This is a genomic window from Jatrophihabitans lederbergiae (assembly GCF_031845305.1).
In the GTDB taxonomy this organism is placed as follows: domain Bacteria; phylum Actinomycetota; class Actinomycetes; order Mycobacteriales; family Jatrophihabitantaceae; genus Jatrophihabitans_A; species Jatrophihabitans_A lederbergiae.
The window spans coordinates 171,751-229,421 of the sequence record NZ_JAVREH010000006.1 but is presented as its reverse complement, the minus strand read 5'-3'; the positions used below and the strand labels follow the sequence as shown (position 1 = coordinate 229,421).

Below are 57,671 nucleotides of genomic sequence, written 5' to 3'. Positions count from 1 at the left end.
GTTCTACTCCCACCCGTGGGCCTGGAACGAGATCGGCTTTCCCGGCCCCGCCTACCCCCGTGGCTACCTCAACCCCGGCGTCAACGCCCGCGAGCGGTGGGAGGTGGCCGACCATCACGACGCCGACCCGGTGTCCTTCGCCCAGCGGGTGGAACGCGCCCGCGCCGAGCACGCCCGGCTGCACCTCGAGGACGAACGCTGATGAGGAGCAATTACCGCGACATCCGGGCCCGCAACGACTCGGCCTGGCTCATCCCCAACGACGGCACCCGAACCAACCATCAGCTGCGGGCGGACATGCGCCGCTACGCCGACGACGACGAGGTCGACCTGGTCGTCGTCGGCGCGGGCGCCGGCGGCGGCGTTCTCACCCAACGCCTGGCCCGCGCCGGGTGGCGGGTCGTCTGCCTGGACGCCGGGCCGTTCTGGAACCCCGACACCGATTGGGTCTCCGACGAGCGCGGGGCGCACACCCTGTACTGGACCGAACCACGTCAGATCGGCGGCACTGACCCAGTGCCGCTCGGGTCCAACAACTCCGGTCGGGGGGTTGGCGGATCGATGGTTCACTACGCCGGCTACACACCCCGCTTCCACCCGTCGGACTTCCGGATGCTCAGTACCGATGGGGTCGGCGCGGACTGGCCGATCCACTACGCCGACCTCAAACCGTTCTACGAAGCGATCGAGCAAGAACTGCCGGTCGCCGGGCAGGATTGGCCGTGGGGCGATCCGCACACCTACCCCCACCACGCACACCCGGTGTCCGGCAACGGCGACATCTTCCTGCGCGGCGCGAAAGCCGCCGGCATCGAAGCGCGGGTAGGACCGGTGGCCATTCCCAACGGGCGCTTCGGCAACCGGCCGCACTGCATCTACCGCGGCTTCTGCCTGCAGGGCTGCAAGGTCAACGCCAAGGCCAGCCCCCTGATCACCCACATCCCGGACGCCCTGGCGCACGGCGCCGAGATCCGCGCCGACAGCATGGTCACTCGCGTCGTCGTCGATGACCGCACCGGCATGGTGACCGGCGTCAACTACGTGCACGCCGGCCGGGAGCACCACCAGCGGGCCCGCGCGGTCGCCATTTGCGGTTACTCCATCGAGACACCACGACTCCTGCTGCTCTCGGCGACCGACCGCTACCCGCACGGACTCGGCAACGACCACGACCAGGTCGGGCGCTACCTGATGGTCCAAGGCGCCCCGCAAACCGCCGGCCGCTTCGATGACGAGATCCGCATGTACAAGGCGCCCCCGCCCGAGGTGTCCTCCGAGCAGTTCTATGAGACCGATCCCAGCCAGCCGTACAAGCGCGGCTGGTCGATCCAGACCGTCAGCCCGCTGCCCATCACCTGGGCCGAACACGTCACCGCCCAAGGCCATTGGGGGGCACCACTAAGGGAATACATGCGTGACTATGTCCACTGGGCCACCCTGGGCGCGCTGTGCGAGTACCTGCCCCAGGCCGCGAACCGGGTCACCCTCGCCGACGAGAAAGACCGCCATGGTCTGCCCGTCGCGCACTTCTCCTACAGCCAATGCGACAACGACCGGCAGCTCACCAAGGCTGCGACCGCGTCGATGGAGACCATCCTGAAGGCGGCCGGCGCCACCGAAGTCATGACCATCGACCGCTACGCCCATCTCGTCGGCGGCGCCCGGATGGCCGGCCGAGCCCAAGACGGCGTGGTCGATGCCGCACACCGGGTGTTCGACGTTCCCAACCTGTACGTCGTGGACGGCTCGACGCTGCCCACCCAAGGCTCAGCCAACCCCGCGCTGACGATCATGGCGCTCGCCGCCCGCGCCGCCGACCGGCTCATCCGGCTCGGGCGCCGCGGCCTTCCCGAACAGCAGACAGCGGCGATGTCATGACCGGAGCCGCATCCATCACGGGGGTGGCCACCGCGGTCTACCGGTTTCCCACGAAGCAGCCCGAAGCCGACGGCACGCTGCGCTGGGACGCCACAACGGCCGTCACCGTCACGCTGTCCGCCGGGGGACAGACCGGGCTGGGCTGGACCTACAGCAGCCCGGCAGCGGCCGCGGTGATCCAGGATGTGCTGGCCGACGCGGTGCGCGACCGCGACGCCTACGACATTCCCGCCGGCCGGTCGGCGATGCACCGCGCCTGCCGCAACCTCGGCACCCGCGGGCTGGTCGCCCAGGCGCTGAGCGCGATGGACATCGCCTGGTGGGACCTCAAAGCTCGGCTGCTGCACATCCCGCTGGGCGCCCTGATGGGGCGGTGTCGCCGTGACGTGCCGATCTATGGCTCGGGCGGCTTCACCACCCTCACCGACGCTCAACTCGCCGAGCAGGTCGCCTGGTGGCTCTCTGCCGGGTGCACCGCGATGAAGATCAAGATCGGTGAATCCTGGGGCACTCGGATCGATCGGGACCTGGACCGCGTGCGCCGCCTGCGGGAGTTCGCCGGCGATTCGGTTGACCTGATGGTCGACGCCAACGGCGGCTACAGCGTTGGGCAAGCTCGCCGGGTCGGCGCGGAACTCGACCGGCTCGGCGTCAGCTGGTTCGAAGAACCGGTCAGCAGTGACGACACCGCGGGACTGGCCACGCTGAAGAGTGCGCTGCTCTGCGACGTCGCGGCGGGGGAGTATGCCGCCGACGTGTACGACGTCCGGGCGCTGCTTCCGGTCGTGGACTGCTTGCAGCTCGACGTCACCCGTTGCGGCGGCTACACCGGCTGGCTCCGTGGAGCCGCTCTGGCCCAAGCGCACAACTTGCAAGTGTCCGCACATTGCGCACCTGCGCTGCACGCTCCGGTCGCCGCCTCGATTCCCAATCTGCGCCACGTGGAGTGGTTCGCCGACCACGCCCGCGTGGAACCGCTACTCGTGGACGGCACTCCTGACGTGCGCGGCGGAGCCATGCACCTGGACGACCGGGTTGGACACGGCATGCGCCTGAGCAGAGAGGCGGCGACGTGGTGCATTGCATGAGCACTACGAACAGGAGGAGTGACACCATGGCCAGCGACTCCCTGCTTCGACTGGACTGCACCTTCACCGCCAGTGCCGATGTCGCCAGCGCCACCGTTCAGGTACGCGGCGAGCTGGATCTGCAGACGGTGGAACTCCTTCGTGGCACGGTCGATGTGCTGCTCACCGCGGGGCGCCGCCGGATCACCATGGACCTGCACCAGTTGACCGCCATCGACCGTACCGGCGTCTTATTCCTCACCGCCCTGCAACACGACCTTTCGACCCACCGCGGTGACCTCTGTCTGGTGAATGCCACTACACCGATACGCGCGGCCCTCCGCCACGGGCAGGTTCGCTATGCCGAGACCGCTTAGGTAGCAGATGTGCTGGCGTGGGCTTGCGGCTACAACAAAACTTCGCGAGTTGAGGCACCAAGCCAGCGAGCTGGTTCGTCAGGCTGAGGCCGGTGAGACGATCACTGTGACCGTCAGTGGCCGGTCCAGGACGATGTCGCCGATGCTGATGGCTGTCTTCTGAACTATCGGTCGGCTCCGGGCATCATTACTCTCATGACCCCACCCGGCTCGGACACCGCCCACGACGGGCACTCCCGCGGCGAGTCCGAGCGGGGGGAGCGCGAGGTCGTCGATCAGCGACATGGTCCGCGCGCCGGGGCACTGTGGGAAACGGAGCCGCGGTGGGCGCGGGACTTCACAAACCTGAACTATGAGTGGCGCCGCTTGTTCAGCGAACTGTTCGGAACGTTCTTGCTCGTCACCGCCGGTGCTGGTGCCGCGGTGGTGCAGGGCCGGTCCGCAGGTCAGATCGGGCGCGTAGCTGAGGTAACAGCACCGGCGTTGACTGTGCTGTCGGTGATTCTGTTCATGGGTGCGGTGTCCGGCGCGCACTTGAATCCCGTTGTCAGCGTCTCCTTCGCTCTGCGCGGTGATTTCGGGTGGCGGCGCGTCCCGGGCTATGTCCTGGCGCAGCTTGTCGGGGCGGTGCTCGCTGCGGCGCTCCTGCGGGCCACGTTCGGCGACGTCGCCCAGTTGGGCGTCACCGTCCCCGGACCTTCGTTCAGCACCGGGCAGGCCTTCGTCATCGAGACCGTTCTCAGCTTGGGGCTGGTGAGCGTGGTGCTGGGAACCGCGTCCACCGCGCAGAACATCGGAGCCCTGTCCGCGGTGGGGGTCGGGGCCTACATCGCCCTGGCGGGGTTGTGGGCGAGCCCGGTGAGCGGGGCGTCGATGAACCCGGCGAGGTCGTTGGGTCCGGCGCTGGTCAGCCGTCATCTCCACGATGTCTGGGTGTATCTGGCCGCGCCGTTGCTCGGTGCGGTTCTTGCCGTAGCCGCTGCCTACATCCTGCGCGGACCCGGCGGCGGCCTCGCCGGGTCCCGCGCCGCTCAAGGGTCGCTGACCCCACCGATGGCCAGACGCCGGCAACCATAACCACCGGCACCTTCGCTCTGGAACGTATCCACTCAGGTGGGGGCGCACTGAGATTTTTACGGCCCGCGTTCTGCTTTGCCCTTGATACACAGCATATTCCCACGCGGCTTCCGTACGCTCCCGCATGAAGAACAGTTGTCCGGCGCCTAAACAGTTGGTGGCGACCGGATGACCGACGAGCGTTAGTCGGTGTAGATGATGGCAGAGCCGCGCAAGGAAACCGCCCCGCGTCGGAGCCGGGCCCGCGCTACCAGCGCGAAGCCTCAGGACGGCCGGGTGAGACCCGTCGTGGACGAAGAAGCCCCGGTCGACGAGCCGCGCGACGGTGCCGAGGCGCGCACTACGACCGTCCGGCTGCCTGTGTTCACCGTCGCTGTCACCCGTGACGTCGTGCCTGCTGCGTCTGCCACGGGAAGTGGTTCGGGGACGCGCACTGCGGGCACCCCCGCGTCGCGGGCGGGCAAGCTGGCCTTTTACGGCGGTATCGCGGCGCTGGGCGCGTTGGAGGTCGTGGAGTGGCCTGTGGCGGTGGCTCTGGGCGCTGGCGTGTACGTGTTGCGGCGGATGAGGCCAGCCGCACCGGCGCCTGGAGCGGATGACCGGCAACCGCAGAGTTCCGTCGGTGCGAGCTCGGGGGAGTGATCGGCGGCCTGCTCGGTTCTGTTACGCGGGCGTCGGTACAGACGTCGGTGGGTCTGACCAGAGCTGGAGTCTCAACATCTTCTCGGCTGGCTCGGGGCGTGCTGAGTGCACCGCTCGCGGTGACGAGAGCGGCCGCGAATGTGGTGGGAGCACCGCCGCGACAGGTGTGGTCGGCACAGGGCCGTGCGCAGATCGAAGTTCGCGGCTTGAACGGGCCGCAGGCGCCGGTCGTGGTCGCCGCCGTACAGGATGCCGTGGATACGCTCCCGGGGGTCGCCTGGGCTCGGGTCGACGTGTCTATGCGGCGGCTCGTCGTACGCTTCGATCCCGCCCGTGTCGCTGTGGAAGCCCTGATCGGCGCGGTGGAACAAGCTGAGGACGCCGCCGGGGTCGGGCGCGAGCGCTATTCGCACGAGGAGCCGGGCTCACCCGGTGATCCGGGGCCGGTGCGGCAGGAAGCGTTGAGCCTGGCCGCTGACGTCGCCGGATTGTCGGCGGCCGTGGTGGGCCGCTTCGTCCGGTTGCCGGCGCTGCCGGGCGGTGCGGCGGCGGCTGTGGTGCTGGTCGACTACCAGCCGCGGCTTCGGCGGATGCTCGAGCACCGCCTCGGTTCAGGCGGAACCGACCTGGCGCTCGCGGCGTCCACGGCCGTGGTTCACGGGCTGACGCAGGGCGTTCCGTCGCTGGTGGTCGACACCGGGCAGCGGGCGCAGTCCTATCTCGCCGCCCGCGCCCGCCGGGACTGCTTCAGCGACCGGGAGACGGACCTGTGCGGTCCGGGGCGACCGCTCACGGGGGTGGCACCCGCTGAGCCGCGCCCGGTTCCGTTACCCGCGGGGCCGGTAGAGAAGCTGGCCGACCGCGCGGCGGCCGGATCCCTGCTCACAGCGGGTGCCGTTGCCGCGGTGACGGGTGACCTGAACGCCGCCGGCCAGGCCGTGGTGATCGGCGCGCCCAAAGCCGCCCGTTCGGCGCGGGAGGCATTCGCCGACACCTTCGCCGTGGACCTGTCCCGGCGCGGCGTGCTGATCGTCGATCCAGGTGCGTTGCGCCGCCTTGACCGCGTCGACACCGTCCTGATCGACAGCGCGGTCCTGCTCGGTGACCGGCCCCTGATCCTGGATGCCTCCGCCACGGCGGAGGGCTGGACCCGTGAGCACGTGTGGAGCGCTGCCCAACGGTTGATGTCATCGAGGGAGAACGAGCTGCCGATTCCGCCACCGCTGGGTCGCCAACGGCATCGGTTGACGCTCGACGGTCAGTCCGGTCGGGGTGCGGACGGGCTGCTGCGGCTGCAGCTGCGGGAGGACGGCCGTCCCGTCGGTGACCTGGTTGTGGGTCGCGAGCTGGACCCGCACGCCGATGCGGTCCTGAGCGCCGCGCAGAAGTCGGGCGTGCGGATCATCCTGACGGCTGATCCCAGCATTGCCGAGATCGCCGCCCGAGCGCACCAGGTCCTCGCACCGGCCGACACGGCAACCGGTGGCTGGCTGGTTGAGCACGTCCGTCGACTACAGGCCGAGGGCCGCGTCGTCGCCGTCCTCGCGGGCGACACCGAAGCGCTGGCCGCGGCCGACGTCGGCATTGCGATTCTCACCGCCGACGGGCCGGTGCCGTGGCAGGCCGACCTGCTCACCGATGCGGGACTGGCGGAGGTTCCGCGCGTCCTGGCAGCGGTTCCGGTTGCCCACTCGGTCAGCCGGCGCGGGGTAACCCTGGCCACCGGGGCGACGTTCCTCGGCGCGCTCCTGGCCACGGTCGGATCCGGGCGCCGCGGTGGCGCGGTCCTGCCGGTCACCCTCGCCGCCGGCAGCGCCGTGTTCTCCGGCACCCTCGCCGCCCGCCGGCTCGACAGCCCGCCCAACCCGGCGCCGGTCCTGCACATTCCCTGGCACGCCCTGGAAACCGACGAGGTGCTGACCCGGCTGACCCGGTCCACTGCGGCCCAGCCTGACCCTGCAACCGGCGGATCCACCGGGCCGCTGGTCGCGGCCCTACCCGCAGCGCTGCGGGCGCCGGCACGGACCGCGGCCCGCCTGGCCGACAACGTCCGAGCCGAGCTCGCCGACCCGTTGACCCCGGTGCTGGCCACCGGCGCTGCGGCGTCGGCGGTCATCGGCTCACCGGCCGACGCGCTGCTGGTCGGCGGGGTCCTTGCCGCCAACGCCGTCATCAGCGGAGCGCAGCGGCTGCGCGCCGACCAGGCGCTCAAGGCGCTGCTGCTGGACCAGCAGCTCACCGCCCGCCTCGTCCAACCACCACTGGGCAACGCGGAGCCAGCCGGAGAGGTATCAGCGCAGCCGGCGGACGTTCCGGGTGTCGACCGTCCGGTACGGATGGTGCCGGCGAACCGCCTGACTCCCGGTGATGTGATCGATCTGCAGCCTGGTGACGTCGTGCCCGCCGACGCCCGGCTGCTCTGCGAGGCGGGGCTGGAGACCGACGAGGCAAGCCTGACCGGGGAGTCCATCGCCGTCGGCAAGCAGATCCAGGCCACCCCCGGCGCCGAACTCGCCGACCGCGCCTGCATGGTTTATGAGGGCACCACGGTGCTGGCCGGGACCGCCCGTGCGGTGGTGGTGGCCGTGGGGACGGCGACCGAGGCGGGGCGCGCGGTCAGCCTGGCAGGTAATATCGCCGGCCCAGCCGGTATGCAGGCTCGGCTGGAAGAGCTCACCCGCCGCGGCCTGCCGGTCACCTTGCTCGGCGGAGCCGCGGTCACCGGGCTGGGGATGCTGCGCGGCCAGTCCGTCCGCGCAGCGATCGGGTCCGGGGTGAGTGTGGCGGTCGCGGCCGTCCCCGAAGGGCTGCCCCTGGTGGCGACCGTCGCGCAGCTGTCCGCGGCACGACGACTGTCTCAACGCGGTGTGCTGGTCCGCTCGGCGCGCACCGTGGAGGCGCTCGGTCGGGTCGACACGGTCTGCTTCGACAAGACCGGCACCCTCACCGAAGGGCGCCTGCGCCTGGTTCGCGCCGCCGGCCTGAGCGGGGACTGGGCGCTGGACGCCCCACAGGCGGTCCGGGTGCTGCGGGCCGCGGCGCGAGCCTGCCCGCAACCGGGCACCGACCAGCCGCTGCCGCACGCCACCGACCAGGCGATCCTCGACGGCGCCCGTGCCGCCCTCGGCGAGCTGGTGGTCACCGACTGGGAGGAGCTGTCGGAAGTACCGTTCCAGAGCGAGCGCGGATTCTCCGCGGCCCTCGGCCGGACCGGTGACCAGCTGCGGCTGGTGGTCAAGGGCGCACCGGAGGTGCTGCTGCCGCGCTGTACCCACATCCGCGACGAGAAGGGCAAACGCCGACTGACCCGCGCGTCACGCCAGCGCGCCGAGGACGCGGTGCACAACCTCGCCGGTCAGGGCCTGCGGGTCCTCGCGGTAGCCCGCCGCACCATCCACGAACCGGCCTTCATCACCAGCGGCGACGCCACCGACATCCATGGCGACAAGGCGGAGAACGGCACGGAGGAACTGGCCGAGGACCTGACCCTGCTCGGGTTCGTCGCGTTGGCCGACGTCGCCCGCCCGCAAGCCGCCGCCACTATCGCCGGTCTGCAGGCCGCCGGTCTGGCGACGGTAATGATCACCGGTGACCACCCGGTGACCGCGCGTGCCATCGCCGCCGGCCTCGGCATCCCCGCCGACCGCGTCATCACCGGCCCGGAACTATCCGGGCTGGACGACGAGAGCCGCACCCGGCTGGTGACCCAGGCCAGCGTCTTCGCCCGCGTCTCGCCCGAACAGAAGCTGCGGATCATCGCCGGGCTGCAAAAGGCTGGCCGCGTCGTGGCCATGACCGGCGACGGCGCGAACGACGCCGCCGCGATCCGGCTGGCCGATGTCGGTATCGGCATGGCCGCGCACGGCTCCAGCTCCGCCCGGACCGCCGCGGACCTGGTCTTCACCGAACCCGACGTCAGCCTGATCCTGGATGCCCTGGTCGAGGGTAGGGCGATGTGGCGCCGGGTCCGGGATGCGGTCGCGATCCTGCTCGGCGGCAACGCCGGTGAGGTCGCGTTCACCATCGCCGGCACCGCTCTGGCCGGGCGAGCCCCGATCGGCACCCGCCAGTTCCTGCTGGTCAACATGCTCACCGACCTGCTGCCGGCGATGGCGATCGCGCTGGCCGCCACACCGAGTGACCCCGACGCGCGGTACGAGGTGCTGGTGGCCGGGCCGCCGTCGCTGGGCAAGCCGCTGCTGCGCGATATCGGCATCCGCGGGGCCACTACCGCTGCCGGCGCGCTCACCGCCTGGCAGATCGGCCGGGTGACCGGACGCCGGCGCCGCGCCGACACCATCGCCCTCGCCGCGCTGGTCGGCACCCAGCTCGGACAGACGCTCGTCGTGGGAGGGCGCAATCCCCTCGTCATCGCAACCGGCGTCGGGTCCGCGCTCGCCCTGGCCGGCATCGTTCAAACACCCGGCGTGAGCCAGTTCTTCGGCTGCACACCGCTGGGACCGCTGGCCTGGGCCACCGTTGCCGGCTCGTCGGCCGCTGCCACCGCTCTGTCAGTAGCCGCGCCGCATCTGCTGCACCCTCCACACTCCGCAGGCCCCACCAGGCAAGAGCCGTCAGAGCCGTCAGAGTCGTCAGAGCCGCCACAGTCGTCAGAGCCGCCAGCGCCGAAGGCGACCTCGGACGCGGGAGCACGGGCCCCAGTAGGCCGCGCCCGAAGCACCGCAACCCTCAAGAAGTGAAGGAGAGCACCATGACGACGTCCAAGGACACCACCCATCGCCCTACGACCGCACCAGCATCCTCACGCCAGCGCAGCCGCACCCACCCCGGCGGGGCAGACAACAGCCAAGCGGCCGAGCACGCGGTGCAAGCCACCAGCTCTCACGTCCACCTCAGCCTCGGCACCACCACAATCGATGTCACCATGCCGCCCGTGGACAAGCTGGCCTTCTACCTCGGCCTCACCGCCGCGGCAGCCCTCGGAGTGATCGAATGGCCGATCGCCGCGGTCACCGGCATCGGCCACCTGCTCAGCGACGACCGCGGCAACCGGGCACTACGCGCACTCGGCGAAGCCCTCGACGCCGCCTGAACGCCCACACCCGACCTTGCACTACCCACCGACTCAGCAAACCCACCCAGACCCAGGAGACACCATGACCCAGCCCCGCGCCACCGGCAACGGCGACACCGCCGAACTCCCCAGCTCCGACACCGGCAACGCCAACCCCGGCAGCCTCGACCAACTGGCCCGCACGCTCACCGCGCCCCTCGCCGTCCTTTCCCGGGCGGTTCCAGCCGGACCCATCCCGGTCGCGCTCGGCACCGGCGCCCTGGCCGTGGCCGGCGTCATCGAATGGCCCATCGCCGCCGCCGTCGGCCTCGGCTACCTCGCCCTGCGACGCTGGCGCTGACCGACAGCGACACGTCCATCCACTTCAGCGTCAGCCCGGCGGACGTCGACATCCCGCAGACATCGGCTACTACAGCGGCCTGGTCGCCGTTGCCTTCGGCGTCCTGAAACCGCCGGTCGCCGCCTTCATCACCGCAGCTATCGCGTGGCGCTGAGGGTGCCCAGACCTATTGGAAGGGTGCCCCTTGGTTACTGACCCGCCGGATGATTTCACCGGTTACCACCCCGCCGACCGCGAGCGCATCCTCGGCGAGGCTGCCCATGTCGTCGCGCGCTGGGCTTCACTGGCGACGGTCTGACGATCATCGGGGACTCGTGCCCACGTTGATCCTTCTTGTTGTCGATCGGTCCGACGGCCTACCGCATCACGGAGGCAACGTCCTTGCACCAGGCGGTGTTGGTGGCAGCCTACCGGCAAGACACGCCGTGTTCCGAAAATGCTCGCCACGCTGCGCCGGGTGCGCGACGCCTGCTGGCCACATCCGGATCGAGCTCCCACTGGCGCGGTTCGAGGTTCGGCAGTCACTTTCTTCCTTTGGGTAAACTTCTCGGCCTACCTGGGTGAGAGTTCGGACCTCGCCACTGAGATCCGCCAACGGTGTGGTCTGGGCTCGGCCCGGTCCGAGCTTCGGTGGACCCCGGGCAGGTCAGGCTGTCACTGTGGCCAGACGAGAAGCTGATGCGGCAGCTCAATGCACACCGATTGGGGAACTGCGGCGTGACCGAACCAACTCCAGGGAGCAGATCATCGGTGGCTCGTCGGTGGACGGGCAGCGTCGCGGCCTACGAGGAGAGTTTCGGCGAGCTCTGCGCCGGCACGGTGGCGCCGCTGCTGGCGGCGGCACACCTCGAGCGGTCGACCGGTGCCGGTATCCGGGTGCTCGATGCCGGCACCGGCACTGGCTCGGTGGCCGCGGTCGCCGCTTCCTACGGCGCCGAGGTCACGGCCGTGGATTCGGACGAGGCGATGCTGGCGGCCGCCAGCAACCGGCTTCCGCAGGCGACCTGCCTGGCCGCCGACGTCACCGATCTTCCATTCCCCGATGGCCGATTCGACGTTGTGCTGGCGAACTTCGTGGTGAACCACCTCGATGACCCGCGGGCCGGCATGGCGGAGTTGAGCAGGGTGCTGGTTGGCGACGGGGCGATTGCGCTCACCATCTGGGCCTCCGGCCCGTCGGTGATGAATCAGCTTTGGGACGATGTCATCGTGGCCAGTGACGCCGTGCCGCCGGCCGCTGAGCGGTTGCCGGCCGACAAGGACTTCGCGCGTACCGCCGCCGGCCTGAGTGAACTGGTCGCGGGGGCTGGTCTGGTAGCTGTGCAGGTGCGCACGGTGGAATGGCTGCTGCGGATCAATCCGGACCGGTTCTGGGCCGGACCGGCCGCCGGGATAGCCGGCATCGGCAGCGTCGTGACGGCCCAGACGCCGCAGGTGCAGGCGAGGATGAAGCAGCAGTACGACCGGCTGGTGCAGCCGCTGCTCGTGGCCAGCCAGCTGGAGTTGCCGTCTTGGGCGCTGCTGGCCTCGGCCCGCAAGCCCGCCTGAGCCTTGCGAAGCGCCATGCCCCACTGTTTCAAGGCAAACCTGATTGCTCGCCTGGACGGTGAAGACGTGCGGCATCGGCTAGGTGAGGGGTTGGTCGTTGGGTGGGGGCAGGGTGCTGCCGTTGCGCAGCAGGACCGGGCCGATGGGCGTTGAGGAGGTGACTGGTGGCGGCGGCAACGGGGCAGGGGTTGGTGGTGGTGATGGCGGCGGTGGCTGGGTGATGGTGCTGCCGAACGCTGGTGGGGCGGGAGTGGATGGGTCGGCCTGGACGAGGTCGGTGAGGCTGACGGCGTCGTCCAGGCGGGGCACCCCGAGGGCAGGCAGACCGAGCAGCTCCAGCGCGGTTTTGCCAATGCTCACATGCGAAGTCCACCGGCTCTCGACGCCGGCCTTGACCCGGCCGCCGAACATGAGCAGCGGGACCCGTGGTCCGTAGGCCAACTGGACGCCGTCGGGGGTGTGCTCGACATCGGGTGTGGGCACGTGGTCGTCCCAGCCGCCCCAGTCATCCCACGTCAGCAAGAACACGGTGTCGTTCCACAACCCGGCCCGCACAACCGCGTCGACAGCCTGCCAGATCTTGTCCTGACCTCTGCTGACGTCGGCAACCGGATGCTCGTCATACGGACTGTCATGCCACACCATGCTCAACTGCGCCAGGCTTGTTGCGTCAGCGACTATCTGATCGCTGCGCACGATGTTCGGAGAGCCGGCCAACTGTGTGTAGAAAGCCAGTGGGTAGGACGAGGCCCCGGTGTATGCCTTCCAGCTCACCCCGTGGTCACCGGCATGACCGAGGATCGAGGGCATGTCCCATACCGGCTGCGCGCTTGACCGTGACGGGTTGCGCAGGGTGGGTGTTTGACCACCCACGATCAACAGGTGATTCGGTGTTGAATTGGTGCCGAAACCGGAGCAGTGGTTCTCCAGGAACGCCCCGGTAGCAGCGAGGTAGGCGTAGTACGGCAGCACCGCGGTGTCATCGAACTGGGTATGCGTTGCCGGCGTTACCGTCCCGGCCTGCTGGGCATGCAGCCACTTCGCATAGGCCGCGCGGGTGTGGTTCTGATCCTTGGCCGGCGGGTTGGGCTGTATCGGCCACCCGGTGGCCACGTTGGCGCCCCACGCACGCATCGACGGGAAGTAATTGTCAGTCGTGTGGTTCTCCTGCACGAAGACCACGACATGCTTCGCATCGGCAGCCATGCACTCGAGCCTGCCCGCGCTGGCGACCAAGAGCAAGCGCGGGCCGTCGCCGTTCACTCAGTAACCGCGAACTGTTCAACTGGAGGGCTGCGGCCGCGGTAGACCTCGACAGCCTGGTACCCATCAGGCACACCGTCCAGGTCAAACCGTGCGGTCGAAGAATCGCCGGGCTCGATCTTGCCGTCGCGAACGTCGAGCAGCAGCTCCCTCGCTGTACTGCGGGGCACCCACGCGGCTGACCGCGCTGCTAGCTCGCACCACACCGAACGCCGTCTCCAACGCCGGCTTCAGCCTGACACACTCCAGCGCCGTGTGGGTGCCGTCGCCGCCGGTCAAACTCACGGACCTTCTGACTCCGGTGCTTGCGTGGCTGCAGAAGCACGTTGCCAACCGCAGGTAGCTCGCTCCGAACGGATCCTCGACGCCGAGCTGGTGTCCCAGCAAGGAACCGCACCGGCGTGCGGGAGGCCGGGCGGCGGACAGGTGAAGATCATCCGGTTCGAGGAGCGCTCAGCCGTAGTGGTAGCGAGCCTGCAGGATGACCAGGTCCTCGCCGTCGGCGAAGTAGACCAACCGGTGTTCCTCGGTAATGCGTCTCGACCACGCACCGGTCAGCGCATGCCGTAGTTGCTCCGGCTTGCCGATGCCCGAGAACGGGTCGCGCAGCGCATCGTCGACGAGCCGGTTGATGCGCTTGACGTTGTTGCGGTCGGCGGCGAGCCAATAGCCGTAGTCGGCCCAGCCGTGCGGCGTGAAGACGACCCTCATGCTCGCCTTCTAACGCTCAAGGGCGTGCTCCTCGCGCTCGCCGGCCTGAGCCTGCGCGAGGCTTTCCAGCAGCCGGCGGGCGTTGGCGGGGGAGCGGAGCAGGTGTGCGGTCTCTTCCAGAGCGTCGTAGTCGGCCCGGGACATCAACACCGCGTCACCGCGGCGGGAGGTGATCTCGACCGGTGTGCGGTCGTCGTTGACCTTCTCGATCAGCGGAAACAGGTTCTTGCGTGCTTCGGAGGCGGTGATCGCCATGCTGATGCTCCTTTAGATCGGTACAAGAAATGGTACGCCTGCCATGCCTACCGTGAGCAGGCGGCTGGGTCCGGAGCCGATACGTCGCCGATGCCCTTGGTGGCTGTCCTGTCCTACGCTGTCCGTTAGCCGGCGCTGTCCGTTAGCCGGACCGGATCCGGCTAACGGGGGCCAGGCATGCATCGGATGACGTCAACAGGCATCGGCGTCGAGTGCTGCCACGTCGGGTGCCGCAGATGAGCAGAACCCTCCGAGAGCGAATTCCGGTGCTGCTGCACGACGTCACGTTCCGGCGCTTCCTCGCTGGGCAATCCGTATCGTTGCTCGGCGACCAGGTGGCATTGCTCGCGGTCCCGTTGGTCGGTGTTCTCGTGCTACACGCCACTGCCGCGCAAATGGGCTACCTCGTCGCTGCCGGTGTACTTCCGAGTCTCATCTTCTCCCTCGCCGCCGGCGCGCGAGTGGACCGACGTGGCCATCGTCGGCGGACGATGCTGGTGGCCGATCTGGGTCGCGCCGCGCTTCTCGCGAGCATCCCGATCAGCTATGCGCTCGGTGCACTCACGCTCGTCCAGCTGTACGTCGTCGCCTTCTCGACAGGCATGCTCGATGTCTTCTTCTATGTCTCGTACAGCACCCTGTTCATCTCGATGGTGCCGCCTGACCGCTATCTGGAGGGCAATTCCCTCGTCAATGGCTCGCGGTCACTGATGTCTGTTGCGGGTCAAAGTGTCGCTGGGCTGCTGGTCGCCGTCCTCAGCGCGCCCGGTGCCCTCGTCATCGACGCCGTCTCGTTTCTGGTCTCGGCCGGTGGGCTCGCCGCAATCAGCCCGACGGAACCTCCGGTGGAGACAGCCGAGCGTGGGCATCTGATCGCGGGAGTCCGTTTCATCTGGCACTCCGCTGTGGTGAGGGCGGCGCTGGCCGCGACGGCGACCGTGAACTTCTTCAACTTCCTGTTCGCCGCGGTATTCATCCTGTACGTGACCCGATCACTGCACGTTTCGCCGGCGCAGCTCGGACTCGTCCTGGGACTGGGCGCAAGCGGTGGTGTCCTGGGCGCCGCGGTCGCGTCTCGGATCGGTAACCGGATCGGCGTCGGGCCGACGTTCGTGTTGGGATCGTTGCTGTTTCCCGCCCCGATACTCCTGGTGCCGCTCGCACGCGGCAGCCACCTCGTCGTCGTGTTGTGCTTGCTCGTGGCTGAATTCGGATCGTGCCTGGGGGTGCTGATCATGGACATCAGCATCGGAGCGATCTTCGCGGCGGTCATTCCCGCCAGACTTCAGGCGCGCGTCTCCGGCGCCTACCGCACCGTCAATATGGGCGTACGGCCGCTGGGGGCGTTGACCGGGGGAGCGCTGGGGACGACCTTCGGCCTGCACACCCGCGATCTGGGTCGCCGCCATCGGCGGGCTCACTGGCGTGCTGTGGCTGCTCCCGTCCCCGATCTTCGCCCTACGGACGCTGGACATCAAGGGCACCACGCCGAGGCAACCGGCTGAGCCAGGCCCAACGCCCGCATAATGGTTGTCCACCAGCCGGGTGGCGCTTCGGAAGGACAACCATGATCTACGACATCGACCGCGTCCGGGCTCAGTTCCCGGCACTGTCCCGTGGCGTCGCGCACTTCGACGGTCCGGGCGGTTCACAGGTCCCGGTCGCCGTCGCGGACGCGATCAGGAGTGCGCTGCTCTCTCCGATGGCCAACCGCGGTCGCGTCACCGAAGCCGAGCGGATCTCCGACGACCACGTGCTGACCTACCGTCAGGCGATGGCAGACCTGCTCAACGCCGATGAGCGTGGCATCGTCTTCGGCAGGTCGATGACCCAGCTGACGTTCGACTTCTCCCGCACGCTCGCGAAAGGGTGGGACGAGGGCGACGAAATCGTGGTCAGCCGCCTAGACCATGACGCCAACGTCCGGCCGTGGGTGTACGCGGCCGACGCCGTCGGCGCCACCGTCCGGTGGATCGACTTCGATCCCGAGACCGGTGAGCTCACAGCCGAGGATGTCGCCCGAGTGCTGACCGACCGCACCCGGCTGGTCGCGGTCACCGGCGCCTCGAACCTCATCGGCACCCGGCCGGAGCTATCGGCGATCGGGCGAATCGCGCACGATGCCGGCGCGCTGTTCTACGTCGACGGCGTCCACCTCGCGGCACACGCGCCGCTCGATGTCGCCGCGATCGGTGCCGACTTCTTCGCCTGCTCGCCGTACAAGTTCTTCGGCCCGCACTGTGGCGTGCTGGCCGGCCGGCCCGAGCTTCTAGAGGGGCTCAGGCCGGACAAGCTCGAGCCGTCGACAAACCAGATTCCGGAACGATTCGAACTGGGAACGCTGCCGTACGAGCTGATGGCGGGCACCACCGCGGCGGTCGACTTCATCGCCGAGCTGGCACCGGCATCCGCGGCGGCCAGCCGTCGCCAGCGCGTGGTCGATTCGATGACCGCCGTGGAGGAGCACGAGGACGCGCTGCGGATTCGTATCGAGGACGGCATCCGGCAACTGCCGGGCATCACGATCCGCTCCCGGGCGCAACGCCGCACCCCGACGCTGCTGCTCACCTTCGACCGCCACGCCAACTCCGAGGCGTATGAGTTCCTTGCCAAGCTGGGCGTCAACGCGCCGGCAGGTGCTTTCTACGCCCTGGAACCGTCGAGACATCTCGGCCTCGGCGACACCGGCGGTATGCGGGTGGGGCTTGCGCCGTACAACAACACCGAGGATGCGGACCGGCTACTGGACGGGCTGGCAAGATTCGTCGAAAGCCCCTGAAACGCCGGGGTGAGCTGCGGCAGGCGCAGCGGAGCGGTGGCTGGTCCTGCCCCGTGCCTGCGCCCCCCGAACCGGCCACGAGGCAGGCCAGTCCTAGTGAAGCACCGGAAGGCTCGCGCGACAACGGGTTGAGGCCGGTTCAATAGGCCGGCGGCCGTGGCGGAAGCTCCTCCCGTCGGGGGGCGACCGGTTCGGATTGCTCCCGCCACGGTCACCTTCCATCGTCCTCGCCGGATGATCAGATTACTAAGGCCGAAGCTGTGCGGTTGTGCGGAACGCACGGTCAGCCGAGCTCCGGTTCGACTGCCTGCTGGCGAAGCTCCCGGTGCGTCCGGTGCACGGTACCGAGCTCGTCGTCGGAAGCCTCTTCCAGGGCGATCAGGGCGTTGCTGGCATGCGGAAGCGCCCGGAGGATCTCGTCCAGTTTGCGCTGGGTTGCCAGCTGTTCCCGGGCCTGGGTGTGCTGGATGACGAACACCATCGCCAGGGTCAGAGCCGCGACCAGGGTCTGGAAGATCGTTTCCAGCCTCGTCGGAAAGCCCACGATCAGGCTGTACACCACCCAGAGGCCGTCCCCCGCCACGATCGCCATCGCGAGCACCGGCCGGGACGCCAGCCGGTCGATGGTATGCAGTAGCCGGCTGCCCGGTGGTCGGATGCTGCCCAGCTCGGTACGTTGCGTCGTCACCGCGCCAGTATGGGTCACGGTCCGCGATAGGCATCGCCGGCGACGTACCCGATCAACTGCCTTTCTCGTTACCACTTTTCTCCTTACGCAGTGCCTCGGCGTCCCGGCCCGCCTGCTGACCTGCCCAGACCGCCGCGCCGATGGCGGCGCCGACGACCACGCCCCACACGCCGCCGACGAAGGCGTCGTACACCAGCGGCTGCCGAGCTCGCAGCAGCCCGACCAGCGTGCCGGAGATGATGCCCCAGGCCCCGAAGCCGGCTGCCCACTCACCAGCGGCCCGGAATGCGGATGCGGCCCGCGTCAGGGTCGCGACCACGAAGCCGCCGAACATCCGCACATGCGGGCCGACTTCGAAGGGCGGAGCCTTCCAGAACAGTGCTCCGAGCAGGATGAACGCCGCGAGCACGACGACCGGCCGGGTCGGCAGGTGATGGGTGAAGGACGCGACCGAGACGATCAGGCCGAGCACCAGCCGCAACGCCGAGGTCTGCGGGGTCGGCTCCAGCTTGGACTCCGGTTCTTCGCCTGCCTGGTCCACATCGATCCCCTCGGTTGCCGCGAATGCTACTGAAGGACTGGAACCGGAACTCGAACCAGTGCGGGCCTTGAGATGTGGCTGCCGCGGTCGATAGGTAAGTCGGGCTCTCCGCCACCGGGATCACGGGGGAGAGACGGAGCGGAGCAGCCCCACCTTCCACCGGGTGGCCACTTGCCAGGTGACGGGCGTAACCAGGCGCGGCTTAGCACGTTATTAACGTCAAAGGATCCACAACGACCGCCAGTGCACTCAGGTGAGCGAGGTGTCAATGATGGAGTTCCGCAGATTGCGACCGAAGCGCCGCTTCAGCGTTGAAGACCTGGCAGCGATCGTTCTTGCCCGCCAGTCCGAGTCCGGAGTGGACGCGACACCGGACGAGTGTCCGCCCTACGTCAGGCATTGTGGCGCCCGTTCGGAGTTGCTGGCGGACCGGCTACCCAGCTCGCCTCGGCTACCCAGCTCGGCGCCCACCAGTCGCTGTACCCCGTCGGGACCGGCCCGGCCCGACACGCATACCGGGCGGAGCTCGCTGCTGGTGTAGCCGGGCAGCCGGTCGCCCGTACCGGCGTCCGATGTCGGAAAGCGCCTGCGGCACCCGGTCGGTGCTGTTAACGTTGGCATTTCCTGCGTCGATCGAACCCCTGGCACGGCGCGGAACCGTTGGTGGCTCAGCTCGATTGCCGGCATCTTGATCTCTTGGAGCATTCATGACCGATCGGCCGTATGACCCCCAGGCTGGTGCCTACTCGGCAGCCGGTCCCGCGCCGACGGAACCGGTTCGGCGCGGCGGCGCCGGCATGGCGACCGCAGCCCTGGTACTCGGCATCGTCGCCCTGCTCACCTCGTTCACCGTCATCGGCGGGATCGTGCTCGGCATCCTGGCGCTGATTCTCGGCTTTCTGGCTCTGCGCAAGGCGAATCGCGGTGAGGCCGACGGACGGGGCCGGGCAATCGCGGGCATCGTCACCGGCGTCCTCGGTGTGATCATCGCCGTCGTCCTGGTCGCGGTCGGCGCCTCGCTGCTGAACTCGAAGTCCGGCAAGAACCTGCAGAGCTGCCTCAAGAACGCCAACGGCAATCAGAGCGCCGTTCAGAAGTGCCAGCAGCAGTACCAGAACGACATCACCAAGTAGCCGGTTCCGCTGCCACACCGTCATGCGGCCGGGCCGGTGTCCGACCGGTTGCTCTGCTGTCAGCGGCTGGAGGTGAGCAGCCGCAACCGGGGAACAGCGTCGGCCGACTCGCGCGCCAGCCAGGTCCGCAGGTCGGTCGCGCCCAGGGGACGGCTGATGTAATAGCCCTGCACGATGTCGCAGCCCAGACTGCGCAGCTCGTCCAGGGTCGGCTGGTCCTCGACCCCCTCGGCGACGATGCGCAGGCCCAGGTTCGCGCCCAGACCGGTGATGCTGCGGATCAGCGCCCTGCTGTTCGCGCGGTTGTCGCCCGCCAGGCCGAGCACGAACGACCGGTCGATCTTGACCTCGCCCACGGGTAGCCGCTGCAGGTAGGACAGGCTGGAATACCCGGTCCCGAAGTCATCCAGTGACAGGCAGATCCCGAGGTCGTGCAACTGGTGCAATACCGGCAGGGTCTGCGCGGGATCACCCATGACACTGCTCTCGGTGATCTCCAGGATGAGCTGGTCGGCCGAGACGCCGGCCGTCGCCAGGGCCTGCGCCACCCGTCCCGGCAGGTTCTCATCGCTGATGTTGCGCGCTGACAGGTTCACCGCGACGCTGATGGCAATCCCCTCGGCCGTCCAACCGGCGCACTCGCGCAGGGCCGCGTCGAGCACCAGCGGAGTCAGGTTCGCGATCAGCCCGGTCGACTCGGCCAGCGGTATGAACCGGTCCGGAGGCACCACGCCGAGGGTCGGGTGATGCCACCTGACCAGTGCCTCGACACTCGTGACGCTGCCGGAGTGCACATCCACTTTCGGCTGGTACTGAAGGACGAACTGCTCCGGATGGGTGATCAGGGCCAGCCGCAGGTCGGCCAGCAACGCCAACCGCTCGATCCGGCCACTGTCCATCTCCGGGCCGTACACGGCGACCCGGAAGTCGTTGCCCTTCGCCTCGTACATCGCGGTGTCGGCCTGCCGGAGCAGGTCGCTCTGCGGATTGTCCCGGGTGGTCACGGCGACGCCGATGCTGGCCTCCGGCGTGAGCATCGCCTCGTCGAACTGCACCGGCTGGGCAAGTCGCTCAGCGACCCGCTCAGCCAGGTCTGCGATGCTCTCGGCCTCGTCCGCACGCCAGGGAAGCAGCACCGCGAACTCGTCACCACCCAAACGGGCGACGGTGGCGGAGCCTGGCAGGCACTCGGTCAGTCGCTGGCCGACCACCGTGAGCAGCCGGTCCCCGACATCGTGACCGAGGACGTCGTTCACCTCTTTGAACCCGTCGAGATCCAGCAGCAGCACGGCGGCCTCGGTGTCCGCGCTGGACAGCGCCTGGTCGATCTGGTACGACAGGTGCGCACGGTTGGCCAGGCCGGTCAGCGAGTCGTGGGTGGCGTCGTAGGCCAGCCTCTCTACCAGCCGGGTACTGCGCAGCGCGATGGCGAGGTGGCCGGTGAGGGTCTGCAGCAGCGTGAGGTCGTCCTCGGTGAAGGTGGCGGTCTCACCGAGCCGGTCCATCACCGTCAGCGTGCCGGTCATGCCGGCCGAGGTGGGCAGCGCCACGATAACCGCGTCGCGGGCACCCCGCTCGGTCAGCCACCGGCGCAGGCCACGGTCCTTGGTGCCGCGAGTGACCAGGGTCGGCTCTTCCTGGGTCAGCGCCCGAACCAGGATCCAGTCCGAGTTGTCCACCTCGCGCCGCCCCGACACGAGGACGTCGTCCTCACCGATGGTCAGCGTCACCGCGGTCGTGGGCTCGGCGCCGCTGTGCTCGGACTTGGCGTCGGCATCGCCGCTGTCGATGATCATGACCTCGGCGCAGGCGGCGCGGAGCAGGCTCCGGATCCGCGACAGCAGTTGCTCGGCCAGGGACTCCAGGGACTCCGCGCCGACCGCGCCGGTGACGAAGTCGTGCACCTCGGTGAGGGACTCGTGCCTGCGGCGGGTCGAGGCATGGCCGCGATAGGCGCCGGCTCCCACGGCCATCAGGATCAGGACCAGGGCAGCACCGAGCACACCGCGCTCGAGCAGCAGCACCACCACCAGGCCGAACGCGCAGGCGGCCAGGCTCAGCAGCCCGGCCGGAGCCAGCACCTGTACGAAGTCCTGGCGGTTGAGCGGCCCGTTGTGCAACCGGATCAATACCAGCACGAGCAGGTTCATGACCTGGTCGACGGCTGCGATCGTCGCGACCAGCACAAGCGCCGTCACCGAGCTCAGGTCCGCGCGCTGGCCGAGCAGGGCGTGCACGATCGTCGCGTCGACCGCTGCCTCGAAGGCGTAGGCCGCTGCGTTGTAGTACATCTTCTCCGAGCTGGTGTGCTGCCGGACGAAGGCGATCAGCGAGGCGGCGACCCGGGCCACCACGAACGTGTCCGGCGCGACCAGCAGCGCTCCGAGGATCAGTGGGACGCCGGCCAGGGTCAGTGAGTGGGCCTCACGCCGGAACTCGACGTTCATCAGGAAGTGTTCGGCGAACAGAAACGTCGCGAAGAGCACCGCCACGATGACCGGCATCGGCACGTCGAGGGCGAGAACCGGTTCGGTTCCCGCCCCCGCCGTGAGCGGTATCGCGGCCGCGGCCAGCGCCGTGCTGAGCAGGAGCGTCCAGTGCGCTGGGCTGAGAGCGCGGCGCACTGCTAGCTCCAGATGGCGTCGGACCAGCGCGCGGAGGACCAGCGGGCGGAGGACCAGCGCGCTGACGACCAGCGGGCGGAAGACCACCGTGCTGATGACCAGCGAGCCGAATCCCAGTACGCGTCGCTCCACCGTGCGGAGGACCAGCGTGCGGAGGACCACCGGGCCGACAGCAAGCCGTCGGTCGAGGCAGCCCAGTCGGCACCGGTCCAGGGAACGCCCATCCAGTTGCCACCGGACCACGAGGACAGGCCCGATGCCGCCTTCCACCAGGCGGCTGCGTCCCAGGGATTGCCCTGGACGTCGACCTCGCCGCTGAGGTCGTTGCCGTCGGCGTCCACCAGGACACTGCCGCCGCGTGCGGCGTCCAGCGATCCCTGTCCGGTCGAGATCGGGTAGGACTGGCGGGCGGCGGCGGCCACCAACGGGTTGAGCTGGCCGGTCGGACCGGTCAGAGCGTCGATGGCGTTGAACGCGGCCGCGACATTGAGCTCGCCGGCGCCGGCCAGCAGCGAGCTGGCGGACACCGGAGTGGCGGTCGCCGTCAGGAACGCCTTCACCTGGTCGGGCGTCAGGTCGGGGTAGGCCTGCAGCAGCAGGGCGGCCGCGCCGGAGACCACCGCGGCGGCCTGGCTGGTGCCGCTGCCGCGGAACAGCCGGCCGGTGGTGTCACCGGCGACCAGGCCTTCGGGGTAGTTCTGGTCGACGTAGGAGCCTGGGTCGCGCAGCGAGGTGATCGAGGCGCCCGGTGCGAGCAGGTCCACGTGTCGCTGGTAGGTGCCGCCGTTGCTGAAGGACGCCACGCTGGGATGTGCCCAGCCGCTGACGTTGTCGTTGCTGTCGGATGCGCCGACGGCGATGACGTAGGGGTCGATGGCAGGGTCGGTCAGGCCGCCGGAGCCGTTGCCCTCGTTGCCGCCGGAGACGACCACGACCAGACCGTGCCGCCAGGCGTTCTCCGCCGCCGCAACCAGTGGATCGACCTGGTACGGCTGGACGGAGTCGGTGCCGAAGGACAGGTTGACGACGCGGACCTTGCTGCCGTCCTGAGCGGTCTGGTGCTCGGTGACCCAGTTCAGCGCCGCGATGACCTGGCTGACATCGGTGCTGCCGTCGGTCGTCGCCAGCTTCAGCGAGAGGAGGTTGGCGTCCGGCGCCACGCCCAACTGCGTGGACGGGGAAAGCGAGCTGATGGTGCGGCCGGTCAGGACCGCCGAGTCACGGCCGGCGATGATGCCGGCCAGGTGGGTGCCGTGGCCGAAGGTGTCCTGGTCGGTGAGCTCACCGTTGCCCTCGATGGACAGGTCCGGGCCGTAGGTCAGCTTGCCGGCGCGGTCCAGGCCACTCACGGCTGCGGTTCCGGAGTCCAGCAGCGCTACCGTGACGCCCTGGCCGGTGACCTGGCGGTTCTGCGAATCCTTCTGCTGCCACACCCTGCGAGCGCCGATGGCGTTCTCGATGGTGTAGAGCGATCCGGGATCGGCCGACTGGACGTTCTTTCCCGTGCTGTCCTTGGCGACCCGGTCAGCGTCGGAGTCGCCCCACTGCCCGGCCGTGAACGAGTTGGGCGATGCCGCCGCGCGTCCCACGGAGGCCGGTTGGGCCGGTGCACTGTGCGCCGCGGCGGGCGAGACGGCAAGCGCCAGGCTCGCCACGGCAAGGCCCGCGCAGATCGCGCAGCGGGCCGTCCTGCCGAGTCGTGAAGAGTGCATTGCCATCCGTGGCACCTCTCGAAGTCCGGGTCGAGCGTCTGTCCCGTGCGCTGTCGACGGGTGGCGCTTTACGCGAAACCTACATCACGTTAACAGCGAACACAACTACAGTCCGTGACTGCAGTTCAGATCACTCTGCCGGGCGCGTGGTGACTATCCGCCCCATCAGCGACCGGCCCGCCGCGATGACCACATCGCGATCATGGGTCAGGACGAATTCGAAGCGCCGTTCCAGGTCTGGAACGCAGTCACCGAGATCGCGTGCGATGAGCGCACCCGCGTAGTGGGCGCCCACCACCACGACCGTCCACTCGCCGACCAGGCGGTCCTCTGGATCGAGCGAGGCGCCTCGCACCCCCGGCGCCGGGGCCGTCGGCAGGCCCTCGCCGAGCGCGCCGACGAACGCGCAGGTGCTGGCTATCGCGCTGTAGCGGCGGGCCGTCTGAGGGGTGAAACGGTCGGCAGTCTGAAACGCCGACAGCACCACGGGCGGATCGCTGAGCGACATCGCCTTGTGCTCGATGTGGCGCGACATTGCCAGCAGCAGCGCCTTGCGTCCGATCCGCAGTGGCCGCGCTGAGATGACATGGTCGAAGGGAGTGACTGCGATCGGCTCGAGCGGACGGGCCGGCGGAATGGTGTTCGAGTCGTCGACGACCGTGAGCGGCCCCGGCCGGCCCAGCAACCAGCCCTGGCCGTAGGACGCGCCCAGAGCGAGCGCCTGCTCGCGGTGCGCCGCTGTCTCGATGCCCTCGGCGAGGATCGCGGCACCGGTCCGCTCCGCGTGCGCCATCACCGCAACCATGGTCCGGGCCTGCTGAGAGGACGGCGTGTTCTGGACCAGTGACAGGTCCAGCTTGATCACATCGGGCGCGACGAAGGGCAGCAGGGCCAGCGAGTCCGGATCGGCCCCGACATCGTCCAGCGCGATGCCCCAGCCCCGCTTGCGGGCCCAGCCGATCAGCTGCAGCAGCTCTGCCGGGCGCCGCAGCAGCGACCGCTCGGTCAGTTCGAGCACCACGCGCAGCCGCTCCCGCGCCTCCGTCAGCAGCCACTCCGTCCCCGCGGGGCCCGCGGCGCCGAAGGTCTCAGCCTCGACATTGACGAACAGGGCGGTCTCACGGTCCGGTTGCACGTCGAGCGCGGTGCGCAGGGCCGCGAGCCGGCAGGCCCAGTCCAGCTCGGCCAGTCGCCCCGCCACCCTGGCCGCGAGAAAGACGGTGCCCGGATTCGCACCGGGCACCGTGGGCCACCGCGCCAGTGCCTCAAAACCGACGACGGCACCTGATGCCAGGTCGACGATCGGCTGGAAGGCCGGCACCAACGCGCCCGGCTTCAGGGCTTGATCGAGGTCGACGCCAAGGTGGCCACCGTCCATCGGCAGCGGGGTATCCGGTCGCGGCAGGTCGGCGGACGAGCGCGCCATGTATGGGTGGCTGTCCGGGTCACCGGCCAAGTCGCTGGCAGGATCGCCGGCTGGCTCACTGGCTGGATCGCTGCCTGAGTCCTCGCCTCGACCGCTGGCCACATCCACGCCCGGGTCGGCCTGATCGTCGCTGCCGCGACCCAAGATCGCCATGCGGTCCCCACTAACGTAGAGACGTCCTGCTGCTCAGGACCCACTGTTCCGCTAGCGCAACACTAGCGGGAAGCAGGGGCGCCCGTCAGTTCGTAAGGCCCTCCTTGGCCGCCAGCGCGGCTGCCGCCCCGGCCATCTTGGTCGACGTCTGCTTCGCTGTGGCCTTACCCTTGCTCGCCTTCGCGCTCAACGTGTCACGCTTCGCCGCCCTTCTGCTGACCGCAACACGCCTACCGCCGTTGGGCTTGGAACGCTCAACCGAAGCACCCGCCGGGTGCCGACGGAGGCCCGTCAGGCCGCGGAATGCCAGCACGACGAGTCCGGTCATGCCCGCTGTCTTGAGCAGGCTGGCCGATTCGTTGCCGCCGGTTCCGCGGGACTGCCCGCCGCCGTGTCGACCCGAACTGCCGCTGGCGCTGCCGCCACGACCGGAATCGGCGGCCGATCGGGTTCCGCCGCCACCCGAGCCGTTGTCGTCCGCGCCCGGCGGCAGGCCCTGGTCGGTCGGGCCGCCGGTGGGCGCGTCGTTGTCGGCCGATGCCCGCTGCACCGCCGCCCGGTGGTCGTCCTCGGCAGCTTGCCGCCCGTCGTACTCGTGAGCGGTGAAGCGGCCGCCGCTGCCGGTCACCGTCGGGGTGGCGCGCCGCTGCTGCGCCTCGCGCCGGGCCTCCGACATTCCGTAGCCGGAGTCGCCGCGCGGACCGGCCAGGGCCGAGGTCACGGCGGCGTAGGCGGCGATCCAGTTCTGCCAGCCGTCCTCGTCCTCGGGGCCGGTCGGAGCCGCGGACGTCGCATCGAGGCGGCCGGTTCCGGAGATCTCGCCCGGGACCGGTGGCAGGCTGTCGAGCAGGTAGCCGCGCACGGCGTCGAGGTCGCGCCACAGCTGCTGGCCGTACTGGCAGGACTGGTGCAGCGCCTCCTCCAGGTCCTCGCTCAAGCCCGCCTTGTCGTGCACGCTCATGTCGTCGCGGCTGTTGCTGACCATCCGATCCGGGTCCAGCACGTTCGGCATGCGGATTTCGTCCATGGTCTGCTCCTCAATCTGTGACGTCGGACAGCGACGCCACTACAACGGTGGGCGTACGGGCTCATTACCCATGCTGCACGGGCACGGCGAAGACCACCACGTTGTCGTCGTAGCTGAGCGTCTTCTCGTCGAACGGGCCGCCGCAGGACACCAGCGCCAGCCGCGGCGCGCCACCCCTAGTCCACAGGTCGGCCGGCAGCCCCTGGCTCTTGACGTACACCTGGCGCGCCACCACCTGATAGTCGACCGGCGTGGAACCCGGTGACCGGATCGTCACGCGATCTCCCGCCCGCAGGTCGGAAAGCCCGAACAGCGCGCCCCGGCCGTAGCTCGCGGAATCGACGTGGCCGTCGACCACGACGGTTCCGGCGGCCGAACCCGGCAACGCGCTACCTGACCACCAGCCGACGTGAGACGGGTTGTCGGGCACGTCGAGGACGCCCCGATTCACCGTCACCGTCTCGACCGGAGCCTGAATACCCAATGCGGGCAAGGATAATACGGTACCTGGATTGCTCGGAACGACGATGCGCTGGACCAACGGCGTGAGCGGCAGCGTGCTCGGGCGGCGCTTGGTTACGCCCTTGCTAGTGAACGGCTTGGTACGGATCGGGTCCGCGCTCGAGACCGCGGACCCGGATGCGTCGAGAACGCCTCCAGCGGCGGCCACCACGGTCGAACCCGCATGCGGCACGGCCCCGAACTCCGACGGCGCCGCCCGGTCGTGTCGCAGGCCGAGCACGCTGAAGAGAACCAGCGCCGTACCCGAGAGCAGGGCGAGAACGCTCCACGCCCTGCCTCGGATGCGCCCCACGGATCGTCGCCTCAGCGTGCTTTCCCTTCAGTGTGCTGGCGCCTCAGCATGCTGTCGCCTCAGCGTGCTGCCTTGCGCCGGCGCAGCGCTCCGGCGGCACCGAGCGCGAGCAGTCCGGCTCCGGCGATGCCGGCGCCGGTCTGCAGCGTACGGGTGGTGCCCGATGTCGTACCGGCCTCACCACCGCTGCCGGCGGGTACCGCAGCCGGATTCGACGACGTCACGGCAGCGAGGTCGGCCTGCGCCATGGACAGGTGCATGGTGGCCACCGGCAGGTAGAACTGCGCGTACGCCTTGAGGTTCTGGTCCGAACCCGCGGACAGTTCGGTGTTGGTGTCGGCGATCGAGGCCTGGTGCCCCTGCACCTGAATCTGGTCGTAGGTCGCGTCGAACGCGCTGGTGTCGACGGTCCTCAGCTTTGCGGCCGCGGCCTGCTGCTCGGCGTTCGGCATGGTCGGGAGCGTGACGTCGAGGGTCTTGGCGACCGCCATCAGCTTCGTCATGGCGGCCTGGTGGTCAGACATGGTCTTGGCGGCGAGTTCCTTGGTGCTGGGGTACTGCGCCCGCTGCTCGGCGAGCTGGCCGATGGTGATCTCGGCGAGGTTGGTCTGGGCGTTCGCCATCAGAAAGGCGGTGTCCCGCTGGTTCGGTTCGGCGGACGCCGGGCCCGCACCGATTGCGAGCATGCAGGCGCTGAAGCCGGATACTGCTGCGATGGCTAGTGCTTTTCTCATGTCTGTCCTCGGGATGCCGGGTGCGCGATTCGGGTCCACCAGCGAACGGGAGACAGCTCCCAACGCGCCGGAGGATCACGGCGGCTCGTGGGTTCAGCCGTCTTCAAGCTACGAGTCCGTGTCGGTAACCGCAAACCTGCACGACGCAGATAAGTCAGGTCCCCGCCGACCCGAGCAGCCAACGCCGGCGACTCATGCCAGCAGGACCGTCAGGGTCACGATGAGGCCCACGGCCAGAACCCCACGTAGTCGTTCACACCGAGCCGGTGTGCACCGCGCGTAGGGCTCGTAGCGGCCCGGGCTGCGGTATGTCGCGCGTCGTCTCGACCAGAGCGCTCACCCCGCGGGCCGCGCTGATCATCGCCGCCCTGATGAACGTGGCAGGTGCCCTGATCTCGACCAAGGTCGCGCGCACCGTCGGCGGCGGTATCATCGAACCGCCGTCAGGCCGTGGCGGGTTGGTGGTGGTACTGGCGGCGCTGCTCGGCGCCATCGCGTGAAACCTCGCCACCTGGTGGTTCGGCCTGCCCTCGTCGTCCTCGCACGCGCTGATCGGCGGACTGATCGGCAGCGCCCTGGTGAGCTCGGACCGGGTGAAGTGGGAGGGTGTCGTCTCGCATGTACTGGTTCCCATGGTGATCTCGCCGCTGATCGGGCTGGTGCTGGGCTACCTCTTCATGCTTGCGGTGCTGTGGGTCTTCCGCCGGGCGAACGTGCACCGGGCGCCCACGCTGCTTTCCACGCCTGGCTTCGTCCTCTAGCCTCGCTGAAACCGTACCGCAGACTCTGCGCGACTTGACAGCGTCACCATCGGCCCACGAGTCTGGCAAGGACAGAGCAGCCCGTCGTTTTTCTCGCGCCATCCGGCACCGTCCTCGGCTCCTGAGAAGCCAGGTCGCGCCGCGATGCCCGGCACGGACAGGTAGCCACCCGCATGCCCTTCACTCCCACCACAGCGATCGTCACCGGCTCGGACTCCGGGATCGGCAAGGCGACCGCGGTCGCGCTCGCCGAGGCCGGCATGGAAGTCGGCATCACCTGGCACACGGACTCCGCAGGCGCCGAGGCGACCGCCGAAGAGGTCCGCGCGCAAGGCCGGCGGGCCGTCGTGGCGCAACTGGATCTCACCGATGTCCCTGCCTGCGGTGATGTCATCGATCAGCTCGCCGACGAGCTCGGTGGACTCGACGTGTTCGTCAACAACTCCGGTACGGGCGCGAGCGTGCCGGTACTGGAGTTGGAGTACGACCAGTGGCGCCAGATCCTGCTGACCGACCTCGACGGTGCCTTCGTCTGTATCCAACGTGCCGCGCGGCGAATGGTCGCTGCCGGGAACGGCGGCCGGATCATCGCGGTCACCAGCGTGCACGAGCATCAGCCGCGGGTCGGTTCCGGTGCCTACGACGCCGCCAAGCACGGGTTGGGCGGGCTGATCAAGACCCTGGCCCTGGAACTGGGACAGCAGTCGATCACTGCCAATACCGTTGCACCGGGCGAGATCGCGACGCCGATGACCGGCCAGGAGGACCAGGACCCGCACGAGGTGAGCCGACCGGGCGTGCCACTGGGCCGTCCCGGCGACGCCCGTGAGATCGCGTCGGTGATCGCGTTTCTGGCGTCACCTGCGGCAAGTTACGTCACCGGCGCGTCGTGGGCGGTCGACGGCGGCATGCTGCAGATGGGCCCGCACGCCGGCTCGCACCTCACCAGCGACGACTGGCGCCAGGGATGAGCCAGCCGGACGGCAGCTTGCACATCACCTTTGTTCCCTTCATCAGAAAGGCTTTCCATGACTGAGCCCAAGCAATTCGCGGTGATCACCGGGGCGTCGAGCGGGATCGGCTTCGAGCTGGCGCGCCAGTTCGCCAGCAACGGCTTCGACGTCCTGATCACCGCCGAGGATGCCGAACTCGCCACCGCGGCGACCCAGTTGAGCGGGGAGGGCGGCGAGGTGCACAGCGTCCGAGCGGACCTCAGCACGTCGGCCGGCGTCGAGCAGTTGGTTACCGCCATCGCGGCGACGTCGCGGCAGGTCGACGCGGTGGCCCTCAACGCCGGCATCGGCAACGGCGGCGCGTTCATCGACATCCCGTGGGCGGCCGAGGAACGCCTGATCGGGCTGAACGTCGCCTCGACGGTGCACCTGGCCAAGCGACTGCTGCCGGACATGGTCCGTCGCGGTTCCGGCCGGATGCTGTTCACCTCATCCGTCGCCAGCACCATGCCCGGCCCGTACTACGCGACGTACGCGGCGTCGAAGTCGTTCGTCCAGTCCTTCGCCGAGGCGCTGCGCAACGAGGTGAAGGACAGCGGCGTCACCATCACGGCGCTGCTTCCGGGGCCGACCGACACGGAGTTCTTCGACCGCGCCGGCATGCAGGACACACCGGTCGCCGGCGCGAAGAAGGACGATCCGGCAGACGTGGCCAAGGACGGCTTTCAGGCGCTGATGGCGGGCAAGGACCACGTCGTCGGCGGAGCCGGCAAGAACCGCCTGCAGACGGCCGCGTCCAAGCTCATCCCCGATGTCGCGAAGTCTGCGCTGCACTCGAAGATGACCAAGCCGAAGTCCTGACGGCTCGGCCGCCCGCATAACCAAACCGTGTCCACCCGGAGCGATCCGGGTGGACACGGTCAGGTTGTCGAGCAGTTGCGGTTGTGCCGCTCTGCGGGGTGGGTAACGCCCACCCCCTCAGAGTCCGCCGGGCATCGCCAGCCCGCGGGTGGACACCAGGTCGGCGATCCGGTGCCAGGCCAGCCGCTCGGTCAGCTCCGGTAGCGCACCGGCGGGCGCGCCAGCCAGGTCGTGCCGGCAGTCGCGCACGATGTTACGAGCGACAGAACACACTCGTACTTGCAAAAGAGTCGCTCAACCATGTCGGCGTAGGTGGTGCCGTACATCGCCTGTACGCCGCTGCTGACGGCGTCGCGGGATGAGCTGGTAGGAATGTCGGACGGTGAATAAAGCATGGTCATGCGCAACACCCCAAACGGGCTTGACGAGATCCTCTGAACTCGCCAGATCGCTACGGGCCGTTCTTCTAGGGCCGAGCGGGTCTGTAATGTTACCTCGTGCGCTGAGGTTCAACCATAGATAGATCGGCCGTCTTCAGCGCCCGCGAAGCTGCCCACAGCTGCCGTGAAGCTAGCCCTTCAGCGCGCCGCCCAGGCCGGCTCCGCGCAGGAACAAGCGTTGCACGAGCAAGAACAGCACGATCGGCGCGATGGTCGAGATCAGCAGCGCCGCCAGCAGCACGCCGAGGTCGACACTGCCCGCCAGGATGGGCAGCCGGACGGACAGCGGCTGCTTGGCCGGGTCGGGCAGCACCAGCAACGGCCACAGGAAGTCCTTCCAGGCCGCGATGATGGCGAACACCGACACCACTCCCAGGATCGGCCGCGACATCGGGATCACGATGGACCAGAACAGCCGGAACGGTCCCGCCCCGTCCACCTCGGCAGCCTCGAAGATCTCCCGCGGCAGGCCGTCGAAGAACCGCTTCACCAGCACCACGTTGAAGGCGTTGGCCGCCGAGGGTATCCACAGCGCCCAGAACGAGTTGATCAGCGAGTGATGGATCAGTGGCGGGTTCAGCACCGTCAGGTACAGCGGCACGAGCAGCACGACGGTGGGGACGAGCAGGGTGGCCAGCACCGCGGAGGTGAGCAGCGGGGCGTACCGCGGACGGAGCACAGACAGCACGTAGCCACCGGTGGCGGCCACCACGAGCTGGGCCAGCCACGATCCCGCCGCGATGGCCACGGTGTTGGCCATGCTCCGCCCGAGATCCATCGTCGTCCACGCCGTCGAGAGGTTGGACCAGGCCACCCCGTGCGGCCAGAGCGCCATCGGGCGGCGCAGCGTGTCCTGCGTGGGGGTGATGCCGGACTTCACCAGCCACAGCAGCGGCCCCAACCCGATGATCAGCAGCAATGCGAGCAGGGTGGCGTTGAGGACTGTCTGGCCGCGCCGGACCATCGGACGCCGCCGGTCGGTGGCTGAGATGATGGCGCCGCCGGGCTCACCGCGGCGCCGGCCCGCAGGTGGCGGCGCGGGCGGATCGGCTGGTCGGGCGACAGCGCCGGCGGGTGCTTGCAGAGCCGCGACCACGCCGGCCGTCTCGTCGGTGCTCGTCGTCACGATTCACTCCAGGATCGGGTCAGCCGGAAGTAGCCGGCCGACAGTGCGCCGAGCACGACCGCCAGCAGCACGCTCAGCGCGGTGGCCGACCCGTAGTCGCCGCCAAGGCTCTGTCCGAAGGCGTAGTCATAGATCAGCAGCAGCACGGTCAGCGTCGAGTTCGACGGGCCGCCGTTGGTGAACAGGTAGGGCTCCAGGAAGACCTGGGACGTCCCGATGAGCTGCAGGATCAACGTTATCAGCAGGACACCCCGTAGTTGCGGCATGGTGACGTGCCAGACCTTGTGCCAGATCGACGCGCCGTCGACCGACGCCGCGTCGTACAGCTCCGGTGCGACCGAGGTCAGCGCGGCGAGGTAGATGATCACCGTGCTGCCGGCCGCGGCCCACGTCGCCTCCAGCACCAGGGCGGGCATCGCGCTGGCGGAGTTCTGCAGCCATGGGTACGGGCCGAGCCCGAACCGTCCCAGGATGCTGTTGAACACCCCGGACGAGCTGCCGTCGTAGAAGAACTTCCAGAGCAGCACCGCGACCACCGGCGGCACCACGACGGGAAGGTAGACGAGCGCGGAGTAGAGGCCCTTGAATCGTCGGAGCTCGCTCATCACCACCGCGATCACCAGCGGGACCGGATACCCGAAGACGAGCGCCAGCAGCGCGAAGTAACAGGTGTTGCCGACCGCGGTGCCCAGCAGCGGGTCGTGCAGCACCCGGTCGAAGTTTTGCCAGCCGACCCACTGGGCGGCCGTGACCAGGTTCGTCTGCTGCACGCTCATCACCAGCGCCCGCAGGATCGGGTACCACGAGAACACCCCGAAGACGAGCAGCATCGGCAGCGCCAGCAGCAGGGTGCTCAGGCCGCCGCCACGCACCCAGCCGGCCGGCGTCGCGCGGCCACGGCTCGCAGCGGTCATCCCCGGTCGAGGATGGTCTGGACGTCGCTGTCGGCCTTGCTGAGCAGCGAGTCGATGTCGGCATTGCGGTCGGTCAGCACCGCCTGCACCACCGGGTCGAGCGCGCCGTACAGGGCCTGCGTCTGGGCGGCGGGCTCGGCGACGAGGTTCTGCGAGAACACCCCGGACGTGAAGGAGGTCATCTGCTTCAGCGGCACGTTCACGTAGGACTTGATCCACTCGTTCGACTTGTCGAGGGTCGCCTTGTCGAAGATCGGCAGCGACGGCGTGCCGACCGGCTGCTTGCCCTGCGCCAGCGTCTTGGCGTCGAGCACCGCGGCGTCCTGCTTGGTGAGCTTGCGCATGTAATAGAAGTCGATCCACTTCACGGCCGCGTCCTTCTGTGCCTGGCTCGCCTTGGCGCTGACGACGGCCAGCGAGCCGCCGCCGAGGATGCCGGCCTCCGTCGAACTGGAGTCCAGCGGTAGCACCGCCAGCCCGTAGTCGGCGGGGTTGATCTTGTTCTGCTGGACCAGGCTGGTGTAGACGTCCGAGCCACCCATGTACATGCCGACCTTTCCCGCGGCGAAGGCCTGGTTCATGCCGCCCCAGTCGTAGAGAAAGTTGCTGCCCATGGAGTTGTCATCCCACCGCATGTCGTGCAGCTTCTGCAGCGCCTGCTTGGTCTGCGGATTGTTCACCGTCGCGGTCACCTTGTTCCCGTCCGCCTGCTCCATCCGGCCACCGAGGGCGTAGCTGAGGGTGGTCAGCATCCAGCCGCCGGTGCCGCTCTGCGTCATCTGGGCGTAGCCGGCCTGCCCGGTCCTGGCCGCGATCTGCTTGGCGTCGGAGCGGACCTCGCCCCAGCTGGCCGGTGGCTTGTCGGGGTCCAGGCCGGCCTTGGTGAACAGCGTCCGGTTGTACTGCAGGCCGATTCCGTAAGCGGCCCAGGGGATTCCGTAGATGTCGCCGTTCGTGGCCTGGCCGGCGCTGAGCACCTTCGGGTTGAAGGTCGCGGCGTAGGGGAGCGCCTTGACCTCGCTGCTCAGATTTGCCAGTTGCTTGCGCTCGATCAGTGTCTTTCCGTCCGTGAACGGAACGGTGAACTCGGTCGGCAGGGTGTTGCCCGCGAGCTGGGCGGCGAACGTGGTCGCCTTCCACTCGTACTCCTTGGGGGTCACCTCGATGTTGGGGTTCTCCTGCTCGAACTGCTTGACCTGGGCGTTGAAGGTGTCCACTGCGGCCTTCTCGCTGCCCGGCTTCAAGGAGACCACGGAGATCTTCACCTTGCCGGAACTGCGCTCGCTGCCGGTGGACTTTCCGGAGCCGCACGCGGCGAGCAGGCTGAGTGCGAGCACGCCGGTGACGGTGGTTGTGGCGGTTCTGCGGGCATGCCGAATACAGGTGGTGCGCATGTGCGGTCTCCCTGTCTGGAGAAAGAGAAGGATGGGATGGATGGAGCTGTGGATTCGAGCTGCGGAACAATGCTTGACAGCGATAGATCAGCCGGACGCGGGCAGCCTCAGCCAGGCCGCCGTGTCCGCCGGCAGCGCCCCGCTGACCAGCGGGTTGCTCGCCAGCAGGACGCGGTCGTGTGGGGGCAACCCGATCGACTCGGGACCGAAGTTGACGAGGCAGCCGAAGTCGGTGCCGCGGCGGAAGAGCAGCGCCCCGTCGCCGGCCTCCAGCCAGTCCGGGGCCGAGTCGCGGAGATGCGGCTGGGATCGGCGAATCGCCAGTGCGGACCGATACAACGTCAGCATCGACGTTATGTCAGATATCTGATCAGACACTGTGAACCCGGACCAGTCGTCGGGTTGCGGAAGCCAGGGGGACGGCCCGGTACCCGCGGGGCTGAAGCCGTACGGCGGCGCGTCGCCGGACCAGGGCAGCGGCACCCGACAGCCGTCACGGCCCGGATCGATGCCGCCGGAGCGAAAGTGCATCGGGTCCTGCAGCGCATCCTCCGCGATGTCCTCCACCTCCGGAAGGCCCAGTTCCTCGCCCTGGTAGAGGTAAAGCGAACCGGGCAGCGCCATGGCGAGCAGCGCGGCCGCCCGCGCGCGGCGGTTGCCCAGGTCGAGGTCGGTCCAGGTCGCGGCGCGCTTGGCGGCGAAGGAGAACGAGGTGTCCGCACGCCCGTAGCGTGTCACCGGCCGGGTGACGTCGTGGTTGGACAGCACCCAGGTGGCCGGAGCGTGCACCGGCGCGTGGGCGCTCAGCGTCGAGGCTATCGACGCGACAAGGGCATCGCGCTGCCACGGGCATGACAGGAAGTCGAAGTTGAACGCGGTGTGGAGTTCGTCCGGGCGCAGGTACTTGGCGAACCGCTCGGCGTCGGGCAACCAGATCTCGCCCACCAGCAAACGGCCACCGGGATAGGAGTCCGCGACCGCGCGCCAGGAGCGGTAGACCTCGTGCAGCTCGTCGCGGTCCTCGTAGGGATGGCTCCCGGGCACTACCGCGGCCGGGACCTCGGGCAGTTGCGGGTCCTTGAGAAGCAGGGCGGCGGAGTCGATCCGGACGCCGGCCGCGCCGAGGTCGAACCAGAACCGCAGCAGGTCCTCGTGCTCGGCTCGCACGTCCGGGTGGTTCCAGTTGAGGTCCGGTTGCTCGGGCGCGAACAGGTGCAGGTACCACTCGCCCGGCGTGCCATCGGGATTCTTGGCCCGGGTCCAGGTCGAGCCCCCGAAGTTGGACGTCCAGCCGTTCGGGGCCTCGTCCCCGGACGGGCCACGGCCCGGCCGGAACCAGAACCGGTCCCGGGCCGGCGAGCCCGGCTCAGCCTGTAGTGCCTCCTGGAACCAGGCGTGCTGATCGGACACATGGTTGGGCACGATGTCGACGATGGTGCGGATGCCGAGCTCTGCCGCTTCGGCGATCAGGGACCGCGCTTGCTCCAGGTCACCGAACGCGGGGTCGATCCGGCGGTAGTCCGCCACGTCGTAGCCGCCGTCGGCCATCGGTGAGGCGTACCAGGGCGTGAACCAGATGGCGTCCACACCGAGCTGTTGCAGGTAGACCAGGCGGGACCGGACGCCGGCGAGGTCGCCCACGCCGTCGCCGTTTCCGTCGGCGAAGCTGCGCACGTAGATCTGGTAGATGACGGCATCGCGCCACCACTCGGGGTCGAGGGTGGGGTCCTGTGCGCTCACGAAGGCTCCGATCGTCCGGCGCGCGTGCTGGAGAGGGTTCTCTCCGGCGCGCCGGCTAGGTCGCGTCCTCAGGCCGCCAGCTGCTCAGCCGTCCGGATCGCGAACGGAACACTAGAGTTCAGGACAAAATAACGCAAGACTTTGACAGAAATTCAAAACCGGTCGAGTGGGCGCATCAGCGGCGGCCGCTCGGTGCCGGGGCGGTGGAGGACCGGACCACTAGCTCCGGCTCGTAGAGCAGCTCGCCCGGGGCGAAGCTGCCACCGGAGATCTGGCCGACGAGCAGGTCCACGGCTGCCCGTCCCATCGGCTCGATGGGCTGGCGCACGGTGGTGAGCGGCGGATCGGTGCACATCATCAGCGCCGAGTCGTCGTAGCCGACGACCGAGACATCGGCGGGAACGTTGAGGCCCGCGCGTCGGACCGCGCGGATGGCGCCCAGCGCGATCGGGTCGCTGGCGCACACCAACGCGGTGACGCCGCGGCTGAGCAGGGTGCCGGCCGCGGCCTGGCCGCCCTCGATCGAGAACAGCGAGTGCGCGACCCGGTCGTCGGGCAGCGCGAAGCCATCCCGGCCGGCCAGCGCCTTGGCCGCGGCCAGCCGGCGCCGGGACGGAACGTGGTCGGGCAGGCCCAGTATCAGGCCGATGTCGGTGTGGCCGAGGTGGCGCAGATGGGCAATGGACTGCTCCACGGCCACCGCGTCGTCACACGACACCCGGGGAAAGTCCAGCCCGTCGATGGCCGCGTTCACCAGCACGGTGGGCAGGTTGCGTTCGGTCAGCCGGGCGTAGTGCTCGTGCGAGGCGTCCTCGAGCGCATACAGGCCACCGACGAACAGGACGCCGGAGACGTGCTGCTGCAGCAGCAGGTCGACGTAGTCCGATTCCTGGACGCCGCCGAGGGTCTGCGTGCACAGCACCGGCGTGAAGCCCTGCTGCACCAGCGCGCCGCCGGCCACCTCGGCGAAGGCCGGAAAGATCGGGTTCTGCAGCTCCGGCAGGACCAGGCCCACCAGCCGTGACCGCTCACCGCGCAGCTGGGTCGGGCGCTCGTACCCCAGCACGTCCAGCGCGGTCAGCACCGCTTGCCGGGTGGGTTCCGACACCCCGCCCTTGCCGTTCAGCACGCGGCTCACCGTCGCCGTGCTGACTCCTACCTTGGCCGCCACTTCCGCAAGTCTGCGTGTCACGGTCGCAAGCGTAGGACATTTCTTGCAAGCGATGTACGCGACGGGTGGCGACCGGCCGGAAGCACGCAATTCATAGGGTCGGGTAGGCGGCCGTGCTCGGTCCTGCTCGGCTGACGCTTGATTCTGGCAGGTCCGGCCGCACTGTCGGCAATGCTCTGAGTGATCGGTGTGCAAGCCCTGCAACCGACGCAAACATTTACTATTTACGAAACACTGTCGAGATATTGCGAACATTTGTGATTTGTGTTTATGTGACCGGGCAGCTCCCGCATTCCTGCCCCCTCACCCAGTCCAGCCAGGCCGACAACCTCAGAGAGGTTCGCCATGCCCCCATCCGTAGCCAACCCCGGGACCCCCGCCCGTGCGGTGCGCCTCCGCGCCCCCTGGAGAGCCCGCGTCAGCGTCGGCTCGTACAGCCGCTCCCAGATCGCTTCCCACCGGCCCGGCGGCAAGCTGACCGCTGCCCTCGCCGTCACCGCGACCGTCGTGGGCCTCGGCGCCCTCACCGTCTCCCTCGGTGCCGGAGCGCATTCCGCTCAGGCTGCCACCACCCGCGGCGCGACCGTGCCGTTCACCGAGTACGAGGCCGAGAGCGCCGCCACCAACGGCACCGTGCTCGGCATGGACCGCACGGCCGGGACGCTCGCGTCCGAGGCCTCCGGACGCAAGGCGGTGCAGCTGGCCGGGCAGGGCAAGTACGTCCAGTTCACGCTCGCGCAGCCCGCAAACGCGGTCACCATCCACTACGCGATCCCCGATTCCGCCGACGGTGCCGGTCTCACCAACCAGCTGAGTTTGTACGTCAACGGGACGAAGACACAGGACCTCACCGTCACCAGCCGGTACAGCGACTTCTACGGCTCGTACCCGTTCAGCAACAACCCCGGCGACGGCAAGGCGCACCACTTCTACGACGACGTCCGGACGACCTTCGGCTCGACGCTCGCGGCGGGCAGCACGGTCAAGCTGCAGGTCGACAGCAACGACACCGCCGGCTCGTACACCATCGACACCGCCGACTTCGAGACCGTCGGGGTGGCCAACGCCATGCCCGCGGGCTACCTCGACGCCACCGGCTACGGCGCGGACCCGACCGGCGCTCGTGACTCCACCAGCGCCATCCAGTCGGCGGTCAACGCCGGCTCGAGCCAGGGCAAGGGCGTCTGGATCCCGACCGGCACCTTCACCGTGGTCGGTCACATCATCCTGAACAACGTGACCGTCAAGGGCGCCGGTCCCTGGTACACGGTGCTGCACGGGGCAGGCGTCGGCTTGTACGGCAACTACGCGCCGAACGCCAGCAGCAACGTCCACGTCTCGGATCTCGCGATCTTCGGCGAGGTGACCAACCGCGACGACAGCGCCCAGGTCAACGGCATCGGCGGCGCGCTCAACAGCTCGTCGGTGGACAACGTCTGGATCCAGCACACCAAGGTCGGCGCCTGGCTGGACGGCCCGTTCGACGGCCTGACCCTGAGCCGGCTGCGGATCCTGGACACCACCGCCGACGGCGTGAACTTCCACAACGGCATCACCCACTCCACGGTCACCAACAGCTTCCTGCGCAATACCGGGGACGACGGGCTGGCGATGTGGGCCGAGAGCAACGCCGACGCCAACGACTCGTTCACGTTCAACACCGTCGAGCTACCCATCCTGGCGAACAACATCGCCATCTACGGCGGGCATGACAACACGGTCAGCGACAACATCGTCAGCGACACCCAGAACCAGGGCGGCGGCATCCACGTCGGCAACCGGTTCAACGCGGTTCCGCTCGCGGGCACCACGACGATCGCCCGCAACACCCTGATCCGGACCGGCGTGCTGGACTCCAACTGGCAGTTCGGCGTCGGCGCGATCTGGTTCTGGTCCTCGGACTCGGCCATGACCGGCACCATCAACGTCACCGATTCCTCGATCCTGGACAGCTCGTACGAGGCGATCCAGTTCATCGGCAGCGGGGTCAGCAACGTCGCATTCAGCAACGTCACGATCGACGGCACCGGAACCTTCGTGCTGCAGCTGCAGACCACCGGCTCCGCCAGCTTCACCAACGTGACCGCGACGCATGTGGGCAACGCCGGCAGCTACAACTGCCAGGGGACTGGCGCGTTCGCGATCAACAAGATCAGCGGCGACACCGGCTGGGACTCGACGTACTGCGGCCCGTGGCCGGCGCCGGTCTACACCTACGCCGGTGGCGGTGGCACCACGCAACCGCCGACCACGCCGCCTCCCACCACGACGCCGCCTCCCACCACGACGCCGCCTCCCACCACGACGCCGCCTCCCACCACGACGCCGCCTCCCACCACGACGCCGCCTCCCACCACGACGCCGCCTCCCACCACGACGCCGCCGTCCAGTCCGTCCGGGAACCTTGCCCTGAACCGGCCGGTCACCGACAGCGGTCACAGCGACGTCTATGTGGCCGGCAACGCCGTCGACGGCAACACCAGCACCTACTGGGAGGGCGCCAACGCCTTTCCGCAGACCCTGACGACCGACCTGGGCAGCGCGCAGTCCCTCGGCCGCCTGGTGCTGGACCTGCCGCCGTCCTCGGCATGGGGCGCGCGGACCGAGACGCTGTCCGTGCTGGGCAGCACCGACAACAGCACCTGGACGACGCTGGTCGCCTCGAACGCATACGGCTTCGACCCCGCCACCGGAAACACGGTGACGGTGACGCTGCCCGCCAACAGCACCCGCTACGTCCGGCTCACGTTCACCGCCAACAGCGGCTGGTCCGCCGCGCAGCTCTCCGAGCTCGAGGCGTACGCCAGTACGACCACCACCGCGCCGCCGACGACTACCCCGCCGCCGGCTACCGGGAACGTTGCTCTGCACAAGACGGTGACCGACACCGGCCACTCGCAGACCTACGTCGCGGCCAGCACCGTGGACGGCGACCTGAACAGTTACTGGGAGAGCACGAACAACGCCTTTCCGCAGAGCCTGACCCTGGACCTGGGCAGCTCGATGGCCACGAAGCGGCTGGTGCTCGACCTGCCCGCCTCGTGGGGCGCCCGCAGCGAGACACTGTCGGTGCTCGGCAGCGCGGACAACAGCAGCTTCGCCACGCTGGTCGGGTCCACGGCGTACAGCTTCGACCCGGCGTCGGCCAACAAGGTGACCATCAGCCTGCCGGCGAACAGCAGCCGATACCTGCGCCTGACGTTCACCGCCAACAGTGGATGGGCCGCCGGCCAGCTGTCGGAGCTGGAGGCGTACCTGTCCTGAGCGCGGCGCAGGTTGGTATGTGCAGCGGCCGCCATGGCGACGGGGGGCATACCGACTGTGCGGCGGCCACACAGAGGGGCAACCGGTTCACCGGTTGCCCCTCTGTGCTGTGTTCCGGCAGTGCTGGAAGCCGGCGACTTGCCACCGGGCAGCACCAGCGGCTAGCTTTCGAGCTGCCACGGTGCTCGGGAATTCGGTGCAGAACCGAAGCGGCCCTCGCCACTGTAAGCAGGAATGTCGGGCTCTGTTAGCCACTGGACGAGATTGTCCGGGAAGGCGAGCCCGATACCGGAGCGATCCGGAACCTGCGAGCCAGGAGACCGGCCGTGGCACAGCTCAGCCCTGTCCACGAGGTGTTGGAAGAGGAACCCTGATGTCTTTGCCAACTGTCGTCTCCACGCGTCTCGGACGCGCCGAATGGCGCCGGATCGCCGTGATCCTGGCGGTGATCGCCGCCATGAACATCGTCGCCTGGGCAATCCTGATCGCCGTGGTGGCGCCCCAGCACCTGATGCTCGGCAACAAGATCTTCGGGATCGGGATCGGCATCACCGCCTTCACCCTGGGCATGCGGCACGCCTTCGACGCCGATCACATCGCGGCCATCGACAACACCACCCGCAAGCTGCTGGCCGACGGCAAGCGGCCGGTGTCGGTCGGGTTCTGGTTCGCCCTCGGGCACTCCACCATCGTGGTCGTGCTGGCGACCGGGATCGCTCTCGGCGCCAAGTTCGTCACCGACCTCACCACTGCCGGCTCGTCCACCCGGCAGAACCTCGGCGTGCTCAGCACCAGCGCGTCCGGGCTGTTCCTCTACCTGATCGGCATCCTGAACCTCGTCGCCCTGGTCGGCATCGTCCGGGTGTACCGCCGCGCCAAGGATGAGGGGTACGACCCGCACGCCCTCGACCAGGCGCTGAACGATCGAGGCCTGCTCACTCGCATACTGCGGCCGCTGATGCGCTCCATCACCCGGCCGTCCCAGATGTACCCGATCGGGATGCTGTTCGGCATCGGCTTCGACACCGCCACCGAGGTCACCCTGCTGGTGCTGGCAGCCAGCGGAGCCGCCGGCGGCCTGCCCTGGTACGCGGTCCTCGTCCTGCCGCTGCTGTTCACCGCCGGCATGAGCCTGTTCGACACCCTGGACGGCGCCTTCATGAACGTCGCGTACCGGTGGGCGTTCGCCAATCCGATCCGCAAGATCTACTACAACCTCGCGATCACCGGCCTCTCGGTCGCCGTGGCGCTGCTGATCGGCACCATCGAACTGGTCAGCGTCCTGCACGAGAAGCTGGACCTCACCGATCCGGTCACCAACTGGATCGCCGGCCTGGACCTCAACAACGTCGGCTTCGTCATCGTCGGCCTGTTCGTGCTCGTCTGGGCGCTGGCCATCGCCTACTGGAAGGTGATGGCGGTGGAGGAGCGCTGGGCGCTGGCGCCACACGTCGCCGAACCCGCCGAGCTGGATTGAGTTCTGATCTCGCTGTAATACCCTTCGAAAATCATGCAGCACCGGACCGGAACCGTAACCGCGGCGAACGGGCCCGTGGCTACCGAACGACCCGGCGCGGGCACGGAACCGATAGAGCTCCGGGACTCGGCGCCGTCCCGGGTGCGCCGATCGCTGGACCTGGTCCGGCTCAGTGGCCTGCTGCTCGCGGTGCTCGTCCTGGTCGGGCTCGGGCTGATCGCCCGGGACACCAGCCGGGGCATCAACTCAGACCTCGCGCGGCTGGTCAGCGACGTGCCGCACGTCCTGCTGCGCTCGGTCAGCCTGCTCGCCGCCTTCGGGGCGCTGGCCCTGCCGCTGGCGTTCATGGTGCGCGACATCGTCCGGGGCCAGACCCGGCGGCTCATCGAGGCGGTGCTCACCGGGCTGCTCAGTATCGGCGTGGTCGCCGCGCTGAACGAGCTGCTCGACGCGTTCCCCGCCAGCCAGTTGCACGTGGCCCTCGTCCGGGTGGGCAGCAGCGGCTCGGTCCGGCCACTGGACACCTACCTCGCCGCGCTGCTCGCCTTCACGACGGTGCTCGGACTCGCCGACGTGGTGTGGCGGGGGCTGCTCGCGTCAGTCATCGCCCTGTACGTGCTGTCGGTGTTCACCGCGACCCAGGCCTCGCTGCTGTCCCTGGCGCTCAGCCTGGTCGTCGGCGCGACCATCGGCATCACCGTCCGCTACAGCGCCGGCAGCGTGAACGAGCGGCCGGACGCCGCCCAGCTCGCGGCGGCGCTGGCCGAACGCGGCATCGAGCTGGCAAGCCTGCTGCGGATCGAGTCGACGCTGGACGGCCGCAGCTACGAGGCCACCACCCGCGGCGGCCACCTGCTGCGGGTACAGGTCCTCGACCGTGACCTGCTCGCCTCGGGTGCCGTCTACAACCTCTACCGGCTGATCCGGATCCGCACGGACCTCGCCCCGGCCCCGGCGCTCTCGCTGGAGCGGGTCGCCGAGCACCGGTCCCTGCTCGCGATGGCGGCGAGCGCGGCTGGCGTTCCGGTGCCGCGGCTCATCGCCGGGGTGCGCTGCGGCCCGGACACCATCGTGCTGGTCTACGAGTGGCGCGAGACCACGGCACTCACCGACCCCACGCCGGCGCAGCTGGACGAGCTGTGGCGCGCGGTCACCCTGCTGCACCGCAACCGGGTGACCCACCGCGGGCTGACGCTGGGCCAGATCCGGCTCGGCGTGGACGGGGACGTGCTGCTGCCGATTCCCGAGGATGGCGCGGCGTTCGCCAACGACCTGCGGATCAGCCTGGACCGCGTGCAGCTGCTGATCACCACCGCACAATGGGCCGGAGCGGAGCAGGCGGTACGCAGCGCCCGCCACGTCCTCACCGACGAGGAGCTGGCCGCGACCGTGCCGGTGCTGCAGCCGATCGCGCTGAGCCGGCAGACCCGGGAGGCGCTGCGGCAGGACAGCGCCCTGCTCGAAGCGGTCCGTGACCAGGTGCAGGCCCAGACCAACCAGCCGGCGCCGGACCTGGCCCGGGTCGAGCGGGTCCGGCCGCGGACCATCATCTCCATCGCCGCCGTGATCGTCACCGGGTACCTGATCGTGGGCCAGCTGGGCACGGTGGACCTGGTCACGGTGCTGTCCGGCGCGCGCTGGCAGTGGGTACCGCTGGTGCTCGCCGCGTCCGCCGCGACGTATGTGGCCGCGGCGCTGTCGCTCACCGGATACGTCCGCGAGCGGTTGCCGTTCGCCAGGACGGTGCTCGTCCAGCTTGCCGCGTCCTTCGCGGGGTTCGTCACCCCACCGTCCGTCGGCGGTCTCGCCCTGAACATCCGATACCTGCGCAAGTCCAATGTCAGCACCGCGGGCGCCGCGACCAGCGTCGGGCTGTCCCAGGTGGTCAACGGCGTCTCGCACGTGGTGCTGCTGATCGCCTTCGCCACCGCCACCGGCGAGCCCGCCCACCACAGCGTTCCGATCCCGGGCTGGGCCTTCGTCGCCCTCGGCGCGCTGGCCGCCCTGATGCTGCTGGCGCTGGCCCTGCCCGCGGTGCGGCGCTGGCTGCTCGGCTGGCTGCTGCCGCCACTGCGCGAGGCGGTGCCCAGGCTGCTGAACCTGCTCACCAACCCGGCGAAGCTCGCCGAGGGCGTTGTCGGGGCGCTGCTGCTCAACGGGTGCTACATCGCCGCGCTGTGGTTCTCGGTGCACGCCTTCGACGGGAGGGTCGGCGTCGCGCAGGTGGCCGTGGTGTACCTCGCGGGGGCGGCCATCGGCTCCGTGGCACCCACGCCCGGGGGACTGGGCGCGGTCGAGATCGCGCTGTCCACCGGGCTGGCGGCCGCCGGAATGGCGAGCGCGGCAGCGATCAGCGCGGTGCTGCTCTTCCGGCTGGCAACGTTCTGGCTTCCGGTGCCGCTCGGGTGGGTGGCGTTACGGTGGCTGCAAAGGCGTGAGGCGCTCTAGCCCCGCGCGGCGCCCAGCCACCATGCACAGAGCGCGGCCAGCACCGTGCAGAGAGAGAAGGCGCGGCCATGACCGAGACGACCCCCAGCGTGCAGGACGTGACCGAGGCGGTCGACGCCCTCGCCGCGGGCCTGCGCGCTCGCGGTCCCGAGATCGAGCGGGCCCGCCGGTTGCCTGCGGACGTCGTTGCGGCGCTCCGCGAGGCCGGGGTGTTCCGGCTCTGGGTTCCCCGCGAGCTCGGCGGCATCGAGGCCGGCCCGACCGCCGTGATCAACCTGCTGGAGACGCTGGCCGCCGCCGACGGCTCGACCGGATGGTGCAGCGCCACCGGCCTTGCCAGCAACTGCGCCGGCGCGTTCCTGCCCGAGGACGGCGCCCGCGAGCTGTACCCGACGGGCGGCGAACTGGCCGGCGGCGCGCTGATGCCCGGCGGCCGGGCGGTACCCCAGCCGGACGGCTCGTTCCTGGTGACCGGCCGCTGGTCGTTCGGAACCGGAACCCAGCACTGCGACTGGGTGATCGGCGGGGCGATGGTGGCCGCCGATGCCGGTGGGCCGCCGAGCATGCGCGCGGTCGTGCTGCCACCCGCGCAGGTGCAGTTCCTCGACACCTGGCACACCGCCGGGCTCGAGGGCACCGGCAGCGTCGATTACCGGGTCGAGGACGTGCGGGTACCGGCCGAGCACACCATCGACCCGGCCAACGTCGATCCGTGGCCGAGCGGGCCGATGTGGCGAATCCCGATGCTGTCGCTGATCTTCCCGCTGCTCGGCGCCGTGCCGTTGGGCATCGCGCGGGCGGCGGTGCTGGAACTCAGCGCGCTGGCCGTGGCCAAGACCCCGTTCCGTTCCACCCGGTCTCTGGCTGAGCGTGAGACCGCCCAGGCCGCGATCGGCCGCGCGAAGGCGCTGATCGACGCCGGGCACCTGTACCTCTGCGCCAGCATGGAGAGCATGTGGGCCAGCGCCGCCGCAGGCTCGGCGCCGACGGTGCCGCAGCGCGCGCAGGCCCGGCTGGCGGCCGTGCACGCGACGCAGTCGGCCGCCGAGGCGGTGGAGCTGTGCTACCGGACCGCCGGCTCCACCGCGCTCTACCGCACCAGCCCGTTGCAGCGGTACCTGCGTGACGTCAACGCCGTGACCCAGCACTACGCCCTCAATGCCACCGGCTACGACCTGGTGGGCCGGGTGCTGTTCGGAATGCCGGCTGATCCAGGGCTGTGACGGGTGTGGGCGACATCGCGCCCGTGTTCGAGGAGGCCCTGGTCGCCGACGGCTGAAGACCGTCGCCGACGGCTGAGGACCGTCGCCGACGGCTGAGGACCGTCGCCGACGGCTGACCTACCGCAGGCTGGCGAAGATGTCGTCCACGGCCGGCGTCGCGGGCGGCCGGCCGCGCTCGATGAACCACTCGGTTCCGAACACCCGCCGGTAGAGCGGACCGGGCAACCTCAGAAAGAACGCCAGGGTGCGGGATCCGGTGCCGCCGGTGGCCTGGGTCGCATGGGCGCGCATCGAGGCCCGCTTCCGGCTCAGCTGGCCGCGGACGTCGACCCGATGGGTGATCTCGGCGCGGTCGCTGTACGCCGAGCGCATCCGCTCCGGTGCGAAGGCCGCGGGTGCCAGCCTGGTCCAGCGGATCGCGGACAGCGCCCGGACGAGAGCGGTGCGATCCACCGTCGCCTCCAGGACGACCGCCGTTCCGGCAAGTTCCGCGGCCCGATGCCCGACCCGGTGCACCTGGACGTGGTCGGGGTGTCCGTACCCGCCGTTGCGGTCATAGACGGTCAGCACGTCGGCCCGCTCCTCGGCCAGCACCTCGGCCAGCCGGGCCGCCGCCTCGTCCACCGGAACCGAGGCGAAGCCCCGGTTCTCGTTGCGCATTCCCGAGTCGGGGTAACCCAACGCCACCACCCGGGCGCAGCCGAGCGCGGCAGCGGAAGCCCGCAGTTCCGCGAGCCGGGTAGCGCCCAGGCCGGCGCCGGGGGAGTGGGCCGAACCGGGCGTGTCGGCCAGCCCGGCCTCGCCGTTGGTCGCCACCACGATGGTGACCCGGTGCCCCTCGGCGGTGGCACGGGCCAGGGTGCCGGCGGTCAGCAGCGCCTCGTCGTCCGGATGGGCGTGAAAGGAGACCACCCGGAAGGTGCGGGAGGCGTCCGGGCTCACCCGGAGCCGAGGTGGGCCAGCGCCGGGTCGTCATCCCGGTCCGGCGGCACCGATGGCCGTGCCGATGGCGATGGCGATGGCGATGGAGATGACGGCGGCACGATGGTCAGGGTCTCGAGGTTGCGCGTGTGCCGGTGCGCCCGCCCGGCGTCGGGACGGACCTGGCCGACCTCGTCGAAGGCCCGGGTGTAGACGTCCTCACAGGTATGCAGCACCCGGTCCCAGGAGAACCCGGAGTCGGTCGTCCGGTTGTGCTCGCTCAGCTCGTCCCGGGCGCCGGCCGAGCGAGCCAGGGTGGCCAGCGCGTTCGCCATCGCGGCGTCGTTGTCCACCAGCAGGCCGTTGCGTCCGTGCTGGACGAAGTCCGAGACGCCGGTGCCGGCGAAGGCGACGACGGGCAGCCCGGCGCAGCGGGCCTCGAGCGCGGCGATACCGAACGACTCCAGGGTGGCGGGGGAGGCGTAGAGGTCGGCGCCGCGGAACAGCTCGCGGATGGCGGGCTGGTCGAGCTGACCGGTCAGCTGCACCCAGTCCGACATCTGGTGCCGGTCCAGGTAGTGGCGCATGGCCTCGCGCTTGGGGCCGTCGCCGACGATCCGCACCTGGAGTCGAACACTCGCGGGAACCTGGGCGCGGACCGCCCGCAGCGTCTTGAGGAAGTGCAGCGGCCGCTTGCGGGCGGCCAGCCGCATCACGCTGACGATGACCACCCGGTTCGGGTCGGGCGGCAGCGGCCGCACCGACCACAGTGCCGGCGTCACGCCGTTGGGCAGCACCGAGATCGCCGAGTGCGGGCGGAGCACCTCCGACAGAGATGCCGCCGCGACCTCGCTCACCGCCGTCCAGGTGATCGGCCAGCGCCGCCAGTCAAGGGCGAGGTCGAAGCACCGGAAGATCGGGGTGGCGTAGGACCAGAGCGAGTGCAGGGTCGCGACGGTCGGCACGCCGGATCGGCTCGCGGCCCCGGCCGCGAGATAGGACAGCGGTGAGAAGGTCGAGGCGTGCACGTGCACCAGGTCGTAGCCGCCGTCGAGAACCGCTCGGCGGCCGCTGAGCGTGGACAGATAGCGGATCGAGCCGGCGTGTGAGCCGGAACGGTGTGGCCCGCGTACCAGCACGTGATTGGCCGCCTCGGCCGCGGCAGGGCCTGCTGGCGCGACGGAGGTGATGACGTCCACCTCGTGACCGATCGCGGTCTGCGCCCGTGCCAGACCCTCGACCTGTCGCTCGATGCCCCCCATCCGCGGCAGGTAGCAGTCGGTGACGTGCGCGATCCTCATGACTGCGGGCAGGGTTGAGGCACGTTCGGGATCGTACTGATATCCCCGGCGAGTTTGGGGCAGCGTGCAAAGGTGTCGCTCAGGATCTTGTGGCGAGATCTTGTGGCCAGCCGTCGGCCCGGTCCGCTCTCAGCACCCGCGCGTTACCCTTCTGGCCGACCCGGGCAAGCGGTCGAGCAGCTGGCACACGAGGGATGGAGCCGAGCATGTCCGTGTCTTGGCTCGTCGTCGTGCTGAGCCTGGGATCCGCCCTGGCGTTCGCCGTCTCCACCAACCTCAAGCACTCCAGCGCCGCCCAGGTCCCGGATGCCAGCGGGCTGCGGGTCGGCACGCTGGCCAGGTTCGTCGCCGCCACCGTGAGCCACCGGCTGTGGCTGGCCGGCATCGTCGCCGACGTGATCGGCCTGACGCTGCAGGTGCTCGCGCTGCACCTGGGGGCGCTGGCCGTCGTGCAACCGCTGCTGGTGAGCGGCCTGCTGTTCTCGCTGCTGCTGCGGCGCCGGCGCGGCCGCCGCGTCACCGGTGCCGAGATCCGCTGGGCGCTGGTGCTCAGCGCGTGCCTGGTGACGTTCCTGTTCCTCGCCGGCGCCAATCCGGGCACTGGCACGGGCGACGGCCCGGACCGGCTGCCCGCCGTGGTCGCGGCGGCGGTCGGCCTGACGGTGGCCGGGGCCTGCCTGCTGCTGGCCCACCGGCGCCGCCCGGCTGCCGGTGCCGCCGCGCTGATCGGCGTGGCGGTCGGCGTGGTGTACGCGGCAACCGCGGCACTACTGAAGGGCCTGACCGACCGGGCCGTACACGGGCCGCTCGTCGCCCTGACCAGCTGGCAGCTCTACACCGTGATCGTGGTGGGGGCGGTCGGCCTGCTGCTGAGCCAGCTGGCGTTCCAGGCGGGGCCGCTGACCGCCAGCCTGCCGGCCATGGCGACGGTGGACCCGCTGCTGAGCATCGTGGTCGGGGTGATGGTGTACGACGAGCACATCCACCGGGGGCCGTGGTCGGGTGCGGGCCTGGTCGTGCTGATGCTGCTGCTCGGCGTGTCGGTGGTCGAGCTGGGCAAGGTCGATGCCGCCGACCCAGCGCCTGTCGACGGGCACACCGCAGCTACCCGGCCCGGGGTGCCGCCGGAGCGGTAGGGCAGGATCGAGCACTGCTTCGACGGATTGCTTTCGATCAATTTGCTTCGATCAATGATTACACCAGGACGGTGGGTGGGCACGGCGTGAGCCAAGACGTGGTGGCCGCTGCCCTGCGGGCCGAACAGGCGAACCTCGACATCCTGTATGCCCGGCTGGACGAGGTACGCGACGAGACCGCCCGCACGCTGGCCCAGCTCCGGCGCACCTCGACCGCCGGCACCCCGGCCGCGCGGGTGGAGCGTGACGCCTTTCTGGCCCTGCACACCGAGAACCTCGTGCGACTCAACGCCGTGGAGGAGCACCTGTGCATCGGCCGGCTCGACATGGCCGACGGCAGCGACCGCTGCATCGGCCGCGTCGGCCTGACCGCACCGGACGGCCGCCGGCTACTGCTCGACTGGCGCGCGCCGGCAGCGCAGCCGTTCTACCGGGCGACCCCGGGGGACCCGGACGGCACCATCAGCCGGCGCCACCTGACCACCTCGGGGCGGACCGTCACCGGCGTGCAGGACGAGGTGCTCGACCTCGACGCCTACGCCGCGGCCAACGGCCGGACCGAGACGGTCGGCACGGACGGCGCCCTGATGCTGGCGCTGAACGCCAACCGCACCGGCCGGATGCGCGACATCGTGGCCACCATCCAGGCCGAGCAGGACCAGATCATCCGCGCTCCGCTGGCCGGGGTGCTGGTCGTACAGGGCGCCCCCGGAACCGGCAAGACGGTGGTCGCGCTGCACCGGGCCGCGTACCTGATGTACGCCCACCGGGATCGGCTGGCCCGCAGCGGAGTTCTCGTGGTGGGACCGAACAACCGGTTCCTGCGCTACATCGAGCAGGTGCTGCCCAGCCTCGGCGAGACCGGTGTGGTGATGGCGACTGCCGGGCAGCTGTTCCCCGGCATCGACGCGCGTGGTGTCGACAGCGCGCTCGCCGCCGAGGTGAAGGGCGACCTGCGGATGACCCGGGTGCTGGCCGCCGCCGTCCGGAACCGCCAGCGGGTACCGGCCAAGGCGGTCGAGCTCGATGTGGAGGGCACCCGGATCATCCTTGCCCCGCACGAGGTGGACCAGGCCCGCCGCCGGGCGCAGCAGTCGCGCAAGCCGCACAACGAGGCCCGCGTCCGCTTCGTGCGCGACCTGCTGGAACGCCTCGCCGTCCGATTGGCCAAGGCATTGAAGACGGAGCTGGACGAGGACACCCGCACCGAGATGGTCAACGCGCTGCGCGCCTCGCCCGACGTCCGGCGCGAGGTCAACCTGTGCTGGATGCCGCTGCGACCGGAGAAGCTGTTGCGCGACCTGTACGCCGATCCGGATGCCTTGGCCGCGGCCGCGCCCCGGTTCTCGGCTGCCGAGCGGCGGGCCCTGCGCCGGGACCGGACGGCGCTCTGGACGTCGGCCGACGTGGCGCTGCTGGACGAGGCGGCCGAGCTGCTCGGTGAGGGCGATCCCGAGGTGGACGAGGCGGCCGCTGCCGCCGCGGCCGACCTGGCGGCCGAGCGCGAGTACGCCGGCCGGGTGCTGGACATGGTGAGTGACATGGAGCCGGACGCCCGCGAGATGACCACCGCGGCCGCGCTGGCCGAGCGCTACACCGCGTCGCAGACCCGGCAGTCCCTGGTGGACGAGGCGGCCAGTGACCGCAACTGGGCCTTCGGGCACGTGGTGATCGACGAGGCTCAGGAGCTGTCGGCGATGCAGTGGCGACTGCTGATGCGGCGCTGCCCGTCCCGATCCATGACGGTCGTCGGCGACATCGCCCAGACGGGTTCCAGTGCGGGCGCCACCAGCTGGGGTCAGATGCTGGACAAGTACGTTCCGGAGCGTTGGCGGCTCGCCGAGCTGACCGTGAACTACCGAACCCCGGGCCGGATCATGGACGTCGCGTCCGCCATGCTCGCCGCGGCGGGTGGGAATCCGTCAGAGATCACCTCGGCGCGGCAAGGGGATTCGCCACCGAGCGTGGAGTTCGTCAGTGGCCCGCTGGCGCCTGCGGTGCCCGCGGTGGTGGCCGACGAGCTGGCCCGCTCCGACGGTGGACGGTTGGCGGTGATCGCGCCGGCTGCCCTGGTCGACGAGGTCGCGTCGGCCATGCTCGGCTCGTCGTCCGAATCAGGCACAGCCGGCGGCTCGTCATCCGAATCCGGTGCGGCGGCCCCCGATGATGCGGACGAACGGGTCTCGGTATTGACGGCGCGCCAGTCGAAGGGGCTGGAGTTCGACGTCGTGCTGTTACTCGAACCCGCGGCCATCCTCGCCGAGTCCCGGCGCGGAGCCAGCGACCTCTACGTCGCGATGACCCGGTGCACCCAACGGCTGCGCATCCTGCACCGCGAGCCGCTGCCCGCCGGGCTGACCGGCTCGGACTGACCCGCGCGAACTGACCGGCTCGAACTGAGCCGCGGGCGTCACTTGAGCTGGCCGACGCCGTAGGAGATGACGATCACCGACAGCACGAGGGCCGACACCGACTCCAGTGCCATCAGAAGTTTGACCCGTGGCGACAGGGGCATCGTGTCGGTGGGGCTGAACGCCGACGAGTTGGTGATCGAGACGTACAGGTAGTCGATGAAACCCGGTGCCCAACCGGACTTCGCCGAGGACCGCTTCGCAACCTCGGCAATCGCGTCGTGGTCCTCGTCCTGCGGAAAGCGGAAGTCCGCGGAGGGTAACCGCGGCCGGGCGGTCTGGGTCCGCACCACCGGCCCGCCGCGGTCGAGCTCCCAGAAGGCCAGGGCGAACACCAGCATGTTGGTCACCCACACCTGGCCGGCCGCGATCAGCAGGGTCACCGCGTCGTCGCTCTTGCCGGCCACCAGGTCGTGTACCAGCAGCACCAGCGCCACCGCATTGCTGGCGGCGATCAGCAGCACCAGCCCGATCGAAAGCCGTCGCAGCAGCCGGTTCTCCTTCGTCATCCGGCGCGGATTGGCCTTGACCAGCGGGATGAACAGCAACAGCTCCAACACCGGGACGACGTAGCGCGGTCCGAGCAGCAACCGGTTGGGCAGTAACGCGTACAGGGCGATCGCGACGAGCACCGCGATGGCGGCCGGCAGTCGCGGCTCGCCGGGATGGACCTGATGCTTGCGCTCGGATAGAACCACCGGCTATTGATATGCCATCGGCCCCGTTCGACAGCGAAGGCGCACGGTAACCGGCCCGGTATAGGTGGCCGGCGCTACTTCCAGCGGAAATGGACGAAGACCCGTCCGAAGTTGTCGGAATCCTTCTCGACCCGGTGGTACAGCGCCTTGATCTCCTTTTGATCCAGGAACCGCAGCACCCGCTTCTTCAGCTGGCCCGAGCCCTTACCCGGGATGATCTCGACCAGCGGCGCCTTGATCCGGACGGCCTCGTCGATGATGTCGCGCAGCGCCTTGTCGATCTCGCCGCCACGGTTGTAGATGTCGTGCAGATCCAGTTTGAGCTTCACCGCACGGCCTCCGCCACCTCGTCGCTCACGTCTACAGCATCCACCACGATCTCCACCATGGGGCGCGGTTCCGCCGGAATGGTTAGGCTCGGGTGCATGTCGATTCTCGCGCGTGCTGCCCTGCTCGGCCTGGCAACCGGTGGACGGAGCTCCCTCGGGCCCGCCGCCCTGGCCCTGACGTCCACCCGCACTCGCGGCGGCTCGGCCGTCACCCGTCCGTGGGTCGCCAAGGCCGCGGCCGGGGTGTCGGCGGCAGAGTTCGTGGGGGACAAGCTGCCCGGTATCCCGAGCCGGCTTCAGCCGCAGGGCGCGGTACCGCGGCTGGTCCTCGGCGCCCTGAGTGGCGGCGTGCTGGCGCACCGGGAGGGCAACAGCCGCGCGGTGACGGCTCTGTCCGCCGCGATCGGCGTGGCCGCCGCGGTCGCCGGGATCAAGGCCGGCGTGTCCTGGCGTGGGTTGGCCAGCGACAAGTTCGGTACCGACCTTCCGGGCGCCCTGCTCGAGGACGCGACCTGGCTGGCGACGGCGCGCTCAGCCGTCAACTAGCGGCGCAGCCGCCTTCTGAGCGTCCCGGTCAGTCACAACCCTTGGTGTCCACGGCCGAGGTCGCCCCGCGGCCGGCCGTGACGTCGGGCGCGATCTCGGCGTTGGTCAGGGCGTACCCGACGTCCTTCTGGTCCACGCTCGCGGCGAACACGACTCCGAGCACCTGCCCGGACCTGGTGAGCAGCGGCCCGCCGGAATTGCCCGGCAGCACCCGGCCACGGACGGTGTAGACCTGCCGGGTGACGGTCTTGTCCTGATAGATGTTGGGCCCGGTGACCTGGGTCCGGGCGCCGATCCGTGCCGGAACCGCGATGAACGGGCCGTTCTCCGGATAGCCGGCCACGACCGCCGACGTTCCGGTGCCCGCCGATCCGACCAGCGTCAACGCGCGCCGGCCGAGGTTCGGTACGTACAGCACCGCGACATCGCGGTTCGGGTCATAGACGACCACCCGGGCGCTCAGTACCGCGCCGCCCGGAACCCGGACCCGCGGATGGGCGACGCCGGCCACGACGTGCGCGTTGGTGATCACCCGGTCGGCGCTGTAGACGAAACCCGAGCCCTCGATGGAGCGCCCGCAGGACGGCGCGTCACCGGTGATCTTCACGATCGAGTCGGCCGCCGCGCGGGTGGCTCCGCCGACCACGGCCGGATCGGGCGCCGCGACAGAAGGGGCGAGCAGGGTGGCGAACGGGCCCGACACGGCCGGCAGGTTGTGCAGCTGGAGCTCCCGCAGCAGCCCGGCGGCGACCCGCTGGCCGGAGCCCGGCAGCGCCTGGTCGATCGTGTGCAACACCAGGCTGCGGTGGATCTGGCGCGCCACCGCGGGCGCCGGGGCGTAGGCCAGCGCCAGCGCGAACAACCATGCCAGGGCCAGCAGCGAGGCCGCCGAGACCACCGCGCCGGCTGCGCCGTCGACCGGGCCGAGCACCGTCTTGGCGACCTTGGCCCGGATCCGGTTGCCGAGGGCCTGGCCGATGAAATGGCCCACGCCGGCGAGCACCAGCACCGCGACGAGGGTCACCATCCGCTGGCCGATCGCCTGATCCGCCGCAACGGAGTTGGTCGGTGCCTTGAGCACCAGCCGGGCCAGGCCCGGGGCGAAGTGGACGCCCGCCGCCGCGCCGAGCACGAACCCGAGGAAAGAGGTGATCGAGCGGATCAGCCCCCGCCGGTAGCCGGAGAACACGGACAGCACAGCGAGGACGACCAGCGCCACGTCCAGCAGATCACCGTGCATCAGAGCATGGTCGCATTACCCGGCTGCGGCTTCGCCGGGGCGCACCGGGGTGGACAGCCGTCCCAGGCCGGTGGGGTCGTACTGTGACCGATCGTGACAGTCAGCGGACCGGTCGATCCGGTAGGCAGCGAAGCAGCGAGCATCGAGCAGCAGCTTGCGGCGGAGTTGGGCGTCGGCCGGTCGCCCTGACGCTGCGACTGGACGACGAGCTCGTCGGCGGGAAGCCGGCAGCCGGGCGTCGATCGACATGCTGAGCGCTCGCCCTGACGCGCGCTCAGCATGTCCATCGAGCGGGCGACGAGCCGTCAGGCCGGGGTGCGAACCAGCGTCTCCGGAGCCCGGAGGGCGAGCACGGCGGCGGCAACCAGAACCGCGGCCGTGACGGCGAAGGCTGGTCCGAACCCGGCGCTGTCGGCGAGCGCTCCGGCGGCCAGCGGCCCGACCAGGCTCCCGACGTCACCGGCCATCTGGTAGCCCGCGACGACGGTGCCGCCCCGGCCGCCGGCGACGTCGCCGAGCATCGCGCCCGGCGCTACATCGAGCAGTCCGCTGCCTGCGCCGAACACCGCCATTGACACCAGCAGCAGCACCAGCGAGGCGGGAAAGATGAGCAGCGCGGTGCCGGCGGCGCTGCCCAGGCAGCCGATCAGCAGCACCGGACGGCGGCCCCGGCGGTCGGCGATCCGGCTGCCCACGGTCAGCGTCACCAGGTTGCCCAGCGTGAACACGGTCAGCGCGACACCGGTCCAGATCGGGGACCGGTGCAGCACCTCCACGACCAGCAACGGCACGATCGCGGCCCGGACCCCGAGGGCGGCCCAGCTGTCGGCGAGGTTCGCGCCCGCCGCAGCCCGGAAGGCCGGCATCCGGAACGCCTGCCCCAGCGTCAGAACCGGACGGGGCTTGTCCTTCGCGTCACCGTGCCGGACGCGTCGGGGCAGCCTGGCCAGTCCCACCGCTCCGGCTGCCGCGAGGGTCGCCGCGTACAGAAAGAACGGGGCCCGCAGCGACCAGCCGGTGACCAGGCCGCCGATCCCCGGGCCGGCGACGCCACCGAGCAGGAAGCCGCCGCTGAAAGCGCCCATCGCCCGTCCCCGCTGCTCGGACGTCGTGATACCGAGCAGCAGCGAGCTGGCGGACACGGTGAACATGGCGGAGCCGACGCCGCCCACCGCGCGCAGTGTGAGCAACTGCGGGTAGTTCACCGCCAAGCCGGCCAGCGCGCTGCTCACGGCGACGATCGCGATTCCCACGCCCAGCACGAGGCGTTCGCCGATCCGGTTCACCAGCCGTCCGCAACCCAGCGCCGATACCAACCGCATGAACGCGAACGCGCTGACCACCGCCGCGGCTGCCGTCCGGGACACCCCGAAGCTGCGGGCAAACACCGGGATTGCCGGGGCGACGATCCCGAACCCGGCGGCGACGAAGAACGCGACGACGGACAGCACCGCCACCTCGATCGGCAGCCCGCGCAACGGCCCCCGCGAGACGACCGAGCGAGCCCGCTCAGTTTTGGGTGCTTCTCCGGTGGACGTTTCTTCGGCGGATGTTTGATTGCCGGATGTTTGATTGCCGGTCGGGGGAGTGGGCTGTGGCACGTCCACCAGCATGCCCTGTCGGATGGTGCGGCTGTGCCGAGGTGAGTGGCTGCGCCGAGGCAAGCGGCTGTGCCGAGGCAAGCATCCAAGCGGGGGTCGCGTCAGCCTTCGGCCGGGTCCTGGGTGTGCACGCGCGGCACGTCCGGGCCTTCTTCCGGCTCCGAACCCTCGGCTTCGGCCTGGGTGTGCTGTCGCATGTCGTCCTCGTCGGCGGGGTCGGGGCGCTCGCCGGACGACGTCGGTTCACTCATGTATCCAGTTCTACTCCCGGCGCCGCCGAACCACGAGGCCCAGCGCAGTGGTCTGCAATCATGCGGTATGCACTTGAGGCCGAGCTATCCGATCAGCACAGCCCGGGTGGCGTTGCGGCCCTTGCGCGCGGACGACCTCGGCGCGCTGCTGGCTTACCGCAGCGACGCCGAAGTGTGCCGCTACCTGCCCTTCGAGCCCATGACGCGACAGGAGCTGGCGGCTCGCCTGTCCGGTGACCTGTCGCGCGATGAGATCTCGGACGAGGGCCAGGCACTGACCTTGGGGGTGATCGAGCGGGATACCGGCCGGCTGGTCGGGGACGTCGTGCTGTTCTTCCGCAGCCGCGAGCATGCCGGCGGCGAGCTCGGCTACGTCTTCCATCCCGAGGTCGGCGGTCGGGGCTACGCCAGCGAGGCGTGCGCCGCGGTGCTCGCGCTGGCGTTCGAGGATCTGGGGCTGCACAGGGTCGTTGCCCGCCTCGACGCGCGCAATGACGCCTCCGCTCGTCTCGCGGCTCGCTTGGGAATGCGGCTGGAAGCCCACTTCGTGCACAACGAGCTGTTCAAGGGCGAGTGGTCCGACGAGGTGGTGTTCGCCATGCTCGCTGACGAGTGGCCCGACTCGCCCGCCCATTCACAGCGGGCAGCGAGCCGAGCCTGAGCCACCGACTACCAGCGGTTGTGCACCTGGGGCCGGATCCTGTCGTCGTAGAGCGCCCGGATCTTCGCCTGCAGATCGGCCGACAATTCGGGTACGTCGGCAGCCTGGGCGTTGCCCCGCGCCTGCTCCGGGTTACGCGCACCGGGGATGACGGTGCTGACCCCGGCCTGGTCGACGACCCAGCGCAGTGCGGCAGCGGCGGGACTCACGCCCTCGGGCAGCAGCTTCGCGAACTCCACCGCCGCGTCGACTCCGCTGTCGAAGTCCACGCCGGCGAATGTCTCGCCCACGTCGAAGGCCGCTCCGGTCCGGTTGTAGTTGCGGTGGTCATCCCCGGCGAACACGGTGTCGTGGGTGTACTTGCCCGACAGCAGACCCGACGCGAGCGGCACCCGGGCGATGATGCCGACGTTGGCGGCGATCGCGGCGGGCAGCACCTCGTCCAGCGGCTTCTGCCGGAAGGCGTTGAGGATGATCTGGATGCTGGCGACACCCGGGTGCTGGATCGCGGTCAGCGCCTCGACCGTGGTCTCGACACTGACGCCGTACGAGGCGATTCGCTGCTCCTGGACGAGGGTGTCCAGTGCCTCGTACACCGCGTCGGAGGAGTAGACCGGCGCCGGCGGGCAGTGCAGCTGCACCAGGTCCAGCACGTCCACGCCGAGGTTGGCACGCGAGCGGTCGATCCAGGTCCGGAAGTTGTCCAGGGTGTAGTTTTCAGGAACCTGGTCGACCCGGCGGCCCATCTTGGTGGCCACGGTCAGCTCGATGCCAGGGTGAGCCTTCAGGAACGAGCCGATCAGCTGCTCGCTGCGCCCGTCGCCGTACACATCGGCCGTGTCGAAGAACGTCACACCGGCTTCGACAGCGGCCTCGAGCACCGCCAGTGCATCGGACTCGTCCACCGTGCCCCAGTCCGCGCCGAGCTGCCAGGTGCCGAGACCGATGACCGAGACCGAGCGGCCGGCCTTGCCGAGTTC

Annotated in this window: 49 protein-coding genes, 1 pseudogene and 1 riboswitch (2 of these 51 only partly in view); of the genes and pseudogenes, 25 read left to right on the top strand and 25 right to left on the bottom strand. The window is 69.7% G+C overall.

What is annotated here, in order from left to right; genetic code table 11:
* The 11 genes from RM423_RS07520 to RM423_RS07475 all read left to right on the top strand — a co-directional run.
* Window positions 1-202 carry the end of a gluconate 2-dehydrogenase subunit 3 family protein gene (locus tag RM423_RS07520; RefSeq protein ID WP_311422394.1) on the top strand. Its footprint begins 509 nt before the window's first position, so 202 of the gene's 711 nt are visible here — the last part of the coding sequence; the start codon falls outside the window, past its left edge; the stop codon is at window positions 200-202.
* Entirely contained in the window at window positions 202-1,878 is a 1,677-nt protein-coding gene (locus tag RM423_RS07515; protein WP_311422393.1) for a GMC family oxidoreductase, read from the top strand. Before RM423_RS07520 ends, RM423_RS07515 begins: the two co-directional genes overlap by 1 nt.
* Complete coding sequence (locus RM423_RS07510; protein ID WP_311422392.1) at window positions 1,875-2,966, top strand: enolase C-terminal domain-like protein; 1,092 nt, start codon at window positions 1,875-1,877, stop codon at window positions 2,964-2,966. The genes RM423_RS07515 and RM423_RS07510 overlap by 4 nt, the downstream gene beginning before the upstream one ends.
* Before the next feature lie 26 nt (window positions 2,967-2,992).
* On the top strand, window positions 2,993-3,322 hold the full coding sequence (locus tag RM423_RS07505) for an STAS domain-containing protein (RefSeq protein ID WP_311422391.1): 330 nt from the start codon (window positions 2,993-2,995) through the stop codon (window positions 3,320-3,322).
* Window positions 3,323-3,329: 7 nt separating this feature from the next.
* Window positions 3,330-3,485 carry a type II toxin-antitoxin system Phd/YefM family antitoxin gene (locus RM423_RS25465; RefSeq protein WP_396327627.1) on the top strand — a complete coding sequence of 52 codons (156 nt, stop codon included), beginning with the start codon at window positions 3,330-3,332 and terminating at the stop codon, window positions 3,483-3,485.
* A 32-nt stretch (window positions 3,486-3,517) separates the two neighbouring features.
* Window positions 3,518-4,399 (top strand): MIP/aquaporin family protein, encoded by an 882-nt coding sequence (locus RM423_RS07500; protein WP_311422390.1) that lies wholly within the window; start codon window positions 3,518-3,520, stop codon window positions 4,397-4,399.
* A gap of 276 nt (window positions 4,400-4,675) precedes the next feature.
* Window positions 4,676-5,041 (top strand): hypothetical protein, encoded by a 366-nt coding sequence (locus RM423_RS07495; protein ID WP_311422389.1) that lies wholly within the window; start codon window positions 4,676-4,678, stop codon window positions 5,039-5,041.
* A 254-nt stretch (window positions 5,042-5,295) separates the two neighbouring features.
* Window positions 5,296-9,741, top strand: a complete 4,446-nt coding sequence (locus RM423_RS07490) for a cation-translocating P-type ATPase (RefSeq protein WP_311422388.1) — start codon at window positions 5,296-5,298, stop codon at window positions 9,739-9,741.
* Window positions 9,742-9,752: 11 nt separating this feature from the next.
* On the top strand, window positions 9,753-10,094 hold the full coding sequence (locus RM423_RS07485; RefSeq protein WP_311422387.1) for a hypothetical protein: 342 nt from the start codon (window positions 9,753-9,755) through the stop codon (window positions 10,092-10,094).
* Window positions 10,095-10,158: 64 nt separating this feature from the next.
* Window positions 10,159-10,416, top strand: a complete 258-nt coding sequence (locus tag RM423_RS07480) for a hypothetical protein (protein WP_311422386.1) — start codon at window positions 10,159-10,161, stop codon at window positions 10,414-10,416.
* Window positions 10,417-11,133: 717 nt separating this feature from the next.
* Window positions 11,134-11,964 carry a class I SAM-dependent methyltransferase gene (locus tag RM423_RS07475; RefSeq protein WP_311422385.1) on the top strand — a complete coding sequence of 277 codons (831 nt, stop codon included), beginning with the start codon at window positions 11,134-11,136 and terminating at the stop codon, window positions 11,962-11,964.
* 78 nt (window positions 11,965-12,042) lie between these two features.
* Here the strand turns inward: RM423_RS07475 and RM423_RS07470 are convergent, their stop codons facing one another.
* The 3 genes from RM423_RS07470 to RM423_RS07460 form a co-directional block, all read right to left on the bottom strand.
* Entirely contained in the window at window positions 12,043-13,170 is a 1,128-nt protein-coding gene (locus RM423_RS07470; protein WP_311422384.1) for an alkaline phosphatase family protein, read from the bottom strand.
* Window positions 13,171-13,680: 510 nt separating this feature from the next.
* A complete protein-coding gene (locus RM423_RS07465) occupies window positions 13,681-13,938 on the bottom strand; it encodes a Txe/YoeB family addiction module toxin (RefSeq protein WP_311422383.1) in 258 nt (85 codons plus the stop codon).
* 9 nt (window positions 13,939-13,947) lie between these two features.
* Entirely contained in the window at window positions 13,948-14,193 is a 246-nt protein-coding gene (locus tag RM423_RS07460; RefSeq protein ID WP_311422382.1) for a type II toxin-antitoxin system Phd/YefM family antitoxin, read from the bottom strand.
* A gap of 236 nt (window positions 14,194-14,429) precedes the next feature.
* Between RM423_RS07460 and RM423_RS07455 the strand changes: the two genes are divergently transcribed.
* Both RM423_RS07455 and RM423_RS07450 read left to right on the top strand, forming a co-directional pair.
* Entirely contained in the window at window positions 14,430-15,698 is a 1,269-nt protein-coding gene (locus RM423_RS07455) for an MFS transporter (RefSeq protein ID WP_311422381.1), read from the top strand.
* A 62-nt stretch (window positions 15,699-15,760) separates the two neighbouring features.
* On the top strand, window positions 15,761-16,972 hold the full coding sequence (locus RM423_RS07450) for a cysteine desulfurase-like protein (RefSeq protein WP_311422380.1): 1,212 nt from the start codon (window positions 15,761-15,763) through the stop codon (window positions 16,970-16,972).
* A gap of 283 nt (window positions 16,973-17,255) precedes the next feature.
* Here the strand turns inward: RM423_RS07450 and RM423_RS07445 are convergent, their stop codons facing one another.
* The gene (locus RM423_RS07445) at window positions 17,256-17,660 is read right to left on the bottom strand and encodes a low affinity iron permease family protein (protein WP_311422379.1); all 405 of its coding nucleotides are present in this window, start codon (window positions 17,658-17,660) and stop codon (window positions 17,256-17,258) included.
* Window positions 17,661-17,712: 52 nt separating this feature from the next.
* The gene (locus RM423_RS07440; RefSeq protein ID WP_311422378.1) at window positions 17,713-18,201 is read right to left on the bottom strand and encodes a hypothetical protein; all 489 of its coding nucleotides are present in this window, start codon (window positions 18,199-18,201) and stop codon (window positions 17,713-17,715) included.
* Window positions 18,202-18,908: 707 nt separating this feature from the next.
* On the opposite strand from RM423_RS07440, the gene RM423_RS07435 reads away from it, so the two are divergent.
* Window positions 18,909-19,334, top strand: a complete 426-nt coding sequence (locus RM423_RS07435; protein ID WP_311422377.1) for a DUF4190 domain-containing protein — start codon at window positions 18,909-18,911, stop codon at window positions 19,332-19,334.
* Between the two features lie 59 nt (window positions 19,335-19,393).
* Here the strand turns inward: RM423_RS07435 and RM423_RS07430 are convergent, their stop codons facing one another.
* From RM423_RS07430 to RM423_RS07405, 6 genes are all read right to left on the bottom strand, one after another.
* Window positions 19,394-21,307, bottom strand: a complete 1,914-nt coding sequence (locus tag RM423_RS07430) for a putative bifunctional diguanylate cyclase/phosphodiesterase (protein WP_396327635.1) — start codon at window positions 21,305-21,307, stop codon at window positions 19,394-19,396.
* A 653-nt stretch (window positions 21,308-21,960) separates the two neighbouring features.
* Window positions 21,961-23,676, bottom strand: a complete 1,716-nt coding sequence (locus RM423_RS07425) for a S8 family serine peptidase (protein WP_311422376.1) — start codon at window positions 23,674-23,676, stop codon at window positions 21,961-21,963.
* A gap of 124 nt (window positions 23,677-23,800) precedes the next feature.
* Window positions 23,801-25,249, bottom strand: a complete 1,449-nt coding sequence (locus RM423_RS07420; RefSeq protein WP_311422375.1) for a sensor domain-containing phosphodiesterase — start codon at window positions 25,247-25,249, stop codon at window positions 23,801-23,803.
* Window positions 25,250-25,334: 85 nt separating this feature from the next.
* The gene (locus RM423_RS07415) at window positions 25,335-26,276 is read right to left on the bottom strand and encodes a hypothetical protein (RefSeq protein ID WP_311422374.1); all 942 of its coding nucleotides are present in this window, start codon (window positions 26,274-26,276) and stop codon (window positions 25,335-25,337) included.
* A gap of 64 nt (window positions 26,277-26,340) precedes the next feature.
* Window positions 26,341-27,090, bottom strand: a complete 750-nt coding sequence (locus RM423_RS07410; protein WP_311422373.1) for a class F sortase — start codon at window positions 27,088-27,090, stop codon at window positions 26,341-26,343.
* 59 nt (window positions 27,091-27,149) lie between these two features.
* The gene (locus RM423_RS07405) at window positions 27,150-27,824 is read right to left on the bottom strand and encodes a DUF4142 domain-containing protein (protein ID WP_311422372.1); all 675 of its coding nucleotides are present in this window, start codon (window positions 27,822-27,824) and stop codon (window positions 27,150-27,152) included.
* A gap of 320 nt (window positions 27,825-28,144) precedes the next feature.
* On the opposite strand from RM423_RS07405, the pseudogene RM423_RS07400 reads away from it, so the two are divergent.
* From RM423_RS07400 to RM423_RS07390, 3 genes and pseudogenes are all read left to right on the top strand, one after another.
* Window positions 28,145-28,549 (top strand): annotated as a pseudogene (locus RM423_RS07400) (anion permease); the annotation flags it as partial.
* A gap of 209 nt (window positions 28,550-28,758) precedes the next feature.
* On the top strand, window positions 28,759-29,556 hold the full coding sequence (locus tag RM423_RS07395; protein ID WP_311422371.1) for an SDR family oxidoreductase: 798 nt from the start codon (window positions 28,759-28,761) through the stop codon (window positions 29,554-29,556).
* 57 nt (window positions 29,557-29,613) lie between these two features.
* Complete coding sequence (locus RM423_RS07390) at window positions 29,614-30,399, top strand: SDR family NAD(P)-dependent oxidoreductase (protein ID WP_311422370.1); 786 nt, start codon at window positions 29,614-29,616, stop codon at window positions 30,397-30,399.
* Window positions 30,400-30,516: 117 nt separating this feature from the next.
* Here RM423_RS07390 and RM423_RS07385 read toward each other — a convergent pair whose 3' ends face one another.
* The 6 genes from RM423_RS07385 to RM423_RS07360 all read right to left on the bottom strand — a co-directional run bounded on the left by RM423_RS07385 (window position 30,517) and on the right by RM423_RS07360 (window position 37,205).
* On the bottom strand, window positions 30,517-30,648 hold the full coding sequence (locus RM423_RS07385) for a hypothetical protein (protein ID WP_311422369.1): 132 nt from the start codon (window positions 30,646-30,648) through the stop codon (window positions 30,517-30,519).
* Between the two features lie 321 nt (window positions 30,649-30,969).
* Window positions 30,970-31,965, bottom strand: coding sequence for a carbohydrate ABC transporter permease (locus RM423_RS07380; protein WP_311422368.1), 996 nt, complete (start codon window positions 31,963-31,965; stop codon window positions 30,970-30,972).
* Entirely contained in the window at window positions 31,962-32,879 is a 918-nt protein-coding gene (locus RM423_RS07375; protein ID WP_311422367.1) for a carbohydrate ABC transporter permease, read from the bottom strand. The genes RM423_RS07380 and RM423_RS07375 overlap by 4 nt, the downstream gene beginning before the upstream one ends.
* Window positions 32,876-34,273, bottom strand: a complete 1,398-nt coding sequence (locus tag RM423_RS07370; RefSeq protein WP_311422366.1) for an ABC transporter substrate-binding protein — start codon at window positions 34,271-34,273, stop codon at window positions 32,876-32,878. Before RM423_RS07370 ends, RM423_RS07375 begins: the two co-directional genes overlap by 4 nt.
* Before the next feature lie 87 nt (window positions 34,274-34,360).
* Window positions 34,361-36,013 (bottom strand): glycoside hydrolase family 13 protein, encoded by a 1,653-nt coding sequence (locus tag RM423_RS07365; protein ID WP_311422365.1) that lies wholly within the window; start codon window positions 36,011-36,013, stop codon window positions 34,361-34,363.
* Between the two features lie 175 nt (window positions 36,014-36,188).
* Window positions 36,189-37,205 carry a LacI family DNA-binding transcriptional regulator gene (locus RM423_RS07360; protein ID WP_311422364.1) on the bottom strand — a complete coding sequence of 339 codons (1,017 nt, stop codon included), beginning with the start codon at window positions 37,203-37,205 and terminating at the stop codon, window positions 36,189-36,191.
* Between the two features lie 324 nt (window positions 37,206-37,529).
* On the opposite strand from RM423_RS07360, the gene RM423_RS07355 reads away from it, so the two are divergent.
* The 4 genes from RM423_RS07355 (at window position 37,530) to RM423_RS07340 (ending at window position 45,596) form a co-directional block, all read left to right on the top strand.
* Window positions 37,530-40,448 (top strand): discoidin domain-containing protein, encoded by a 2,919-nt coding sequence (locus RM423_RS07355; protein ID WP_311422363.1) that lies wholly within the window; start codon window positions 37,530-37,532, stop codon window positions 40,446-40,448.
* 162 nt (window positions 40,449-40,610) lie between these two features.
* Window positions 40,611-40,791: riboswitch (cobalamin riboswitch) on the top strand.
* 30 nt (window positions 40,792-40,821) lie between these two features.
* A complete protein-coding gene (locus tag RM423_RS07350; protein ID WP_311422362.1) occupies window positions 40,822-41,925 on the top strand; it encodes a Nickel transporter NicT in 1,104 nt (367 codons plus the stop codon).
* Window positions 41,926-42,000: 75 nt separating this feature from the next.
* Window positions 42,001-44,373, top strand: a complete 2,373-nt coding sequence (locus tag RM423_RS07345) for a lysylphosphatidylglycerol synthase transmembrane domain-containing protein (protein ID WP_311422361.1) — start codon at window positions 42,001-42,003, stop codon at window positions 44,371-44,373.
* Window positions 44,374-44,441: 68 nt separating this feature from the next.
* Window positions 44,442-45,596: an acyl-CoA dehydrogenase family protein gene (locus tag RM423_RS07340; RefSeq protein ID WP_311422360.1), complete on the top strand. Its 1,155-nt coding sequence runs from the start codon at window positions 44,442-44,444 to the stop codon at window positions 45,594-45,596.
* A gap of 117 nt (window positions 45,597-45,713) precedes the next feature.
* Here the strand turns inward: RM423_RS07340 and RM423_RS07335 are convergent, their stop codons facing one another.
* Window positions 45,714-46,538, bottom strand: coding sequence for a PIG-L deacetylase family protein (locus RM423_RS07335; protein WP_311422359.1), 825 nt, complete (start codon window positions 46,536-46,538; stop codon window positions 45,714-45,716).
* Entirely contained in the window at window positions 46,535-47,818 is a 1,284-nt protein-coding gene (locus tag RM423_RS07330; protein ID WP_311422358.1) for a glycosyltransferase family 4 protein, read from the bottom strand. Before RM423_RS07330 ends, RM423_RS07335 begins: the two co-directional genes overlap by 4 nt.
* Window positions 47,819-48,024: 206 nt before the next feature.
* Here RM423_RS07330 and RM423_RS07325 point away from each other — a divergent pair, with 206 nt between their 5' ends.
* Together RM423_RS07325 and RM423_RS07320 are read left to right on the top strand one after the other, a co-directional pair.
* Window positions 48,025-48,954 carry a DMT family transporter gene (locus RM423_RS07325; protein ID WP_311422357.1) on the top strand — a complete coding sequence of 310 codons (930 nt, stop codon included), beginning with the start codon at window positions 48,025-48,027 and terminating at the stop codon, window positions 48,952-48,954.
* Window positions 48,955-49,040: 86 nt separating this feature from the next.
* Window positions 49,041-51,326, top strand: coding sequence for a HelD family protein (locus tag RM423_RS07320; protein ID WP_311422356.1), 2,286 nt, complete (start codon window positions 49,041-49,043; stop codon window positions 51,324-51,326).
* 38 nt (window positions 51,327-51,364) lie between these two features.
* Here the strand turns inward: RM423_RS07320 and RM423_RS07315 are convergent, their stop codons facing one another.
* Together RM423_RS07315 and RM423_RS07310 are read right to left on the bottom strand one after the other, a co-directional pair.
* On the bottom strand, window positions 51,365-52,063 hold the full coding sequence (locus RM423_RS07315) for a hypothetical protein (protein WP_311422355.1): 699 nt from the start codon (window positions 52,061-52,063) through the stop codon (window positions 51,365-51,367).
* Between the two features lie 74 nt (window positions 52,064-52,137).
* A complete protein-coding gene (locus RM423_RS07310; protein WP_311422354.1) occupies window positions 52,138-52,392 on the bottom strand; it encodes a Smr/MutS family protein in 255 nt (84 codons plus the stop codon).
* 96 nt (window positions 52,393-52,488) lie between these two features.
* On the opposite strand from RM423_RS07310, the gene RM423_RS07305 reads away from it, so the two are divergent.
* Complete coding sequence (locus RM423_RS07305; RefSeq protein WP_311422353.1) at window positions 52,489-52,938, top strand: hypothetical protein; 450 nt, start codon at window positions 52,489-52,491, stop codon at window positions 52,936-52,938.
* Window positions 52,939-52,966: 28 nt separating this feature from the next.
* On the opposite strand, the gene RM423_RS07300 is transcribed toward RM423_RS07305, so the two are convergent.
* The 3 genes from RM423_RS07300 to RM423_RS07290 form a co-directional block, all read right to left on the bottom strand.
* Complete coding sequence (locus RM423_RS07300; protein ID WP_311422352.1) at window positions 52,967-54,178, bottom strand: MarP family serine protease; 1,212 nt, start codon at window positions 54,176-54,178, stop codon at window positions 52,967-52,969.
* A 305-nt stretch (window positions 54,179-54,483) separates the two neighbouring features.
* Window positions 54,484-55,779: an MFS transporter gene (locus RM423_RS07295; protein ID WP_311422351.1), complete on the bottom strand. Its 1,296-nt coding sequence runs from the start codon at window positions 55,777-55,779 to the stop codon at window positions 54,484-54,486.
* A 101-nt stretch (window positions 55,780-55,880) separates the two neighbouring features.
* A complete protein-coding gene (locus RM423_RS07290) occupies window positions 55,881-56,030 on the bottom strand; it encodes a hypothetical protein (RefSeq protein ID WP_311422350.1) in 150 nt (49 codons plus the stop codon).
* A 67-nt stretch (window positions 56,031-56,097) separates the two neighbouring features.
* Between RM423_RS07290 and RM423_RS07285 the strand changes: the two genes are divergently transcribed.
* Window positions 56,098-56,691 (top strand): GNAT family N-acetyltransferase, encoded by a 594-nt coding sequence (locus RM423_RS07285; protein WP_311422349.1) that lies wholly within the window; start codon window positions 56,098-56,100, stop codon window positions 56,689-56,691.
* 8 nt (window positions 56,692-56,699) lie between these two features.
* Here the strand turns inward: RM423_RS07285 and RM423_RS07280 are convergent, their stop codons facing one another.
* Window positions 56,700-57,671, bottom strand: the 3' portion of a protein-coding gene (locus tag RM423_RS07280) for an aldo/keto reductase (protein ID WP_311422348.1). The gene runs 12 nt beyond the window's last position; the window shows 972 of its 984 coding nt (coding positions 13-984); its start codon lies off the right edge, out of view — the gene reads right to left on this strand; it ends in the stop codon at window positions 56,700-56,702.

Excerpts from the sequence above, each read along its gene's own strand:
- RM423_RS07505 (WP_311422391.1), top strand. The coding sequence starts at position 2,993 with ATGGCCAGCGACTCCCTGCTTCGACTGGACTGCACCTTCACCGCCAGT.
- RM423_RS07435 (WP_311422377.1), top strand. The coding sequence starts at position 18,909 with ATGACCGATCGGCCGTATGACCCCCAGGCTGGTGCCTACTCGGCAGCC.
- RM423_RS07470 (WP_311422384.1), bottom strand. The coding sequence starts at position 13,170 with ATGGCTGCCGATGCGAAGCATGTCGTGGTCTTCGTGCAGGAGAACCAC.
- RM423_RS07390 (WP_311422370.1), top strand. The coding sequence starts at position 29,614 with ATGACTGAGCCCAAGCAATTCGCGGTGATCACCGGGGCGTCGAGCGGG.
- RM423_RS07350 (WP_311422362.1), top strand. The coding sequence starts at position 40,822 with ATGTCTTTGCCAACTGTCGTCTCCACGCGTCTCGGACGCGCCGAATGG.
- RM423_RS07450 (WP_311422380.1), top strand. The coding sequence starts at position 15,761 with ATGATCTACGACATCGACCGCGTCCGGGCTCAGTTCCCGGCACTGTCC.
- RM423_RS07460 (WP_311422382.1), bottom strand. The coding sequence starts at position 14,193 with ATGGCGATCACCGCCTCCGAAGCACGCAAGAACCTGTTTCCGCTGATC.
- RM423_RS07370 (WP_311422366.1), bottom strand. The coding sequence starts at position 34,273 with ATGCGCACCACCTGTATTCGGCATGCCCGCAGAACCGCCACAACCACC.
- RM423_RS07465 (WP_311422383.1), bottom strand. The coding sequence starts at position 13,938 with ATGAGGGTCGTCTTCACGCCGCACGGCTGGGCCGACTACGGCTATTGG.
- RM423_RS07375 (WP_311422367.1), bottom strand. The coding sequence starts at position 32,879 with ATGACCGCTGCGAGCCGTGGCCGCGCGACGCCGGCCGGCTGGGTGCGT.
- RM423_RS07430 (WP_396327635.1), bottom strand. The coding sequence starts at position 21,307 with ATGGCCGTGGGAGCCGGCGCCTATCGCGGCCATGCCTCGACCCGCCGC.
- RM423_RS07425 (WP_311422376.1), bottom strand. The coding sequence starts at position 23,676 with ATGGCAATGCACTCTTCACGACTCGGCAGGACGGCCCGCTGCGCGATC.
- RM423_RS07340 (WP_311422360.1), top strand. The coding sequence starts at position 44,442 with ATGACCGAGACGACCCCCAGCGTGCAGGACGTGACCGAGGCGGTCGAC.
- RM423_RS07305 (WP_311422353.1), top strand. The coding sequence starts at position 52,489 with ATGTCGATTCTCGCGCGTGCTGCCCTGCTCGGCCTGGCAACCGGTGGA.
- RM423_RS07415 (WP_311422374.1), bottom strand. The coding sequence starts at position 26,276 with ATGGACGAAATCCGCATGCCGAACGTGCTGGACCCGGATCGGATGGTC.
- RM423_RS07325 (WP_311422357.1), top strand. The coding sequence starts at position 48,025 with ATGTCCGTGTCTTGGCTCGTCGTCGTGCTGAGCCTGGGATCCGCCCTG.
- RM423_RS07485 (WP_311422387.1), top strand. The coding sequence starts at position 9,753 with ATGACGACGTCCAAGGACACCACCCATCGCCCTACGACCGCACCAGCA.
- RM423_RS07290 (WP_311422350.1), bottom strand. The coding sequence starts at position 56,030 with ATGAGTGAACCGACGTCGTCCGGCGAGCGCCCCGACCCCGCCGACGAG.
- RM423_RS07455 (WP_311422381.1), top strand. The coding sequence starts at position 14,430 with ATGAGCAGAACCCTCCGAGAGCGAATTCCGGTGCTGCTGCACGACGTC.
- RM423_RS07355 (WP_311422363.1), top strand. The coding sequence starts at position 37,530 with ATGCCCCCATCCGTAGCCAACCCCGGGACCCCCGCCCGTGCGGTGCGC.
- RM423_RS07480 (WP_311422386.1), top strand. The coding sequence starts at position 10,159 with ATGACCCAGCCCCGCGCCACCGGCAACGGCGACACCGCCGAACTCCCC.
- RM423_RS07510 (WP_311422392.1), top strand. The coding sequence starts at position 1,875 with ATGACCGGAGCCGCATCCATCACGGGGGTGGCCACCGCGGTCTACCGG.
- RM423_RS07515 (WP_311422393.1), top strand. The coding sequence starts at position 202 with ATGAGGAGCAATTACCGCGACATCCGGGCCCGCAACGACTCGGCCTGG.
- RM423_RS07330 (WP_311422358.1), bottom strand. The coding sequence starts at position 47,818 with ATGAGGATCGCGCACGTCACCGACTGCTACCTGCCGCGGATGGGGGGC.
- RM423_RS07405 (WP_311422372.1), bottom strand. The coding sequence starts at position 27,824 with ATGAGAAAAGCACTAGCCATCGCAGCAGTATCCGGCTTCAGCGCCTGC.
- RM423_RS07285 (WP_311422349.1), top strand. The coding sequence starts at position 56,098 with ATGCACTTGAGGCCGAGCTATCCGATCAGCACAGCCCGGGTGGCGTTG.
- RM423_RS07420 (WP_311422375.1), bottom strand. The coding sequence starts at position 25,249 with ATGGCGATCTTGGGTCGCGGCAGCGACGATCAGGCCGACCCGGGCGTG.
- RM423_RS07300 (WP_311422352.1), bottom strand. The coding sequence starts at position 54,178 with ATGCACGGTGATCTGCTGGACGTGGCGCTGGTCGTCCTCGCTGTGCTG.
- RM423_RS25465 (WP_396327627.1), top strand. The coding sequence starts at position 3,330 with ATGTGCTGGCGTGGGCTTGCGGCTACAACAAAACTTCGCGAGTTGAGG.
- RM423_RS07395 (WP_311422371.1), top strand. The coding sequence starts at position 28,759 with ATGCCCTTCACTCCCACCACAGCGATCGTCACCGGCTCGGACTCCGGG.
- RM423_RS07500 (WP_311422390.1), top strand. The coding sequence starts at position 3,518 with ATGACCCCACCCGGCTCGGACACCGCCCACGACGGGCACTCCCGCGGC.